At 29.0% G+C, this 57,671-nt stretch carries 49 protein-coding genes, 1 tRNA gene and 1 pseudogene (2 of these 51 cut by a window edge); 30 read left to right on the top strand and 21 right to left on the bottom strand.

Annotated features, from left to right (window positions below; genetic code table 4):
* Nucleotides 1-667: the 5' portion of an acetate/propionate family kinase gene (locus tag MBVG596_RS02005; protein ID WP_096386496.1), read on the bottom strand. 524 nt of this gene lie to the left of the window's left edge; only the first 667 of its 1,191 coding nucleotides appear in the window; the start codon lies at nt 665-667; the stop codon falls past the left edge of the window.
* Nucleotides 667-1,632, bottom strand: coding sequence for a phosphate acyltransferase (locus MBVG596_RS02000; RefSeq protein ID WP_096386492.1), 966 nt, complete (start codon nt 1,630-1,632; stop codon nt 667-669). The genes MBVG596_RS02005 and MBVG596_RS02000 overlap by 1 nt, the downstream gene beginning before the upstream one ends.
* A gap of 799 nt (nt 1,633-2,431) precedes the next feature.
* Between MBVG596_RS02000 and MBVG596_RS01995 the strand changes: the two genes are divergently transcribed.
* The 6 genes and pseudogenes from MBVG596_RS01995 to MBVG596_RS01970 all read left to right on the top strand — a co-directional run bounded on the left by MBVG596_RS01995 (nt 2,432) and on the right by MBVG596_RS01970 (nt 13,498).
* Nucleotides 2,432-3,028: a hypothetical protein gene (locus MBVG596_RS01995; RefSeq protein ID WP_096386487.1), complete on the top strand. Its 597-nt coding sequence runs from the start codon at nt 2,432-2,434 to the stop codon at nt 3,026-3,028.
* A 245-nt stretch (nt 3,029-3,273) separates the two neighbouring features.
* The gene (locus MBVG596_RS01990) at nt 3,274-3,483 is read left to right on the top strand and encodes a hypothetical protein (protein ID WP_096386484.1); all 210 of its coding nucleotides are present in this window, start codon (nt 3,274-3,276) and stop codon (nt 3,481-3,483) included.
* A 14-nt stretch (nt 3,484-3,497) separates the two neighbouring features.
* Nucleotides 3,498-4,229, top strand: a complete 732-nt coding sequence (locus tag MBVG596_RS01985) for a 2-oxo acid dehydrogenase subunit E2 (protein WP_096386479.1) — start codon at nt 3,498-3,500, stop codon at nt 4,227-4,229.
* Nucleotide 4,230: 1 nt separating this feature from the next.
* Nucleotides 4,231-4,461, top strand: a pseudogene (locus MBVG596_RS01980) (biotin/lipoyl-containing protein); the annotation flags it as partial.
* A 101-nt stretch (nt 4,462-4,562) separates the two neighbouring features.
* Nucleotides 4,563-12,548, top strand: a complete 7,986-nt coding sequence (locus MBVG596_RS01975; protein WP_096386476.1) for an FtsX-like permease family protein — start codon at nt 4,563-4,565, stop codon at nt 12,546-12,548.
* A complete protein-coding gene (locus tag MBVG596_RS01970) occupies nt 12,548-13,498 on the top strand; it encodes an ABC transporter ATP-binding protein (RefSeq protein ID WP_096386471.1) in 951 nt (316 codons plus the stop codon). Before MBVG596_RS01975 ends, MBVG596_RS01970 begins: the two co-directional genes overlap by 1 nt.
* 12 nt (nt 13,499-13,510) lie before the next feature.
* On the opposite strand, the gene MBVG596_RS01965 is transcribed toward MBVG596_RS01970, so the two are convergent.
* From MBVG596_RS01965 to mnmG, 9 genes are all read right to left on the bottom strand, one after another.
* Nucleotides 13,511-13,945: a hypothetical protein gene (locus MBVG596_RS01965; RefSeq protein WP_096386466.1), complete on the bottom strand. Its 435-nt coding sequence runs from the start codon at nt 13,943-13,945 to the stop codon at nt 13,511-13,513.
* Entirely contained in the window at nt 13,938-14,798 is an 861-nt protein-coding gene (gene ylqF, locus MBVG596_RS01960) for a ribosome biogenesis GTPase YlqF (protein WP_096386461.1), read from the bottom strand. The genes MBVG596_RS01965 and ylqF overlap by 8 nt, the downstream gene beginning before the upstream one ends.
* Nucleotides 14,798-15,037, bottom strand: coding sequence for an MAG0865 family DivIVA-related protein (locus MBVG596_RS01955; RefSeq protein ID WP_096386456.1), 240 nt, complete (start codon nt 15,035-15,037; stop codon nt 14,798-14,800). The genes ylqF and MBVG596_RS01955 overlap by 1 nt, the downstream gene beginning before the upstream one ends.
* Nucleotides 15,027-15,749, bottom strand: a complete 723-nt coding sequence (locus MBVG596_RS01950) for a TrmH family RNA methyltransferase (RefSeq protein WP_096386452.1) — start codon at nt 15,747-15,749, stop codon at nt 15,027-15,029. The genes MBVG596_RS01955 and MBVG596_RS01950 overlap by 11 nt, the downstream gene beginning before the upstream one ends.
* Nucleotides 15,742-16,263 (bottom strand): tRNA (cytidine(34)-2'-O)-methyltransferase, encoded by a 522-nt coding sequence (locus tag MBVG596_RS01945; RefSeq protein ID WP_096386448.1) that lies wholly within the window; start codon nt 16,261-16,263, stop codon nt 15,742-15,744. Before MBVG596_RS01945 ends, MBVG596_RS01950 begins: the two co-directional genes overlap by 8 nt.
* Nucleotides 16,264-16,344: 81 nt before the next feature.
* Complete coding sequence (tig, locus tag MBVG596_RS01940; protein ID WP_096386443.1) at nt 16,345-17,811, bottom strand: trigger factor; 1,467 nt, start codon at nt 17,809-17,811, stop codon at nt 16,345-16,347.
* Between the two features lie 94 nt (nt 17,812-17,905).
* Nucleotides 17,906-19,156, bottom strand: coding sequence for an HAD family acid phosphatase (locus MBVG596_RS01935; protein WP_096386438.1), 1,251 nt, complete (start codon nt 19,154-19,156; stop codon nt 17,906-17,908).
* 97 nt (nt 19,157-19,253) lie between these two features.
* The gene (locus MBVG596_RS01930; protein ID WP_096386434.1) at nt 19,254-19,700 is read right to left on the bottom strand and encodes a 23S rRNA (pseudouridine(1915)-N(3))-methyltransferase RlmH; all 447 of its coding nucleotides are present in this window, start codon (nt 19,698-19,700) and stop codon (nt 19,254-19,256) included.
* A complete protein-coding gene (gene mnmG, locus MBVG596_RS01925; RefSeq protein ID WP_096386429.1) occupies nt 19,687-21,519 on the bottom strand; it encodes a tRNA uridine-5-carboxymethylaminomethyl(34) synthesis enzyme MnmG in 1,833 nt (610 codons plus the stop codon). The genes MBVG596_RS01930 and mnmG overlap by 14 nt, the downstream gene beginning before the upstream one ends.
* 59 nt (nt 21,520-21,578) lie before the next feature.
* Between mnmG and MBVG596_RS01920 the strand changes: the two genes are divergently transcribed.
* On the top strand, nt 21,579-22,403 hold the full coding sequence (locus tag MBVG596_RS01920; RefSeq protein WP_096386424.1) for a Cof-type HAD-IIB family hydrolase: 825 nt from the start codon (nt 21,579-21,581) through the stop codon (nt 22,401-22,403).
* 96 nt (nt 22,404-22,499) lie between these two features.
* Here MBVG596_RS01920 and MBVG596_RS01915 read toward each other — a convergent pair whose 3' ends face one another.
* Nucleotides 22,500-24,569, bottom strand: coding sequence for a bifunctional metallophosphatase/5'-nucleotidase (locus tag MBVG596_RS01915; protein WP_096386419.1), 2,070 nt, complete (start codon nt 24,567-24,569; stop codon nt 22,500-22,502).
* Nucleotides 24,570-24,918: 349 nt separating this feature from the next.
* Between MBVG596_RS01915 and MBVG596_RS01910 the strand changes: the two genes are divergently transcribed.
* The 11 genes from MBVG596_RS01910 to rplS all read left to right on the top strand — a co-directional run bounded on the left by MBVG596_RS01910 (nt 24,919) and on the right by rplS (nt 36,799).
* Entirely contained in the window at nt 24,919-26,208 is a 1,290-nt protein-coding gene (locus tag MBVG596_RS01910) for a BMP family ABC transporter substrate-binding protein (protein WP_096386414.1), read from the top strand.
* A gap of 15 nt (nt 26,209-26,223) precedes the next feature.
* A complete protein-coding gene (locus tag MBVG596_RS01905) occupies nt 26,224-28,086 on the top strand; it encodes an ABC transporter ATP-binding protein (protein WP_096386409.1) in 1,863 nt (620 codons plus the stop codon).
* A complete protein-coding gene (locus MBVG596_RS01900) occupies nt 28,086-30,011 on the top strand; it encodes an ABC transporter permease subunit (RefSeq protein ID WP_096386404.1) in 1,926 nt (641 codons plus the stop codon). Before MBVG596_RS01905 ends, MBVG596_RS01900 begins: the two co-directional genes overlap by 1 nt.
* Nucleotides 30,011-30,952: an ABC transporter permease gene (locus MBVG596_RS01895; RefSeq protein WP_096386399.1), complete on the top strand. Its 942-nt coding sequence runs from the start codon at nt 30,011-30,013 to the stop codon at nt 30,950-30,952. Before MBVG596_RS01900 ends, MBVG596_RS01895 begins: the two co-directional genes overlap by 1 nt.
* 9 nt (nt 30,953-30,961) lie before the next feature.
* Nucleotides 30,962-32,038 carry a leucine-rich repeat protein gene (locus MBVG596_RS01890; RefSeq protein WP_096386392.1) on the top strand — a complete coding sequence of 359 codons (1,077 nt, stop codon included), beginning with the start codon at nt 30,962-30,964 and terminating at the stop codon, nt 32,036-32,038.
* A gap of 205 nt (nt 32,039-32,243) precedes the next feature.
* Nucleotides 32,244-32,828: a variable surface lipoprotein gene (locus tag MBVG596_RS01885; RefSeq protein ID WP_096386387.1), complete on the top strand. Its 585-nt coding sequence runs from the start codon at nt 32,244-32,246 to the stop codon at nt 32,826-32,828.
* Nucleotides 32,829-33,087: 259 nt separating this feature from the next.
* On the top strand, nt 33,088-33,999 hold the full coding sequence (locus tag MBVG596_RS01880) for a hypothetical protein (protein ID WP_096386382.1): 912 nt from the start codon (nt 33,088-33,090) through the stop codon (nt 33,997-33,999).
* A gap of 536 nt (nt 34,000-34,535) precedes the next feature.
* Nucleotides 34,536-35,351, top strand: coding sequence for an HAD-IIB family hydrolase (locus MBVG596_RS01875; protein WP_096386377.1), 816 nt, complete (start codon nt 34,536-34,538; stop codon nt 35,349-35,351).
* A 152-nt stretch (nt 35,352-35,503) separates the two neighbouring features.
* On the top strand, nt 35,504-35,770 hold the full coding sequence (gene rpsP / locus MBVG596_RS01870; RefSeq protein WP_004420572.1) for a 30S ribosomal protein S16: 267 nt from the start codon (nt 35,504-35,506) through the stop codon (nt 35,768-35,770).
* On the top strand, nt 35,770-36,453 hold the full coding sequence (trmD, locus tag MBVG596_RS01865) for a tRNA (guanosine(37)-N1)-methyltransferase TrmD (protein ID WP_096386372.1): 684 nt from the start codon (nt 35,770-35,772) through the stop codon (nt 36,451-36,453). Before rpsP ends, trmD begins: the two co-directional genes overlap by 1 nt.
* Entirely contained in the window at nt 36,443-36,799 is a 357-nt protein-coding gene (gene rplS / locus MBVG596_RS01860) for a 50S ribosomal protein L19 (RefSeq protein WP_004420576.1), read from the top strand. Before trmD ends, rplS begins: the two co-directional genes overlap by 11 nt.
* A 42-nt stretch (nt 36,800-36,841) precedes the next feature.
* Here the strand turns inward: rplS and MBVG596_RS01855 are convergent, their stop codons facing one another.
* Together MBVG596_RS01855 and MBVG596_RS01850 are read right to left on the bottom strand one after the other, a co-directional pair.
* Nucleotides 36,842-37,555 carry an MAGa3780 family membrane protein gene (locus MBVG596_RS01855; protein WP_096386368.1) on the bottom strand — a complete coding sequence of 238 codons (714 nt, stop codon included), beginning with the start codon at nt 37,553-37,555 and terminating at the stop codon, nt 36,842-36,844.
* An 8-nt stretch (nt 37,556-37,563) separates the two neighbouring features.
* The gene (locus MBVG596_RS01850) at nt 37,564-38,145 is read right to left on the bottom strand and encodes a hypothetical protein (RefSeq protein WP_148664012.1); all 582 of its coding nucleotides are present in this window, start codon (nt 38,143-38,145) and stop codon (nt 37,564-37,566) included.
* A gap of 91 nt (nt 38,146-38,236) precedes the next feature.
* On the opposite strand from MBVG596_RS01850, the gene MBVG596_RS01845 reads away from it, so the two are divergent.
* From MBVG596_RS01845 to MBVG596_RS01830, 4 genes are read left to right on the top strand one after another with little or no spacing between them, the layout of a single operon-like run.
* Nucleotides 38,237-40,441 (top strand): HinT-interacting membrane complex protein P80, encoded by a 2,205-nt coding sequence (locus MBVG596_RS01845; protein ID WP_096386358.1) that lies wholly within the window; start codon nt 38,237-38,239, stop codon nt 40,439-40,441.
* Nucleotides 40,441-41,736, top strand: a complete 1,296-nt coding sequence (locus MBVG596_RS01840; protein ID WP_096386353.1) for a HinT-interacting membrane complex lipoprotein P60 — start codon at nt 40,441-40,443, stop codon at nt 41,734-41,736. Before MBVG596_RS01845 ends, MBVG596_RS01840 begins: the two co-directional genes overlap by 1 nt.
* A complete protein-coding gene (gene hinT, locus MBVG596_RS01835) occupies nt 41,736-42,047 on the top strand; it encodes a histidine triad protein HinT (RefSeq protein WP_096386348.1) in 312 nt (103 codons plus the stop codon). Before MBVG596_RS01840 ends, hinT begins: the two co-directional genes overlap by 1 nt.
* Before the next feature lie 47 nt (nt 42,048-42,094).
* Nucleotides 42,095-44,065 carry an MIP family Ig-specific serine endopeptidase gene (locus tag MBVG596_RS01830; RefSeq protein ID WP_096386343.1) on the top strand — a complete coding sequence of 657 codons (1,971 nt, stop codon included), beginning with the start codon at nt 42,095-42,097 and terminating at the stop codon, nt 44,063-44,065.
* A 37-nt stretch (nt 44,066-44,102) separates the two neighbouring features.
* Here MBVG596_RS01830 and MBVG596_RS01825 read toward each other — a convergent pair whose 3' ends face one another.
* Nucleotides 44,103-45,470, bottom strand: a complete 1,368-nt coding sequence (locus tag MBVG596_RS01825; protein WP_172412426.1) for a M17 family metallopeptidase — start codon at nt 45,468-45,470, stop codon at nt 44,103-44,105.
* Between the two features lie 99 nt (nt 45,471-45,569).
* Here MBVG596_RS01825 and MBVG596_RS01820 point away from each other — a divergent pair, with 99 nt between their 5' ends.
* The 4 genes from MBVG596_RS01820 to rlmD all read left to right on the top strand — a co-directional run bounded on the left by MBVG596_RS01820 (nt 45,570) and on the right by rlmD (nt 51,817).
* A complete protein-coding gene (locus tag MBVG596_RS01820; RefSeq protein ID WP_096386335.1) occupies nt 45,570-46,562 on the top strand; it encodes an ECF transporter S component in 993 nt (330 codons plus the stop codon).
* 14 nt (nt 46,563-46,576) lie between these two features.
* Nucleotides 46,577-48,526 (top strand): S41 family peptidase, encoded by a 1,950-nt coding sequence (locus MBVG596_RS01815; protein ID WP_096386330.1) that lies wholly within the window; start codon nt 46,577-46,579, stop codon nt 48,524-48,526.
* Nucleotides 48,519-50,291 carry a S41 family peptidase gene (locus tag MBVG596_RS01810; protein WP_096386325.1) on the top strand — a complete coding sequence of 591 codons (1,773 nt, stop codon included), beginning with the start codon at nt 48,519-48,521 and terminating at the stop codon, nt 50,289-50,291. The genes MBVG596_RS01815 and MBVG596_RS01810 overlap by 8 nt, the downstream gene beginning before the upstream one ends.
* A 200-nt stretch (nt 50,292-50,491) precedes the next feature.
* Nucleotides 50,492-51,817: a 23S rRNA (uracil(1939)-C(5))-methyltransferase RlmD gene (rlmD, locus tag MBVG596_RS01805; protein ID WP_096386320.1), complete on the top strand. Its 1,326-nt coding sequence runs from the start codon at nt 50,492-50,494 to the stop codon at nt 51,815-51,817.
* 76 nt (nt 51,818-51,893) lie between these two features.
* Here the strand turns inward: rlmD and frr are convergent, their stop codons facing one another.
* Complete coding sequence (gene frr / locus MBVG596_RS01800; RefSeq protein WP_096386315.1) at nt 51,894-52,445, bottom strand: ribosome recycling factor; 552 nt, start codon at nt 52,443-52,445, stop codon at nt 51,894-51,896.
* Nucleotides 52,445-53,161 carry a UMP kinase gene (gene pyrH, locus MBVG596_RS01795; RefSeq protein ID WP_096386311.1) on the bottom strand — a complete coding sequence of 239 codons (717 nt, stop codon included), beginning with the start codon at nt 53,159-53,161 and terminating at the stop codon, nt 52,445-52,447. Before pyrH ends, frr begins: the two co-directional genes overlap by 1 nt.
* Before the next feature lie 300 nt (nt 53,162-53,461).
* Here pyrH and MBVG596_RS01790 point away from each other — a divergent pair, with 300 nt between their 5' ends.
* Nucleotides 53,462-54,388 (top strand): phosphatidate cytidylyltransferase, encoded by a 927-nt coding sequence (locus MBVG596_RS01790; protein ID WP_004420611.1) that lies wholly within the window; start codon nt 53,462-53,464, stop codon nt 54,386-54,388.
* Nucleotides 54,389-54,406: 18 nt separating this feature from the next.
* Here the strand turns inward: MBVG596_RS01790 and fba are convergent, their stop codons facing one another.
* The 4 genes from fba to MBVG596_RS01770 form a co-directional block, all read right to left on the bottom strand.
* Entirely contained in the window at nt 54,407-55,270 is an 864-nt protein-coding gene (gene fba / locus MBVG596_RS01785) for a class II fructose-1,6-bisphosphate aldolase (protein ID WP_096386307.1), read from the bottom strand.
* A 1-nt stretch (nt 55,271) separates the two neighbouring features.
* Nucleotides 55,272-55,538, bottom strand: a complete 267-nt coding sequence (gene rpoE / locus MBVG596_RS01780; protein ID WP_004420616.1) for a DNA-directed RNA polymerase subunit delta — start codon at nt 55,536-55,538, stop codon at nt 55,272-55,274.
* A 71-nt stretch (nt 55,539-55,609) separates the two neighbouring features.
* Nucleotides 55,610-56,389 (bottom strand): hypothetical protein, encoded by a 780-nt coding sequence (locus MBVG596_RS01775; RefSeq protein WP_096386303.1) that lies wholly within the window; start codon nt 56,387-56,389, stop codon nt 55,610-55,612.
* Between the two features lie 17 nt (nt 56,390-56,406).
* Complete coding sequence (locus tag MBVG596_RS01770; protein ID WP_096386299.1) at nt 56,407-56,853, bottom strand: hypothetical protein; 447 nt, start codon at nt 56,851-56,853, stop codon at nt 56,407-56,409.
* A 126-nt stretch (nt 56,854-56,979) separates the two neighbouring features.
* Between MBVG596_RS01770 and MBVG596_RS01765 the strand changes: the two genes are divergently transcribed.
* The 3 genes from MBVG596_RS01765 to MBVG596_RS01755 form a co-directional block, all read left to right on the top strand.
* Nucleotides 56,980-57,056 (top strand) — tRNA-His (locus MBVG596_RS01765).
* Between the two features lie 47 nt (nt 57,057-57,103).
* Nucleotides 57,104-57,469, top strand: a complete 366-nt coding sequence (locus tag MBVG596_RS01760; protein WP_096386294.1) for a YigZ family protein — start codon at nt 57,104-57,106, stop codon at nt 57,467-57,469.
* A gap of 1 nt (nt 57,470) precedes the next feature.
* Nucleotides 57,471-57,671, top strand: the start of a protein-coding gene (locus tag MBVG596_RS01755) for a dephospho-CoA kinase (protein ID WP_096386289.1). 372 nt of this gene lie beyond the right edge of the window; only the first 201 of its 573 coding nucleotides appear in the window; the start codon lies at nt 57,471-57,473; its stop codon lies beyond the right edge, outside the window.

The raw sequence follows: 57,671 nt of genomic DNA, 5'->3' as shown, positions 1-57,671 counted from the left end.
CTGTAATATCAATTGATTTGGAATCTTTAATCGCACAAATAGAGCTACCAGATCCAAGGTGCGCAACAACTATATTAACTTTCTTTTTGTTTAGAACTTTTTCCATTTTGTGAGTAATATAATCGTGACTTAAACCATGGTATCCAAACTTATATATGTGGTATTTTTTGGCTCAATCTTTATTGATTGCAAAATTTCTTGTTATTTCAGGTAGTGTTGTGTGGAATGCTGTGTCTTGGCAAATAACTTTTGTAACTTTAGGTAAACATTCTTCAAACGCGCCAACTGCATCTAGTGTTGCAGGCGCGTGCAAAGGTATAAATTTTGCAGCTTCTTCAATACCTTTTTTAACTTCTTCATCATAAACAACTGGTGATAAAAACTTATGACCTGAATAAGGGGTTCTAAAACCAATTACTTCGATTTCATCGAAGTTGTTTATTATGTTATATTTTTCTCAAAGTTTCATTAACTCACGAACAGCTGTTGTGTGGTCTGGCATATCAACTTTGTGTTCATAAGATTTGTTATCGTATTTAATAATAATGTTACCGTCTAGTCTTATTCTTTCGCAAAGCCCTTTTGCAAGTAATTCAAGTTTAGTATATGAATAAAGAGCTCATTTTAAACTTGAACTTCCCGCATTTATTGTTAATATTTTTTTCATTATAAGAAATCATAACCTTTCAAAATAGTTATTGAGGTAACATCGATTACATCTTGTACGGTTGCTCCACGACTGAAATCATTGATTGCTCCGTTTACACCTACCATAATTGCACCTACTGCACCATAATCACCCATTCTTTGTGCAATTTTGCAGCCAATGTTGCAGCTTTCAAGGTTAGGGAATACAAATATTCCTGCTGGTTTTTGTGTTGCGGTTGGGAATTTTTTCGATCTAACATTTAAGTCGTATGCTGAGTCAAATTGAAGTTCACCTTCAATAATTTCCAATCCTTTTTCCATTGAAATTTTTACTGCTTCTCTTACTAAATCTGGGTTTTCTCCCTTACCAGAACCATTAGTTGAATAAGTTAAAAAACCAGCTAAAGGATTCATATCCATTGATTTTGCGAAATCAATGGCATTTGTTGCTATATCAACCAATTGGTTAACATCTGGTTTTTGAACTGTTGAAGGGTCTGTAAAAATAATTTTTTCTTCACCTTTGTGCATAACAATAACTGAAGACATTGTTTTAATTCCAGGTTTAGGGCCTACGCACTTAAATGCAGCTCTTAAAATATCTTGAGTTGAATAAATCAACCCGCCAACTGCACTTTCAACTTCTTTTGTTCTAATCATCATTGCACCAAAATATGGTCTATAAGCACATAGTTTTTTGCAAGTTTCCAAATCTTCTTTACCTTTTCTTAATTCAAACATTTTGTTTGCATATTCATCGATTTTTTCTGATTGTTGCGACATTATTATGTTTTTTAATCCATCTTCAACAATTTGCGATTCATTTTCTAAAAGCATTATTGGTTTAGCTAGTTTATTTTCTTGTAAAAATATTGCGGCTTCTCGTGATCTTTTATCATCACCGTCAATAAATAAAACACTTAGTACTCTATCTTTTGATTTTTTTGTTAATAAATTTTGAATGTGTTGACTAAAATTTGCCATAATCTCTCCTTTTATTTATATGTTTATAATTTTATTATTAAAGTATGGAATTTTTTACATATTTTGATTTTATATTTCATTTTTTTATTTTTATTAAATTTTTTTTAATTAGCAAATTTTTGCATTCAATATAAATATGAGTTTATAAGAAAAATTCTCATTAAAAAATATCGTTTATAAAATAAAAAAAATTTTTTCCATACACCAATAATATATTTTTTTGTTTAAAGCATTATAGAGGTATTAAGTATAATTTAAGTATAAAAATAATTCGACAATATTCATTGAATAAGGGCGTACAAATTCAATTCAATAGAAATAGAGGTCAAATAATGGTTAAATTATTACTGATTCCACTAATATTTCCGCTTTTAGCTGTTAGCAGTTGTGCTAATAAGTTTGAATATAGTGATGAACAGAAAAGAGCTCAAAAATTAATAAGCAGAGACTTTAGCCTGAAATTTAATATAAAAAAACGAAAGTTTTCAAACCCACGGTATACAATGTTTCTGTAACTGATAACTATGAACCTTATAAATATGAAGGCATATATCATTTATATAAAGATTTTTTTGAAAATATAGACAGTAAATCTTATTTTTATAACACGGAATATATATCATTTTTAGGACTAAATTCATTCGAGTTCAATAAAAAAACTTGAAAAGATTATCAACCACTTAGTTACATTAAAAATGAAAAATCTAGTGAAATTTCTTCCAATGTTATTTCACTTGATAATTTCTTTCAAAATGAGTTTAATATTGAGCATCATTCGAACATATTCTATCAAGAGCCCTTGAATTATAAAGAAACAAAATATAAAATGCAATCTTATGGTGATTTTGTGCTCAGTCATAAAAAAAGACCGCCGGTTATTAATGATAATTATGGTCAAATAAATTCTGGCAGAATAGGCAATAAGTATTGAATAGATAACAATTTTCACAGTATTTACTGAGATAAATACACAGTGTATAATGATTTCTACATCACAGATGTTAAAAAGTATAAAGATAGTATAAAAATTTGATCAAGTAGTACCTTTGATAATGATTACAATTATTCATATTCAATTAAAGATTTGGGTTCTGATGATGAATTTATTTTAAAACAAATTACTATTCGAAGAGACTTGAAATTGATGCCTTTTGGTCAATTTGTTAAGATATATAATAGAAAAAAACCAGCCCAAAATAACAACAAACAATTTCAAATAAACTATTTAAAAAATGATAAACAAGAAGGAAAAAGAAATATATATTTCATTGTTTCTCAAAACGAAAGCCATATTAATTTTGTTGCTGAGGAGATAAAACCAAAAGAACTAATAAATTTAGCTCGACACTATTATGGCTCTAATAATGATGGCAAGGACATATTTATTTATATTTAAAATCGATAGATAAAAGCACTTATATTAAAAGGGCTTTTTTTCTTTTTCAATTGAAAAATGAATAGATAGGTGCAAAATGAAATCGTTTTCATTTTTATAAATATGAAATTAATTCTTTTTAATTTTATATTATAATTAAGAAAGCAATTTTATTATTTAATATTCGGATGCATACGATGTTAAGTTAAATAATAATTGCTAAATAAATTCGAATTTAGATTAAAAAAACATAGGAGGCTAGCATTATGTCAAATCAAAACGAAGAAAAAAAACAAGAAAGTGCGCCAGCAGTTGTTGGTCTAATTAAAGTTTCAGATGAATTACTAGATCTTTCATCATTTAAAAAACCTACAAAAAAAACAGAACCTGTTGCGGACGTTGTTAAAAAAGATGGTGAACTTACACCACGTGAAAAAGCTATCTTAGAAAGATTAAAAGCTAAAGCTGAAAAATAATTGAAGGAATAAATATGGCAGAAATTATTCAACCAAAAGCATTGGAAGCTAAAACCGAAAAAATAGCCCCAATTCGTAAAGCTATAGCAAAAAACCTAAAACAAGTAATGGATTCAATCGCTTACGTATCATTAACACGTAAAGGCGATGTGTCTAATTTATGAGATTATCGTAAAGCTAATTTAGCTAGTGTTCAAGAAAAACATGGTGTTAAATTAACATTTTTATCTTGAATTATTAAAGCTACAGCAATCGCATTGACTGAATTTCCAGCTTTTTTAGGAAATTGAAATGCAGAAACTGGTGAAGTTACATACCCAGATACTGTAAACATTAATATTGCAGTGGATACACCGTTTGGTCTTGTTGTGCCAGTTATTCGTGAAACTGAAAAATTAAGTATTGTTGAAATACAAAAAGAAATTATTCGTGTTGCGGATTTAGCACAAAATAGAAAACTTACAATGAAAGATATGGCTGGCGGCCACTTTACAATTACAAACGTTGGTTCAGTAGGAGCAATGTTTGGTAATCCAATTCCAAACTTAGGACAAGTTGGAATTGTAGCAGTTGGAACAATTGCTGATGAAGTTAAAGTTAATAAAGATGGCACTTTTGCGCCAACAAAACAACTTTACACTACTATAGCCGCTGATCACCGTTGAGTTGATGGTGCAGATATGGCTCGTTTAAATAATAGAATTTTAGAATTACTGGAAAAACCAGAATTGTTAGGAGAATTATAATATGTTTAGAATGAAATTTACAGACATTGGTGAAGGTCTACACGAAGGAAAAGTAGCAGAAGTTTTCGTTAAAGTTGGAGACGCTGTTAAAGAAGGTGATGTATTATTCTCAGTTGAAACTGACAAAATGACATCAGACATTCCTGCACCTACAACAGGTACAGTTGCCGAAGTTCTAATTGAACCAGGTCAAGAAATTACTGTTGGTGATGAAATTTTTGTAATTAACGAACAATAATTTCGTCTTAAACTAGCCCATTTTCGGGGTTAGTTTTTTTGTTTTCTTATAAAAAATTAAATTTATAATTTAATACATAATTTATAAGAGGCCTAATGTGAAGATTATTTAAAGAAGTATTAAGATCGCTTAGAAAGAATAAAGTAGTTGTTATTGGGCTAAGTATATTAGTTTTTTTAACTTCTGCTATATTTACACTATTATCAAGTGTTAAAAATGTTATTTCTGGCGGGTTTGATAATTACAAGAACGTTTCAAAATTGCACGATGTTAGTGTTGATTTAAATTTGCCTAATCAAGGTTCTCCGTATAATCAAGGTTATTATATAAATGGCGAAACAAGTGAAACACTTGCAAAAGATAAAAAGACTTCATATTCGCCAATCATTTATCAAGTTGATGAATCTTCTTTTAATAAATATAAAGAAATTTTCAATGAATATAGATTCAAAGAATTCAATGACCTTGATTCTTCTTTGATTAATTCATACATAAAAATCAATGAATTAGGAATAAATGATCCAAAATATTTAGACTTGTTTGTAAAAAAAGACGATTTACTTAAATTGTATTCAGTTTATAAAGCCGAACAACAAAATCACAAAGAACAGACAATAAATTTCGATTTAAAATTTGTTGAGAACTTTAATTTTTCAACACAAAAACCTCTTAAATGACAACTTTACAAATTTGATGGAAAAAACTATCAACCTGCTCAAGATAAAATTGATGTAAATGTTAACGAAAAATTTAAAACACAAAATAATATAAAACTTGGTGATATTTTAACTATTACAAACATTGACAATGTTAGTTATTTTTCTCAAATATCGAATCTTTATGCAAATATTAAACATAACACAATAACTTCAGACTATAAAATTGGTCAATTTTGAATTAATAACGACGAAGGCATAGTAATTAATGCAAATAAAATAATAAGTGCTTTAGGTCTAAAAAGAGCATCTTCTAACCCACACGATGCTCAATATTATTCATACGTAATTGGGGACAAAGACAAATTTTTATCCCTAGTTGATGTTGAAAATATTCAACAAATTAATGAAAAAACCTCATTAAAAAACGAGTTTGAATTTAAACAAATTTTCAATGAAAATTTCTCAAAAAGCTTTAATTCGTACATAAATCTTGAAGCAAACAAAAAGTATAATATTTCTCCTTCTTGAGTATCAAAAACTACTTTAAAAACAGTATTTTTACGCGACAACTATTACACAAGTTTTGTCGAAGGATTCGGTAAAGAAAAGTGAACCGGTGCATTTAAAACATATATGGATTCGCTTGGAAAAATTAATGTTGCAAACAGAAATGAAGTTTGGGATGAACTAGAAACATTTGATTATTGAAGAAAGAATAAAATTGTAATATTAAAACCATATAAAAGAACTGCTGATGGCAAGTGAGAAATTGACGAAAATCAGTACAAAACCAAAACAATTAGTCTGCCACTTAGTTCAAATTTTGATTTTGCAGATTTAAAAACCATCAAATTATGAACAGATGACTCAAGAGTAAGACCGGACGGAAATAAATATAAAATCGACAAGAATAATTCGCAAAATATTATTGATATTTATTCAACTAACTTATATGATAGAGTAGCTAAAAAATTCAATAATTTAGATGATATTAATAAATTGCAATATCTTTCGAATGAAAATATTTTAAATGAAAGATATTCAATAATAAATTCAAGGGCTTATGAATCAACCAAATCGGTTATTGTTGATAAAATACTAGCGAAAGTTGGCGAAGAAAATGTTGGTATAAGACAAACAATAACTGTTAACGCAGTTGATGAAAAAACAAATCAACAAAATGTATATCATTTTATCAATGCTGGAAATAATGCACACACAATTTCTGGAATTAAAATGAATGTGGGGGAGCTATATAATGAAAAAACTCACCCAACTTCACTGACAACTTTGAGTAATGAAGATAAACAAATATACAATTCAACTCAATTAAACTCATACATTTCTTCATTGTTAATTAATTCTATTTTTAAAAATTTATATCCTGACCCCAACTTCATCAATCCTATATATGAGTTTAAAAATGTTATAGATTTTAATCCCGAAACAAACAAAACACAAACATTTTTGAATAAAAAGATTGTTAAATTGGCAAACTATAGTAATGATGATAAGTTGCATAGTAATGAGCAAACAAATTATGGTGTTATTGGCTTTGCAAACAAGTTCAAGATGGTTGAAAAAGTAGATGAAAATAACTACAACGTTAAATATTTCAATAAAATGCCTGTTGAAGGAATGGATTTTGGAACATTAAATAATTTCTTGAAAAATAATAAATTAACTATCGCACTTAAATATATAAAAACAGATGGTGAGGGTTGAGTTACATCAAGCAAAGAATTTAATAACATCAAGTATATTCCAATTAAATATTTATCACCAAAAGCAGAGCTAATGCAAGATATTTTAGCTAACGGTAGAATTGACGCGCTAGCAAATTCTATTGAGAAATATTTATTAACATCGGAACTTTTAAATAAATCATTTTTAACAAATGAGCAAATATTGGAAATTACCGATATACTGAAAATTGTATTGAATAAGCATAATTTTGCATCTGTTTTTGCAAGCGGAAAATTAAATCAAGGCATCATGCCAGAATTAATTTTTGACTTATTATATGAATTATCGCACCATAAAAAAGGTAATTTACTGAAGTTAATTTTAGACAATGTACTGAACCAAGCTTTGATTTCTGTTAAAAGAAACGGGTCTCTTGAAGAGCAAAAACAAAATCTAGTAATTGAGGTTAAAAATCTTTTTACAGTTCTAAAAGAAGCAATAAATATTGATTTAGGTAAGTTTATTTCACCAAAAACACTCGTTTATTCTTCAAAAAATCCAGTAATTTTTTCCGAATCTCTTGTTGAATTAATAAATTCGATCGATTTTAAAAAACTTTCAGAAAAAGCAAGAGTGTTTTTTGAACAAACAAATAATAAAACTAAACTACACCCCGAAAATAAACAGCCTTACATTCATAAGTTAAGTAGTGGTGATGTTATTAAATGAATTTTCGAATCAATTGACCAAAAACAATTTAAAAATTCAATTGCCGGATTAATTAATAATCTTGATATGAGATATATTTTTGACATAAGAAATAGTGATTCAATCATATTTAAATTAGTGTCGCAATTTGTTCCTTCTCTATCCGATGGGCTTGAAAAAGTAATAAGTAAAATTGACCAAAATAAAGATAATGAATTCATAAACGTCAAAAATGGATTAATTAATATTATAAATAGCGTTGACTTTGAAATCCTTTCTGCTGAATTAAATAAATACCAAGTTGAAAAATTTATAGAATACACTGACAACTATTTCGATGTTGAAACTAATAAACAAGTTTCAAAAAAACATAATATTGTTTTAAACCAAATTTCAGCAAAAAATGGTATTTTAGCATTTATAAAATCGCTATTTTACGCCCCTGGTTCAAATAGAACGTTTAAAAATAATCTAATTGAGATGTTCAATCTTTCATCAAGTGTTGAAGTAAAAACAACACAAAATGGTTCAAAAGTATTTGTTCCTAAAACCGACAATGATAAGTTATCATTCCTTGATTTTCTATCAATATTTAGTGGACTAAATAATTCAAGCAGTTCGACAGTGTTTAAAAACTATATTTATGAACAACTTTTATTGAACATTAAAGATAAAATTTCAAAAAGTGATAAAACGATTAATTTTGATTTACTAAATAACGAAGAGACTCGTTTTATAAAAGAATTCGGAATTTTTAATGATAAAAATACCATTCAAGACGCTTTAAATAAAGTAGATAATTTAATTGCCTTTATTAAGCAAACAAAAGGTGGTTCGAATTCGTTTGTCGAGCCTAAAAACAAAACAGGTGCCGACCTTTTAGGTGATTTAATTCGCTTCAATGATGGTAACACTACTTGACAATTATTAAAACAACTAATTTCTTTAAACGCCGGTTTTGACATTCAAAATGATTATTCAGTTTCTGCGCAAGCGTTTGATATTTTTACTCCTTGATTGCAAATATTTTTAAATAAGGATGTAAACGAATCCGAAACCAATAAATTTATTAAAGATTTATTAAATTTTGCTATATCACCATCAATTTTGCAACATATGCAAACTAAATCAAGAGGTGATAACATTCCATTTGTCAATAATAACGACTACTATATAACCGATGCGCTTTCAAACCCAAATAACAACACATTATTTAATGCTGACGAAAACAACAAATTTTTAAACAAAGATGTTGAAAATTTAGCAGAAAATAACCCAAAATTTAGAAATTGAATTTTAAATAATAAACTACTTTTAATCAATCAATTGGCTATGATTGCGTCGAGTCATAAATTCAGCGCAAATCAGCAATACCCACAAGGAATTTACTATGCTATTGTTAAACAATTTGTTGATAATTACTTGTCAAAACCCGAGTTTTATTCAATAGCACCAATTGCCTTCAATTTAGCCTCTAAAATTGTTGTGAATATTCCTGTTGAAATTTTTGGTATTAATAAAATTTTAATTAATCCAATATTAAGATTTATATTTCCTGAAGTTGCTCTTACTTATTTAGCTTCGCAAAGAGAAAATGAAAGTTTGATTAATGGAAACCTTGCTTACTTGGTTTTAAATAGAACTGTTGATTTTGAGTTATTGGCAAATGAGAATACTAATGAGTTTAAATTGCTTTCAAATTATCTTGATTTAGCTCTATCTGATAAAGACACATCGCTTATTCCATTAAACTTGGACAAAACTAAGAATTTAGTTATGGATGGTCCAGCTATTGAAAATATAAAGGAAAAATCATTGAAAATTCCTAGGGTTTTTGGTATTAATTTATTAAAAATTATTCCCGATATACTGCAAAATATAGTTGAACCAACTGAATTAAAAGAAATTGTATTTAATAGTTCATCAAGTTATGTAGCTAAAGCGAATTATGCTTATTTAATTAAAAATAACAAAGAAATTTTCAATGGAGAAATACCTAGTGATCCATTGAAAATTGATGATTTTATAAACAATTTAGATGAAAAATATTTATTAAATGTCAATGGAATAAAATTTGTAATTGTTGGTCAAGATATAACTGTGGATTACATGTATCCTGTTGTGGATGAAAACAATTTACAAGTGAATACGTCAAATCAAGCGCTTGTTTATGTGAATAATTCTGGCTTTGACAGAATTAAATTAGCATACGCCGGAAATGTTGTTAAGGAAGCACTTTTAGTTAAAAATTCTACTAAACTAAGTAATAATGAATTAAAAGCTCAACTAACGAATATTGTTGATAAATCAATTAGCGATTCAAACAAATTACAAAGAGTATTTTTAAGTACAGAAATTGACCCAATTAACCCTGAACGAGCGCTAAGACTTAATACTGTTGAATCAATAATTAAGTTAATATCAGTGGCAACAACTGCGTTGATTACTGGTTTATCTATTGTTGTTGGTGTTGCAATTATTTTTGTTGTAAAAAGATACATTTCAAACAAAAATAAAGTTATAGGCATTTTAGTTTCGCAAGGTTATAGTGTTTCGCAAATTGCGCTTTCATTAACTATATTTGCTTTGGTTACATCAATTATTGGTGGAGTATTGGGATATGTAATTGGAAATAGGCTCCAATTAACGCTGTTGAGTGTGTTTTCTAATTACTGGACAATGCCAAAAGAAACAATTAATTTTGACTGAATAGCAATGATTTTTACAGTCTTTGTTCCTTTTATTTCAATGAGCATATTAATTTATATTGTTGCGCTTGTTTCACTAAGATACAAACCAGTAGAATTAATGTCAAATCAAGTTGAGCTTCCTAAATCAAAAATAATTCACAATTATCATAAATTTACAAAACGCGCTAATGTTAAATCAAGATTTTCAACAGTGCTGGCACTTGGAAATATTTGAAAACTTATTGCATTCTCAACAAGTGTGGCACTAACAAGTTCAGCTACAATATTTGGTATTGCTACAAGCAATGTGTTTAAAACAACTGTTTCAGACACATACAAAAATAGAAACTATTCATTCAAAATAGATTTAGAATCGCCAACTATTGAAGGTGGTTTATACACAACTTATCAACCAGAAAATCTTTACAAAAACTTATATACTCCGATCGGGGATTCAATAGAGTCTCAACGTGAATTAAATGATTTCTTTAAACCCGGATATTCAAATGTAGTCAATAAAAATGGTCTTAATGGAATTAAAAATGACACAGATTCATATTATGATTCGCATATCTTGACACAATTTTCTGCATCAATAAAAGTTGATGCTGGGGTCTCGGTTGACCCTTGACAAGTCGCATACAATTCAATGCCTGACTCACAAAAAGCAAAAATTGATAAAGATAGAGACCGTGTTGGTGTTCTACTTGAAAGAACCCAAATTGAGAACACAAAAAATAAATGAGATATTAATCCAATTACAAAATATGTCTCATTAAAAGATGAAAAAGACAATAACTTAGACTTTTTCAAATATTATCGTTCACCATTTGAAAAACAAGGTAAATTTGTTTATGCGAAATGAAACGGCACCGAGTACGAAATGCGTTCAGTAACTACTGAACAAAAAATGCGTGAATTATATAGAAAATTCCTATTAAATGGTTATAAAGCATTGCAAAATCGAATCAATTTGGAAACAAAAAATCCAGATTTAATTAAACGCCCTTCGACGAATTCAATTGAAAAATCAATTCAATACAATTATTGACTCGAAGATGCTGGGGAATTATATGGCCCAACAATTAATGATTATTTCATTAGTTTTGGCGGGGTTTATTTCAACGAAAATCATGACGAAGTTTATTCATATATTAAATCTAATTACAAAGGCAAAGATATTAAGGTATATGGATATAAACGTGATAGCAATTTTGTTAAATTGTTAAATGATAAAGGGCAAAATTTATATGAATCATTGTATAACTTCAACAATGAGCAACTAAGCCCATTAGTTATTAACAAAGTAGCAGCAGATAACTATAATTTAAATCTAAATGATGTTATTGAAATCCAAATAAACAACCATATTGATAGATATCACAATGAAATACTAAAACAAATAGGCGAAAAACCAATAAAACATAAAGCTAGATTTAAAATTGTTGGTATTAATCCAACGTATGTTAATAATGAATTTATAACAACTATTGATGCTGCAAATAAATTAATAGGTTTAGACAAGTTTTCTAATGGCAATAATACACCGTTTAATGGTATTTTAACAAATAATGCCAACCCATTACAAGTAACTGGATCTACTGGATTGTATTCAAGAAGCGGCTACTGGTCAAGTATAGATACTTTTAACACTGGTGCACAATCAATTGAAACTACAAAATCAATGTTTGATCAAATATTCAATCCTAAAAATGGTGTTTTATCAAGAACACTAAACCAAGATCAAATAATGAAGTTCTTAGATCCTACAAAAGATAAATTTGACGAAAATGCCTATAAATCAATTCGTGAGCAACCACAACAAGCAATTAGCAAGTTTGCTAATATATATGAAAATAAAGTTTATATTGCGCTTTCAAGTGCTATTGATTCTAAGGAAATTGAATCAGGATTCATCGGTCAAATTAGCAATACAATTCAAACAATAACTATTTCAATTATTGTTCTAAGCTTCAATGTTTCGCTAATTATTTTGATTATTATGTCAACAATAATAATTAGCGAAAATCAAAAAAATATTGCAATTTGGTCAATATTGGGCTATAAAAATAGAGAAAAATTGAAAATGTTCTTCCTTGTTTATATTCCATTTATTGTTGTTGCGATATTAATTTCAATTCCAATTTCAATTGCTATTATGGCTTCATTCAAGGCTGCATTACTAAGTTTTTCTGGTGTGGCACTTAACCTAGTTTTAAAACCAATTTATGTTTTATTAACTACTTTAATAATGTTATTAATATTCTTTGTTACTTCGTTTATTACTTGAATTAGTGTAAATAAAATGAAGCCAGTTGACTTGCTGAAAGGAAAATAATGAACAAAAAAAGAAAATTAAATGATGAAGACAAGCAATTTAATGATTTGCAGTCTTTAACTTCAATTGTTACATTAGAGACCAAAATTACAAAAAACAATGTTTTGGATGTTTTTGAAAAATCTGGCAAAAGAAATATTACTGCTCCTTGAAGTGCTTATTCATATATTCGCAGAATTGGCAGAAGAAAACGAAAAAAAGATGGCAACGAAAATTTAACTAATTCAACTGGCAACATTATTGAAGTTCAAAATGTAACCAAAATTTATTCAACTGGCAATGTGTTAACAAAAGTTTTAAACAACATAAACCTTGAAATTAAAGCTGGGGAAATTGTTTTAATTTTAGGGATTAGTGGTGGGGGTAAATCTACATTGCTTAACTTAATTTCAGGATTAGATAGGCCAACTAAAGGCAACATTATTGTTGCAAACAAAAATTTACCCTACATGTCAGATCGTGAAATTACTAAACTTAGACGCGATAAGGTAAGTTTTATATTCCAAAATTACAATTTATTGGAAAATTTGAATGCTTTTGATAATGTGATGACTGGAGCATGACTTCAAAAAGATTTATCAAGAAGACTGGATTTAACCGATTTATTCAAAGAGTATGGAATGAGTGATGAGATTAACAAGTTTCCAACTGAAATGTCAGGTGGTCAGCAGCAAAGAGTATCAATAATGAGAGCTTTATCAAAAAATGCTGAAATTATTTTTGCTGATGAACCAACCGGCGCACTTGATGAGCAAACAACCAGAATTGTTTTAAATTCTCTTTACAAAGCAAATCGCGATTGAAAAACAACAGTGATTATGGTTAGTCACAACCCAGCAATGTCTGCAATGTGTCATAAAGTTGTGCATATTGAAAAAGGTAATATAGTTCGGATTGATATTAATGAAAATCCGTTGCATCCAGACCAAATAGGCTTATATAACGAATAAAAAACAACACCCTTAATTTTCTGGGGTGTTGTTTTCATTTTGTTCTGGTTCAAAAGGCATTAAATACTTGCTTGGTTTTGCCACAAAACCAAATTGAATTCAAGTTTTAAGTCTTTTGTTAATAGTTTTTTCGTCTGCTTGTTTTTCAAATGCTTTAAGTACACTAATTAATAATATCGATTTAATTAAAAAGTAAAATGTAGCAATAGATAAAAGTGAAAATGAGACAATTGATAGGATTTTTACTCATTCAGCAAGGGTTTGCGATTTATTTGTAACTCAGCCATAAATAAGTGCTCCGGCAGTAAATATGGCAATTAATAAAATAAATATGCAAGATTGAAGAGTCATCATATTTCTTTGGCGTAAATGGTCGCCCCGGTATTCAATGACTTGTTTTCAAGCCATTATTTTATCATCTAATATTTGGTTGTGTTTTTTAGTCATAGGTAACTCCTTTAAGTTCTTTTATTCAATTTAAAAATGTTGTGTATGCTCGATTAAGGTCGATTTTAGAGTTATTTTTAAAATTTTTTAAAACAGCAATATTATTAAATATATTATACTTTGTTATTTCATCTAAATTTTCGTATTGTTTAATATTTATATTGAAATTCGTAAAAAATTTATCTGGATAATAAGCATGAATTACTTCAATAAATGAGTTGGCAAGAAATTGAATAGGAAAGATTTTAGTTTCAATTGAACCAATCATTGCTAATTTGGTGGCAGCTAGTTGGTCTTCTTGTTTTGGTAATAAAATACCAGGTGTATCCATAAAAAAGAAATTATCAATTGCAACTCATTGTTTTGAGCGAGTTACACCTGGATAATTTGCTACTTTTAATGTTTTTTTCTGACTAATTAAATTAATAAGAGTGCTCTTGCCGGCATTAGGTATACCCACAACAAATGCCTTAATTTTTGGGTTAAGAAGCCCTTTTGCTTTATCTTTTTTAACCTTGTCTAATGTTAATTTTTCAATATTTTTGATAATTATATTGCGCGATGATTGCTTTCGTAAATCAAGTCATAGAACCTTCGATCCTTTGAATCGCTTTTCTATCATTTCTTTTTTTGAAGTATCCATTAAATCTGATTTTGTAATAACAAATAATCTAGGTTTGCTTGGTGCTATTGAATCAAAATCTTCATTGTAACTACTAATAGGGCAACGAGCGTCTAAAACAACAACGAAAATGTCTGCTAAAATTGCATTTTCCTTAATTTCTTTCATTCCTTTTGCCATATGGCCAGGATATCAATTAATTAAGTTTTGGTGTTCTTTATCAAAATTCATTAATTTTCCTTATTGTTCAAACTTCTAATGAACTCATTTTTTGATTTTTCAGCTTTTAGTTGTTCATTTTCGTCAATAATTTTTTTAATCGATTGAGTTAAATTTTCGTTTTTGTTTGTCAATTCATCAACTAATAGAACAAAATCATTGATTAAATTTTCAACTTCAGTGCAACTATAACCATTTAATTCCCTTGATAATTCCTTAAATTCCTGGATTAATTTATTTTTATCATTCATTTTTACCTCTTGCTTTATTTAATATTATACCCGTTGCAACAGATACATTCAAACTTTCAAAATCAATAGGAATATGAATTTTACTTGTCGCATATTTATAAAGATTTTTATCAACCCCATGACCTTCATTGCCAATTACAATAACTTTCTTTTCGGGGTAATTTATTGTATTAAAATCTTTTGAATCAGTATCTAATGAGGTTATATAAATAGGATAATTTTTTACTAATTCTTTAATAAATGATTCAGATTTGTTAATTTTAACAATTTTAATTTTAAATATTGCCCCTTGAGTTGAACGAATAATTTTAGGATTATAAACATTAACGTTTGTGTAAATGGTATCATAACCAAAAGCTACTGCTGTTCTAATTATTGTTCCAATATTTCCAGGATCTTGAACATTATCGCAAAAAACTATGTTCTTTGATTCTTTATTTATTTGAGGCTTTTGACACAGTGCCACAAATCCCTCGGGATGGGCTGTTGTTGTAATTGATTTCAAAACATTATCTGTGATTTTAATTGAATTTTGATAGCAATTTGAATTATCTAATTCAAAAATTTGAATAATTTTAATGTTATTTTTTATTGCTTCATTAATTATATTTTTGCCCTCAATGACAAACAAATTCTCATCGCCTTTATTGATAATTTTTTTAACTTGTTTTATTGTTTCGTTATTGACGCTTGATATTGATTTTTTATTCATTTAAGTAAAATTTACCTTTCTGAGATTCAAAGTAACTAAGACCCTCAAAATCAAGTTGTCTCATTATCTCAAAACCAATTATTGAAACACAGTTTGCTAAATTTAAACTCCTCATAGCTGATACCATTGGAATTCTTAAACAATTGGATATGTTTGATGAAAGAATTTGTTTATCAATACCTGTTGATTCACGACCAAACATGACCCAAATTTCGCGATCTTGCATTGCCACATTTTTGTAATCTGGTTCAACATATGACTTTTGCCCATATCTTGTTATATAAAAAATATTTTTTGATGAGTATTTTTTGTAAAAACCATCATAGGATGCATGTATTTCATGTTGAATATCACTTAAAAGTCTACCTGCTGCTGGTCTACTTAATCATTTTGGCAACAATTCAAAACCGATAGGTTTAATAATATGTAATTTTGCTCCTAAAGCATAACAAGTTCTAATGATATTTCCGGTATTTGGGCAAATTTCGGGTTGATACAAAACAATGTGAAGCATGTTCCTCCTATTTAATATGTATATTTTAACAAATACGCGAAAATGTATATAAAACATCGCAAGTTTATGCGATGTTAGGGATTATTTTTTGTCTTTTTTCTTAGCTGCTTTTTCGATTTCTTTTTCTTTTTCTAGTTTTAGCTCTTCAGCTCTTTTGTTTCATTCAATTGAAATTCTAGTTGCGTTAGTTTCAAGTTCTTTTTGAAGTTTTTCTAGTTTTTCTCCAGATTTTTCATCTTGTGATTTTACAAATGCAACAAATGCACGTTTTTCAAGAATACGCTCTGTAATTTGTCTTTTATTGTTTTCATCTTGCATGAAGAAACCGGTTAAGAAACTTGTTGGTAAACCTGATGACATTGATGTAATAGCTGCTCATTGTTCAATTTCTTCTTTTGAAACTTCTTTGCTTTCAACAACTGATTTCAATAAGTGTTGTGCAACCAAGGTAAATGAAATGCTTTGTTTTTCTTCTTTAAATACTAATTCATTAAATTCTTTTTCATTTTTGTCTAGGATTTTTAGATAGTCTTCAAATTTAATGCCTTGTTGTTTTAATTGTTGAATAACTTGTTTACGTTTTTCTTCAACTTGGTGGTGAACGAATATTTCATTGATGTTAATTTCGTTGTTTTTTAATACTTCATTTGCGAATTCTTCAATGTATTTATTTAATGAAATTTCAATTTCGTTGTTTGTAATTACTCATTTGATAACATCTTTAGCTTCTTCAATTGTTTTTGCTTGTCCGGCACGAAGTACAAAAATATTGTCTTCAGTAAGTTTTGTTTCTTCCGGTCTTTTAGCTGCTACGATTTCAACTTCAAAAGTTGCTTTTTGGCCCGCTAATTTGTCAACAGGGTATTTTTCTGGGAATGTTACAACTACTTCGCCTTTATAGCCAACTTTTTTATCTACAAGTTGGTCTTCAAAAGTATCAATAAAAGTTTTTGAACCAAGTTTTAATTCAAAGCCTTCTGCTTGCCCGCCATCAAAAGGTTCATTGTTTACAAAACCTTTGTAATTTAAAGTAACAGTGTCACCAAATTTTGTTTTTTGTGTTGCTTTTAAAGGTGTTTGTAGTGAAGTTTCTTTTAATTTTTCATCAATGTATTCTTCAACATCTTTTTCAGTAACTTTTGGTAATTCAAATTTAACTTTAACGCCATCAAGTTTAATTTTTGATAAATCAACATCAAGTGGATAGGCAACTTCAAACACAACTTTTTCATCTGTTATTTCAATAACATTGATATTTGGTTGAGTAGCAATCACTCTGTCATTTTCTTTTTTTAGTTCTTCAAAAATATCTTTTAGGTTAGTTGATAGATATGAATTTAATGCATTTTCAAAAGCTTGTGGTTTTGAAATGTATTTTTTAGCAATGTCAGCAGGGACTTTACCTTTTCTAAAACCATCTATTTTTAAGTTTTTAACTAAATTTTGTAAGGCTTTTTCATGTAATTTTGATCATTGTTCGTCTTTTAATTCAATTGTTTTTCTTATTTCGACTTTTTTCTCGTCGATAACAATGTTTTTCTTAGCCATATAATCTCCTTATTTAATCTCAATAATAATATAATTGTATTATAAATTAAATTTATATTAATAAAAACAAAAGGGACGAGCATCCCTTTGATTGTTATTTATTATCTTGCGAAGTATTTCTAACTTCTTCCAATGCTTTTCAAACATCTTCAAATGATTCATAATCATGTGCTCAACCACCATACATTGCATTGCCCGGAACTTGAACGTTAAATTGATGTCATGATAATTTTTCTATTTTAACATTTTCAGAACTATCGTGTGTTGCTGTGCCAGTTACTTTTATACCTGTTGCACCTTCAATTTTTGTGAATAGATCATTAATTTCTGTCTTTTTAGCAAATTTAATATTTTCGCCTGATTTTGCGTATTTGTATGCATCATCGAAGAAATCGTTAAAATCATCTCCAATTTTCATTATTACTTTTGTAACAACTTTGTCGCCTGATCCATCTTGAGAAACACTGAAATTTCAACCATTTGGATTGTCGCTTACCGCATTCATTCTTGCATTTTTTGATGGTGCTTTTGATCCTGAAGGAAGTTTATCTACACCTAATTCTAGCGCGGTTTTTCAAGGTGTTGGATCATATGTTTTGTCATCTTTCATTGGAACAACACCCCTTGTTCAGAACATTCAATCGTGTACGAATTGCTTTTTAACACCTACTTTGATTAAGTTTTTCTTGATGCCGTCAACAGAAGCTCTAAGTTGTCTAATGTTTGAGTTAAAAAGCACAATTCCACCATTTTCAAACACATGATTGATGAAATCTACTGCACCAGGAACCGCTTTTCTGTTTCCTTTTTGGTCAATATTTTCCTTGAAATCTCTACTGTATTTTCCATTGTTTATAATAACATTTGAAGCTTGAGTATATTCGTTAACAAGAACAGTTTCGTCAATATCCATAAATACAACAGGGATTGCTTTTTCACTGTCAGGGTTTGAAACTTTACCAGAAGTTTTATCCACTTTGTTATAGTCCATTTTATCATTATCGGCTTTTTTCTTTAGGTTATCAAAAGCTGCTTTTGCCAATGTATAAGCTTGCAGAGCCGCTGCTCTTTGTTCTGCAGATTTTACATAGAATAGAATTGCACCGGCAATATGTGGACCATCATTAAGTTGGGCAATAAGTTTTGCTTTATCAGTGTTACTTAGCTTTAACTTACTAATTAAAGTTACTTTTTGAGGGGTAGTTAAAGAATCGACTTCTTTTGCTAATTGATTTCTTTTTTCTGCATTATTTAATGTTTTTGAATCATTTTTACAACTTGCAACTATAGAAGAAACACCAATAATTGGCGCTATACTTGCAATTAATTTGAACTTTTTATTCATTATTCTCCTTATTAGTACTAATTTAATTTTACTATTTAGTTCGCTAAATAAAACAAATTAAAAACCCTAAACTATTCCATTTAGGGTCAATATGTCTTTATTTATGATATTTTTTGTTATTTAATATTGAAGCTGCTCGATAAATTTGTTCACTTAGCATAACTCTAAACAGTTGGTGCGGAAAAGTAAGTTTAGAAAAACATCAATTAAAATTTGATTTTATTTCGCTTTCGATTACACCATCTGAGCCGCCAATGATAAAGGTTATATCTTGTTGATTGTCAATTATTTTGCTTAGTTCAATTGAGTCAATATTTTTTCCTCTTAAACTACATAAAATTACAAATGAATTTTTTGGTATTGCGTCAATAATTAATTTTGTTTCTTTTTGTTTCTTGGTTTCAATGTTTTTTTCTTCACTAAATTCTTTTACTTCTACAATTGAAAATGAATAGAAATGGGAAATTCGTTTAGCATAAGAATTGAATAATTCTTTGAACTCTGGAGATAAATTTCCAACGGAAATTATCTTAATTTTTTTCATTGTGTTTGCTTTCGATATGAAACATCAACATTTGGATATCAGCAGGATTAATGCCGCTGATTCTTGAAGCTTGACCAATTGTTGTTGGTTTGATTTGTATTAATTTTTGTTTAGCTTCCGTTGCAATATTTTTGACTAATTCATAGTCAATATCATTTGGTATTTTTAAATTTTCAAGGCGAACCATTTTGGCAGCATCATTTTTTTGTTTTTCAATATAACCATGCAATCTAACCATAATAGTTAGTTCTCGCTTATACTCAAAATCAGGAATTACATCATCTACTTCAACGTCGGGTCTTGATAAAATTTTTAGTAATGATGGTCCATCAAAAACATTATATTTAGTAGCTAATTCAGACTTACTTGAAACATGGTTGTTTGCTAAATATTCGATTTTATTGTCAATTTGTTTGTATTTTTCAATAACTTTGTCATATTGTTCTTGTGTTAATGTTCCGGCATAAAGTCCATATTCGGCCAATCTTATATCTGCATTATCGTTTCTTAATAAAAGGCGATATTCTGCTCGAGAAGTTAGCATTCTGTATGGTTCTTTTGTTCCTTTTGTTACCAAATCATCAATCAATACACCAAGATAACCATGGTTTCTCAATATGACCATAGGTTCTTTGTTTAAAATTTTTAATCCTGCATTAATGCCTGCTACAAGTCCCTGTCCAGCAGCTTCTTCATAACCACTGGTACCATTAATTTGTCCAGCAGTAAATAAATTCTCAATAATTTTGGTTTCTAGAGAGGGTTTTAGTTGTAAAGGGTCAATTGCATCATATTCAATTGCATATCCTCATTTTTGTACTCGTGCATTTTTTAATCCTGGAATTGTCCTAATTAATTGATCCTGAACGTCGATTGGTAATGAAGTAGAAAGGCCATTTACATATGTAATAGTTCCATCTGCTGTTTCTGGTTCAAAAAAGACTTGATGGCGAGGTTTTGATGCAAATTTAACTATCTTATCTTCAATTGACGGGCAATATCTTGGACCTATACCTTCAATTAATCCAGAATACATCGCACTTTTGTGTAGATTTTGATTGATAATTTCGTGAGTTTGCGGTGTCGTGTAAGTTAAATGGCAAGCAACTTGAGCAGGAATATCGACATTTGAGCGACTTGAAAAACTTAAATTTATATCATCAAGTACTTCTTGTTCAACTTCTGAATAGTCAATTGAATCAGATCAAATTCTTGGGGGTGTTCCTGTTTTTAGTCTTTGCAATGAAAAACCGTGTTTTAAAAGCGACTCACTCAATGTTTTTGTTGTTTTTTCGTTATCCGGACCACTAAAAATAGCATCAGAGCCTCTTAGTATTCTTGAATCCATATAAGTCCCAGTTGTTACAACACAAACCTTTGCAAATATTGTTTGTTTATCATCAAGAATTACACCTTTAAAAACGCCATTTTCTGCAATAATTTCTTCAACACCTGCTTGATAAAAGTCCAAATTAGGTTGATTATCAACATATTCATTGATAATTTGTGAATATTTTTCCTTATCAATTTGTGCTCTAAGTGCTCAAACTGCTGGTCCTTTTGATTGATTTAACATTTTCAATTGAATAGTAGCAAGGTCGGCTCACAGACCTTGCATTCCGCCAAGTGCATCAATTTCTCTAGTTATTATTCCCTTTGCAGGACCGCCGATTGAAGGGTTGCAAGGCATCATTCCTAATCTACTTTTATTGAATGAAATGAGCAAAGTTTTGTGTTTTTGGTGAGCTAAAGCAAATGCAGCTTCTAAACCCGCATGTCCTCCACCAATCACAATTGCATCATAAGTCTTATTATTCATGAATAATATTTTAATACAAAAGATTAATATTAATTATTTAATTTTGGTATAACTATATTATGAAAAAACGTTTAATTCAAGCTTATTTTATTGATCTAGATGGCACAATGTTGGATGCTGGCGAAGATAATGGTTTTATGTCTGCTGAAAACATTGAATTTTTAAAAGAATTACAGAAAACTACTCCAGTTATTCCTTCGACTGGGAGAAGACCAAAAGGCGCGGTTCCTCAGATAATGAAATTGATTAATGCGCCATATGCAGTTTGTTCGACAGGTTCAGTTGTTGCAGATCCTAACGGTGAAATTATCCATAGTGTTAATATAAAAAATGAGACTAAAAATAAGTTGCTTAAATTATTCATGGATACTAAATTAAATATAATAATTAATGGTGCAGACACAATTTATCATTTTGGCGAATTCAATTGAAATAAAAGGGATTGAGTAAAAAGATTTGAGAAAAAAAGCTATCAAGAAATAGATAAAAATCAAGATATCAGACAATTTTTGATTTTTGGTTTAGGTCTAGAAGAAACATCAAATTTTGAAAAATATTTAAATGATAATTACCCCGAATTAGCAACTCATGTTGTTTCTAGAGGATATTCAATTGAGGTGACTGATAAGTCTGCTACAAAAGGTTCTGCAAATAAATATGTTGCTGAACTTTTAGGTTTAGATATTAAAAAATGTGCTCATATTGGTGATTCAAAAAATGATTTGTTAGCATTGCCTTATGTTGGTTATCTAGTTGCAATGGGTAATGCTGAGGCAGAAATTAAGCAAGCGGCAAGTTTTATTGGTGAAGATTACACTAATGGTGGTCTAGCAAGAACCATACAAAAATTCGAAAAATTTATTGAAAAAACTATTGAAAATTAGTCAATGAATTGATACAAAAAATAACGAATTCAATTTAAATTTATTGATTTTCGTTATTTTTTATTATTTAATTATTTTGAATTTAATGCCTAAAAATTATTGTGCAGAGTTAGTTGTTGTAGCAGTGGGAGCTTTATGATTTACAACAACATTTTTTGGCAGTTTTTCTTGATTGTAGAAATCAATTTGTGTATCACCAAATGGATTATTCTCGGTTGCTTTAAAATCTGTCTTTGTGATATGTTGGCCGTATTTAATTAGTTCTTGAAGCATGTCTGAACCTTCGAAAATTAATTTGACTGAACCATCAGTGATTTTTGCATAATTTAACATGTTGTATTCATCACCACCAACAAGAATATAATCATCGGTAACTAGGTAATATGTTGCGCTTTTATCAATCGCTTTATCATTAATTTTTATCGACTCTTCGACGGGTTTGTATATTTTATCCGTTGGATCAAAATTAATATTTAATTTAACATTTTTTGATCATTGAGCAAAACCACCAGAAAATATTTTTTTAGCGCCGTGCGCAATAACTTCAATTAATTTATCACCTTTTAATTCAACAGCCGCTATACGGTTGCCATAAGGAGACACGGCAAACATGTTACCACGCGTTATTGGCCCTTTAACTAGGTTTTCACGGATGCTACCCCCGCCTACAAATGCGATTGTGTTATCTAAATTATATTTTTGCCCATCAGCTGTTGATTTGTCGCTAATAAACGATCAACCAAGCGCATCTGCAACAAACATACCTAGGTTTGTTTGTTTTTGTCTACCAAGAGCTGATGATTTATTTGCTTCTTCAACTTTGTGAGAAGTTGTATGAATAAAATCAATAGGATTATCGAATACTTTAACACCATTAATTTTTTCAAATTCTGCTTTTAACTTAGTTATTTTTCCATCAATTATTTTATTGTTATTTACTGCTCCACCTAGAAGTTCAGTTTCTTCCATTGTTCTAAGTTGCTGAGTTATTTTTGTAATTTTATTAGTCTCTGTATCAATATAAAGATCTAATTCACTTAAATATTTTGTATATGAATCGGCTTGAGTTAGTATTGTATTGTTTATTTTTTCGGCTTTAACCAATGTGTGTGAGTGTCCATCAAGAACTAAATCAACACCTTCAACATTATTTGCAAAAGTACGTGAATCTCATTCTTTATTTTGTCTATCAACACCTAAGTGAGTTAATGCTATAACAATATTTACACCTTTGTCTCTTAATTCTTTTGCGTATTTTGTACCTTCTTGTACTGGATCTTTAAAAGTAACATGTACTGAGTTTTTAGGGCTTGAAGTTCAAGCGGTATCAGGTGTAGTTATGCCCATAATTCCAACTTTGATTCCGGAAGTCAGTTCTTTAATTATGTAAGGTTTGAATACCAATTCATCTGCAACTGCATCTTTACCATTTAGGTCTTTAGCCTTGTCAGTTACTGCTTTTTGGTTTCAAACAATGTTAGCTGATAGAAATGGCATATTCGGTGTTTTCTTTTGAATTTCGAATAGATGCGTTAAACCATAGTCAAATTCATGGTTACCAACAGCCACTGCATTATAGTTCATTAAAGCAGCAATTTCTGAGATAGTAACTCCTTTATCTGAGTCTGATAAAGGTTGGCCTTGAATTAAGTCGCCCGCAGATAATAATAAGTCTCTTGAAAAATTCGAACCCAATATTTCTGCATGCCCTTGCATTCCTGAATATTTATTATATTTACCATTATCGAAAACCAAGCGACCATGTTCATCATTTGTATGAATTAATTTAACTAGTCTAGTTTTGTGGTCTTTTAAATTTCTAAGTTTTAAATAGTTATCATCAACATTTTTTCTTAGCGCTTGTAATTCAATTGTTTTTTCTTTAACTCAAGCATCTTTTTCAGCGGTTAGTTGTTGTGTTTGTTCTTCTGTATTTCCGCGTTTTTGAATATTTTTGTATTTTTCTTCAAGTTCTTTTTTGTATTTTGCAATTGTATCATTAAACAATTTGTAGTGTTTTTCATATTCGGCAAGTTGAACTTCAAATTGAATTTTGCTTTCTGTATCTTTATCTTTTTGTTTGGTGTTTGTACAGCTTATAGCAATAGTTGGCAGCACTGTAAGAGCTGCAACTGGCATCAAATTTAAAAATAATTTTTTCTTCATTTAATCTCCTATTTTGTCTATATAAAAATTATAAACAAATATTTATCTAATAATTTAATTGTGGCTATAGTGATTGAATTTTTATTATGTTTATTGGTAATTTATGGAAACTAGTTTAATCTAATTTTGTTGTATTTTTTTAAAGAATAAAATTTAATTAAATAAATAATTTTGAATTACATTTTTCCGTATAAAAACATTTTACAATTGATTTGGTAAAAATAAGAATATTCACTATGTTTAGTTGGCAATATATAAATTAATAAAATATTAATATTTAATATATAATTTGATTGTAAATTTACATATATTCCGTTTGTGTATGTAAAAATTTAAAAAAGGAGATATTTTGAAACGTAAATTTTTACTATCTATTAGTGCAATTTCTGCACTAAGTGCAATGCCTTTAATGGCTGCGGCGTGTGGTAATAAAAAATACTCACACCCAAAACAACCAAGTCAATCAGTTGTTAATATTAAATTTAACGACAGTTTTAAATTGACAGAAGAACAAATCAAAAAAGCCCCTAAAATCGTTATGATTAACGATGGGGGGGATTTAAACGATAAATCATTCAACCAATCGGCTTGAGAAGGTTTATTAAATTTTGCAGATCTACAAAATAAATTCCCATATTCACAGTTCGATGTTATCGAGGTTAAGAACTCACAATTTGCGCAAGCTTATCAAACAGCTTTAGAAGGCAAGTATCAAATTTGAATAGCTCCAGGATATTTACACGGAGATCACATTGGTACTTTTGTTAAAGCTAATGAAGCTAAAATTAAAGAAAATAAAGTTGTAATTATTGGAGCAGATTATACTTCAGAGTTATCAGGTCACGGAATTTACCAACATTTCAAAACCAAAGAAGCTGCATTCATGGCGGGATATGCTGCAGGTATGTTCCTTTCAAATGAAACAGATCCAAAAAACAGAACAGTTTCTAGTTTTGGGGGTGGTATATTCCCAGGTGTAACTGACTTTATTGAAGGTTTTTATAAAGGTATCCTATGGTGAAATAATCAACAAACCGATGAAAATAAAAAAGTTCACACTCTTACAGATACAGTAGATTTATCTTCTGGATTTGAAATTACACCTAAGATGAATTCAACTATCGATAGTGTATTGGCATTAAATCCAAAAATGGTTCTTCCAGTAGCTGGGCCTGCTACAAACGTTTTAATTAATAATGAAAGATCAAAAGATAAATATATTGTTGGTGTTGACACTGACCAATCTCTTTCAGCCCCTAAAAATAAAGAATGATTCTTTACTTCAATTCTAAAAAGTATTGGACAATCTACATACGATACAGTTGGTAGATTAGCTTCAACACAAGACTTAGCATCTGAGAGCGATAAATTAGGCAAGTTTGAATTAGATAAAAAAGATGGTAATCAAGTAGGTGGATATAATGAAAACTGAGTTGATGTTGCACCTACAAGCATAACTGACCCAGCTAAAAGACAACTTGCTGTTGCAGCGCTTCAAAAAGGTAAAGAAGTGTTTAAAAAATTAACACCAGAAGAAAAAGACTATCTTGCTTCAAAAAGAGCTCTTAAAGATGGTACAGAATATAATACTGAACAAGAACGTCTAAATGCTCTTTCAAAAGAATTGATGAAAAAATAAGAAATAATTTTCTAAATGTACGCAGTAGAATTTAGAAACATAACTAAAAAATTCCCCGGAATCATTGCAAATGATAAAGTTTCTTTCAAAGTAAAAAAAGGAACAATTCATGCATTGATTGGCGAAAATGGGGCTGGAAAAAGTACTTTGATGTCTATCTTGTTTGGACTATATGAACAAACAAGTGGAGAAATCCTAATTAATGGCAACAAAGTGCTTTTTTCTGGACCGAATGATGCCAATGCACTAGGTATAGGTATGGTGCACCAGCATTTTAAATTAGTTGATGTTTATACTAACCTTGACAATATTATTTTGGGTGAGGAATGAACAAATAATATAGGTGTAATTGATAGAAATATTGCTATTAAAAAAATTAAAGCATTACAAAACAAATACAACCTACAATTTGACCTTTTCCAAAAATCAGGTGAAGCAACTGTTTCAACTCAACAAAAAGTTGAAATCATGAAAATGCTATATCGTGGGAACGATATTCTAGTATTTGATGAACCTACAGCTGTTTTAACCGATGAAGAAATTCAAGGTTTATTAAAATCTTTTGAAATTTTTAAAAAAGCAGGAAAGACAATAATCTTTATTAGCCACAAACTTAAAGAAATACAACAAGTAGCTGACACTGCTACAGTTCTTCGTTTAGGTAAAGTGGCAGGCGACTTTATTATGAGTCAAACATCTATTGATGATATTATCAAGGCTATGGTTGGTAATGAAGTTGTCGAAATTAAAAACAATATCGAATGCAAACGTGATAATGTTGTATTCTCAATCAAAAATCTAACAACAACAAAACTTAAAAAGAACCTTAAAAATATTAACTTTAACATCCATGCAGGTGAAATATTTGCAATTGCTGGTGTAGCTGGCAATGGTCAAGAAGAACTTGAATATGTAGTTGGTGGTATTGAAAAACCATCAAAAGGTTCAATTAGTCTTTTAGTTCTTGACGAAAAAACAAATAAATATGAGTTAAAAGATATTACAAACACAAATGCACAAGACAGAAGTAAATTACACATGTCTTATATTCCAGCTGACCGTCATCACCATGGAGTTATTCTTGATTTTAGCATCCAAGAAAACTCTGTAATTAGAAGACTTTGAGACAAAGAATTCCAAAAAGCCGGTGTTTTCAAAAATAAAAACATCGCTGGATTTACTCAAAGCGTTATCGAAAAATATGACGTTCGAAGCTCACAAGGTGCAAAAAGTATTGCCCGTTCGCTTTCGGGTGGTAACCAACAAAAATTCATTGTTGGACGTGAAATGATGACTGAACATGATTTTATAATTATTGTTCAACCTACTCGTGGTATGGATATTGGTGCAATAACTAACATTCATACTCAAATTCTTGATGAAAAAGCAAAAGGTAAAGCAATTTTACTAATCTCATATGAATTAGATGAAGTTTTAGCTCTTGCAGACACAATTGCTGTTATTAATGAGGGTAAAATTTTATCAATTAATGATGCAAAAAACATCACTCGTGAACAAATTGGTAAATTCATGTCAGCTTCTTCTTCATCAACAGAAAATTGATTCAATCCAAATGATATTGAAGACTCAAAAGATTCATATATCACAGCATTAAACAGAAAAATTGCAAAACAAAAAGAACAAATCTTGCTTCAAGAAGCTTCAATTAAATCAAGTCTTGTAGTTGCAAAAAAAACCAAAGGTGCTGATAAAAATATAATCAATGAATTAAAAGAAAGTTTATTAAAAGTAAAAGAACAAAAATCTAAATTATTCAATGAAACAAAGCGTGAGTTAATTCATGCAAAAACTTCATTTAATGAAATTTATGAAGATTACAAAAATAATCAAGCAAATAAAATGAAAGGAGAAAAATAATGCAAACAGAAAACAAAAAGTTTAATCTTTGACAAAAATTTTCTGCTAAAGCATCAGAATTTATTCGTTTAGATAAAACAAAATCTACTGCTCGCAAAGTTTCTTCTTCTTTATGGTCATTATTTTTTGGGATTTTAATTGCTTTTGCTTATATCGTAGTCAAAAAAGGTGTACAAAGTTCAATCTTTGTTAACCCTATTGAGATTATTACAACTGTTCTTAAATCTTTTAATAGTTCAAACAAATATAAAATACTTCAATACTTTTTAGTATTTGGCTTTAGCTCCATAGCTTGTGCATTGAGTTTTAAGGCGGGCTTATTCAATATTGGTATTCCAGGCCAAATGATGATTTCTGGTTTTGTCAGTTTTGCTCTAATAATTCGTTATGGAGCAACAGAATACCAAGAAACACCTACTTGATTACTAGTTATTGCCCTATTTATATCAATCATATTTGCTTTTGCTATTGGTTTAGTGGCTGGAGCACTTAAAGCTTATTTAAATGTGCACGAAGTTATCTCAACAATTATGATTAACTGAATTATTGTTGGTTTATCAATGCTAATTTTCCAACAATCATCAGCTTCTATTGTTTGACCAAACTTTAGTTCAGCGCACTTAAAATACTATTTTGCCGATAACTTGCAAGGAACAAATGCGGCATTTACTAACATAAGTACAAATGTAAAAATGGCCTTCTTTATTGTTGGAATTGTTGCATTATTAGCATTATCAATTGGAATTACCTTTATTTTCAACTTTACTAACCTAGGTTACAAAATCAGAATGCAAGGTATTTCTAAATCAAATGGTAAATATATGGGAGTTAATGACAAGCTTTTAACTGTTATGGTGCTTGGAGTTTCATCTGCCATATCAGCTATTGCCGGATTTTACTTCTATGTAATTGGTGAAGGATTCTTCTTAGGAATTACGCAACCGCTTAACTTAGGTTTTGAGGCAATTGCAATTAGTTTACTTGCCCTAAACTCACCAGTTGGCGCTCTATTCTCATCACTTTTCTATACATACATTTATACTTCAGGACCTAGCTTACAATTAGCACCACTTTACATTCAACCTGAAGACTTACAAGTTATTACATCAGTTATTTTATATCTTGCAGCAACATCAATTATGTTCTTGCAATTTAAACCAATTAACTTCAGTGTTAGAAAAGTGCTATTATTATTAGACCCACGTTATCTAAAATATAGAAAACTAGAACAATTACTTGTTAAAAAAGCTTCATTAATTGCTCAATATAACGCAAAAATTTATGGTTTAGAACAAAATTCTAATAGCCAAAATTATCAATCTTCAATTAGCAAACTTGCCAAAATTCAAGATACTTATACTGCTAAATTCACTAAGCTAAACAACGCAATTGAACTAGCTAAATTCAACTGCCAAAAAGCAAATGAACTTTACCAAATTCAACTTGAATTATTTGCTGCTAAAAAAGATAATAATGCGCAATTAATGAGTGATATTAAAGCTAATATAACTAAATTTAAACAACAATGAAAAACTGAAAAAATGCAATTCAAACCTTCTAATTCAGTACCAAGCGAAATTAGAAGCGATATAAAATTAAACAACACAGAAAATTCATTTAAACTGCAAATTAAACAATTACGTAAACAATTAGCACAAATCACCAATGAGTATTTAACAAATGCTATGAACTACAAAAATAGTGATGACCAAACTATTGCCTACTTTGAAAATATCAATGGTGAAAAAATGAAAATTAACTACCAATTAATGACTCTTGGAGTTGGTGTTAAATTCAAACTAAAACAACAACGTAAAGCCCAAATTAAAGACATAAAATCTGAACACAATGACACATATGAAATGATTATTTCTCAAAGAAAACAAATGCATATTTGTCCATTTAGAAAGAGAAAGGAGGCATAATGGCATTAACAATTAACGTTTATTCTTGATTTTTACTGTTCTTTTGCATCTTTTCTCTAGGCGCAATTAGTGGGCTATTCTCAGAAAAAGTTGGTATTGTTAACCTTGGTATCAACGGTATGATGGTTATTGGTGCTGCTTGCTATCTTGCATTCAGTAACACACTATCAAAATTTGATGGCAATGAATCTTCAGGATGATGACAAATACCAGCAACGCTATTCGCTGTTGGCTGTGCATCATTATTCTCATTACTTCATGGTTTTGCAACCATTAAACTAAAAAGTGAACACACTATTTCGGGTTTTGCTATTAACTTATTAGCGTTTGGTATAGCAATTATCCTACTTGACTTCTTTGGTAACGGTAACCGTAAACCTACTATGGGTATTACTGAGTTAAAATATGTAGTTGAAGTTGCTGGTTCGCAAAAAATAGAAATTATTTCTTGAAAAATTGTTATTACTTTAGCAATCATTGCTTTCTCAGCATTCGCTTTATATAAAACAAAATGAGGTCTAAGATTTAGAAGTATCGGTGAAAATCCACAAGCAGCCGATGTTGCCGGAATTAATGTTTACAAATACAAATGACAAGGTATTGCCATTTCTGGCGCAATTGCCGGAGTTGCTGGTGCAATATTTGCTCAAGCAACCCCTGCTTCATTTAATGGAGATGTACTTGGTTATGGATATTTAGCACTTGCAATTATGATTATGGGCCAGTGAAACATTTTCATTGTTTGTGGTGTTGCTATTGGTTTTTCACTACTATATGCTCTATCATTCTCAACAGGTGCATTTATCAACACATTAAGACCTTATTCACCTCTACTTGAGACAACTCCATACATATTATCATTAATTGTTATTATGATTACTGCTAAATCATCACGGGCTCCGGCTGCTGCTGGTTTAGTCTACGATAAATCAGTTCGCTAGGAGGAATAAATGAAAAAGTTTAATAAATCACTACTTATAAGCTCTACACCATTATTATTTGCTCCGCTTATTGCTACATCATGTAATCTATCTGAAACAATTAATGGTAATAAATACGTACAACTAAGATCAAATACTTTAATTGAACTTAATATTCCTGACCATGTTACGGAAATTGAACCTACAGCACTATTTTTAAGAAGCAAACTAGAAAAAGTTACTTCTAAAAATATTGCAATTCTACCTAAAGACTTATTTCGCTCAGGTAAAGACAACATTGGCGCTAACTCTTCTTTAAAAGAAGTTTCATTCAAGGCAGTTAAAGCTATTGAAAACGAAACTTTTAAAGGTTTAATTAACCTAGAAAAAGTTGATATGCCTCTAGTAACTGAAATTGGCGATAGTGCCTTCGAAAATACACCTAAACTTTCTTCTCTTTTTGTTTCTCCTATTACTAAACTTGGTAAAAATGCCTTTAAAGGCGCAAAATCACTTATTCAATTCCCCGCTCTAACAAATCAAATTACCGAGCTTGCTGAAGGTGTATTCTCAGAAACTGCCCTAACTGAGTTTTCAAATGAAAATATAATCGCTATTGGCAATGCAGCATTTAAAAACTCAAAAATCGAAAAAATTATTGCCCCTAAAGTTGCAAAAATTGGCAAAGAAGCACTAATGAGCCAAAGCCTAAAAGAAATAAAATTCTCTGAAAATGCTCAATTCGACCCTCTTGCTTTTGGTTCTAATTCCACAAAAGCCCCTCAAGCCCTTTTCGATAAAGATGGTCTTTTAACAATCAACCATACTCTATTTCTTATTAACAAAGATAAAGCAACTTCTTTAATCAAAACTGAAACCCGTAAAGTTAAAGAAAAAGATTCTGAAAAAGAAAAAGAAGTTACTTTTACAACCTTTACTCTACCTAGTGAAATTACTACTATTAACGTTGAAGCCTTTAATCAACATAGAAATAAATTCAACAAACTAATTGCTAAGGGCGTTAAAATTAGCGACCAAAAACAATTAGATGAATTTAAGAAAAAATTAAACTCATTAGGTATTACTGAAATTGAATTAGCTCAATAATTCAAATTCTCCAAATTAATAATCAAAAATCAAGCAACTATTACACTGCTTGATTTTTTTATTATCACTATAATACCGCTCAATATTTCATTATTTTGCTGCCGAAAATGCATTTATTAGCAGTTTTTTTAAGAAAATTGCTTTGATATATATATATATATATATATATATAATATGCCCAAACAATATGTAAAAAGGAATAAATATGAAAAAGAATAAATTACTAAATATGGTTATTATTAGTGCCCCACTTTTATCTATGCCTTTTGTTGCTGCTGCTTGCCAAAATAATCAATCAAGCCCTAAAACTAAGCAAGGCGGCGAATCGCAACCTGAGGTAGGTTCAAACGACAAAAAAACTACTGAAACTGATGACAAAAAAGGTCAAAAAACAGGAACTGGTACAGAAAGTTCAAAAATTGATAAAAAAACTAGGGATGACCAAGGCAAAAAAGATTCAATGCAAAGTGATGCTCCTGACAAACAAAAAGAAATAGCAATGAAACTTGAAGAAGAGAGACTTAAAAAGGAAAATGATCCTGAAAATAACCTACAATTAAAGATTGCTCAAGAATTGGCCGAAAGAGAAAAATACAAAAAGCAACATGCTGATAGAAATAAAAAAATAAAAGAGGCTATGGAGAATCTTAAAAAACAAGAAGAAGCAGAAAAAGCTAGAATTGAAGAGCAAAAGAAAAAAGATGAAGAAGCACAAAATAATTTAAAAGCTGAAGAAGACAAAATAAAAGATTTGGTTTTAAAAAAATCAAAACAAAATAGTGCTAAATAATCTAAGATTTACCTATAAATATCAAATAAATTAATTTGAATTCTTAAAAATTACTAATCTGAGAATTCAAATTAAGCAATATTTACAATTAAAAAATCAAGCATTTGCCATTTTTGCTTGATTTTTAATTGATATTTAGACTTGTATGTTTCGCCTAAAACAGCATTTTTGCAATATTTTTCCTTGAAAATTGCATTTTTTAGCAGTTTTATAATAAAATGCTTATAATAAGCCTAAATAATATGTAAAAAGGAAATATATGAAAAAAAGAATAATATTAACAGCATCACTAACAACTTGTGCACTGCCGCTAGTAGCAATGTCTTGCGACAAACAAATAAAGAAAGAAACTGATAAACCAACACCCGCCCCTCAAGGCGATGATGCTAAAGACAAAAAAATCTCAGCTTTAGAGGCAGCCAACAAACATTTAGAAGCTAAAATTAAACTATTAGAAAGTTTAAATGATAAATTAATGGCTGAGAATAAAGAAATTAAAGCCAACCCTGAGAAATGAGCAAAACTTAAAGAATTAACAGCGTTATGATCCAAAAACAAAGTTGAGATTCAAAGCGCTCTTGATGGTATTAAAGATGTAGCCACAAAAACTAAATATCAAGAACAATACAATCAGATTGTGGATGTCATAGACAAAGCTTCTACACCGCCAACAGTAGAGATTTATAATCAACAATTGTCTAAATTGAATGAGATTGTAGAAGAGATATCAATTCACCCTTATAAACAGCAATATGAGGAAATATTAAAATGAGCAAAGGGCGAGAGTGAAATAATTAAAGAGGAACAATTAAAACAAATTACAGACAAAGTTGATTTAAAGAAACCTCACACTATTCAAGAAGGTGTCAAAGCAATTATAGATTTAATTACTACTCTAAAATTGGATGGGGAAGAATTTAAATCACAGTTACCAAAATGAGTGAAATTACCAACTCCAGAACAAATTAAAGAAAGGCAAGCTACCGCTAAAGATCAATTTGATGCATTAATTAAAGAATTAAAAGCCAACTTCCCTTCAAAGGTTGAAGAGATTGATCAACAAATCAAAACTCTTGGAACGAAACCTAAAAATTCTGATTATGTTAAACTAGCGCGTGAGTTAATTAATAAATATAGAACAATTTCAGATGCAAATGGAGCTGCATCGTAGCTTTAAAAAGTCAAAATATCAACAGCCAAAACAATCCTCATATTTGATTTAATTTCAAGAATTTATAATCTAATTTTTTTTGATAAATATCAAAATAAATTCATTTAAATTATTAAAAATCACTAATCAAATAACTAAAATTAAACAATATTTATAATCAAAAAAATCAAGCATCTACCATTTTGCTCGATTTTTTCTTTTACTGATATTTGATTTATGTTTTGTTCAAAATAGCATTTTGCAATATTTTGCATTGAAAATTGCATATGTTGTACTTGAACTTACTGCTTAGGAATTTAGATGTAAACAATCATCTAAATTTTTGTTTTTCTTTTTTATTTTCAAATTTGTGTAATTAATACCACATTTTTCTTGTAAATTTCTTTTGTTTTTTCAATCAATAAAAATTTTGATATATTACTTATTCAATTGAAAAATAATTGATTTTAGTAAAAAAAATACTAAAAGCTATTTTAAACGTTGGAGCAGGCCTTGTTTTTTTTTTTTTGATTCTTAATATTAGTTAAAATTATGGAATGAAAAATTTAGTTAAAAAAGCTAAGATATATTTTTTAGATTTAGATGGAACATTTATTGATAAAGTGAATGGTTACGAAACAATTAGCGAAAAAAATATATTAACTGCTAAAAAAGTAAATTTATCTAAACCTGTTATTTTTTCAACTGGTAGAGGTAATACAGAATATACAATGAATATAGCGCAACAAGTTTGCAGTGAGTATGTTGTGTGTTTAAATGGGGCTCTCGTTGTTGATAAAAATAATAAAGAAGTTTATCGTAAAGAGATGCCTAAAGATATTGTTTTAAATGTTATTGAAGAATTCAAGAAGCATAATATGTGTATATATATTAATGGCATAAAAAACATGTACCATAGCGGCAATTTTGAAGGTGTTCTAGTTAAAGAATGGTCAAAAGAAAATCCTAAATTTAATTACAATGATATTGATAATAATGGTCCATTTTCAAAATTGCTTGTTTTTGGTTTAAGTATTGAAAAAACAAAAGAATTACACAATTATTTATCTAAAAAATATCCTGAACTAGCTTTTTATTTGGTATCGAATGGTTATACAATCGAAGTTGGTCCAAGCGATGCTAACAAAGGAATTGCCAATAAATTTGTTTGCGAATTATTAAATATTGACCCAAAAGATGCGATGCATATTGGTGATTCAGCAAACGATATGCCAACAAAATATCATTTAGGTTATTTTGTTTGCATGGGAAGTTCACAAGAACATGTAAAAGCAATTGCTCATTGCGTTGGTCCTGACTATTCAAATTCCGGGTTATCAACTGTTCTTGAAGAGTTAGAAGAGCTTAAATAGTAATATATTTTGAAAAATCGTGTCAAGCAAAAATGCTTGACATTTTTTTGTTTTGAATATTTGTTTTTAATGTAAAATAATAAAGCAATAATGCTGTCAAGTATTTTTGCTTGACACAAATGTCGCAGTTAATTTATTAAGGAGAATATTTTATGGTAAAAATCAGACTAAAAAGAACTGGTTCTAAATTTAATGCTCAATATAAAATAGTTGCTGCTGATTCACGTGCTCCACGTGACGGTAGATTTATTGAGGCTTTAGGACAATACAACCCACACACAAAAGAATTCTTTGTTAAAGAAGAACTTGTACAAAAATGAGTAGACAATGGTGCTCAACTAACTCAAGTTGTTTTCGACTTATTCAGAAAACACGGTTTAAATGAAAAACTTCAAAAAAATTCAAAACACGCTAAATAATGAAAATTAATTTTTTAACTCTTTTTCCAAATTATTTCAAACCGCTAACTGATGAATCGATTATTGCCAAAGCAATTGAAAAAAACCTAATCAACATTAATATTATTGATTTTAGGAAATTTAGTAAAAATAAACACAACAAAGTCGATGATGAAATTTATGGTGGTGGTCATGGATTGCTTTTACAAGTTGAGCCAATTGATTTAGCACTAGATTCGTTAGAAAATAGAGGTGGTTATAAGGTTTTAGTAACACCACAAGGACGCAAGTTTGATCAAAAAATTGCGAATGAATTATCAACAAAATCACAAATAACATTTATAGCAGGACGCTATGAAGGATTTGATGAAAGAGTTGTAGAACTTGTTGATGATGAAATATCGATTGGAGATTATGTTTTGACTGGTGGTGAACTTCCTGCAATGGTAATGGCGGATTCAATAATTAGACTAGTTCCAGGTGTAATTAGACAAGAATCACACCAATTTGATTCATTTCAGGATGCAGGATTATTAGATTACCCCCAATACACCCGCCCTCGAGAATATAAAGGTATGAAAGTGCCAGAAGTTTTATTAAATGGCAATCATGCAGATATTGAAAAATGGAAAAAAGATGAGCAATATAAAAAAACATTAAAAAATAGACCCGACATAATTGAAAGGATCAATAATGAGAAATAGATTAATTGAATTAGTAGAACAAAGTCAGCTACGTAAAGATCACCCAGATTTTAGAGTAGGTGACAACGTTAAAGTTTATGTTCGTATCCGTGAAGGTGAAAAAGAACGTATTCAAATTTTTGAAGGTTTAGTAATTTCAAGAACTGAATCAGGTACAAGAGAAAACTTTACAGTTAGAAAAATTTCATTTGGTATTGGGGTTGAAAGAACATTCCCATTACACTCACCATTTATAGCTCAAATTGAGGTTGTTCGTTCAAATAAAGTACGTCGTGCTAAACTAAACTACATTCGTGAAAGAAGTGGTAAATCAGCAAGACTTAAAGAAATCAAACGTAATAAATAATTTATTTAATTTAAACTGTGACATAAATTTAACTACATATTGCTATGTAGTTTTTTTAAACAATTTAATTTTATAAGACTTAATCAATATTATAGTCAGTAATAGTGGAATATAAATATTGCCTAATAAAATAACAAAATTTAACACAAAAATAACCATGCTATTATCACCACTGTAAAATAAAGGTTTACGGAAATTTAAGAAACTATAGATTACAACGCCTGTATCATTTTTAAAAATACCGTATGTTGCAACATAGATTAAAATTGCAATGAAATAATAAACTACAAATCAAAATATTGGGATAAACAAGTCTAATACTTTAATTTTTACTTCTTTTCTAAATAAATAAAGAATTAAAAGACCAATTATTGGATTAATAAAATGCAGGATAACATTCATAAAAGCGACCGGATAGTTGTATCAAGCTGCAGACCAAAAAATAATCAAACTTCAGAAAACAAACGAAGTAATAGCCATTAAACAAGCCGCGTTAAAAAATAATCTTTTAATAACTTTTGATTCTTTCTTAATAACTAACAACATCATTGTAATACCAAGAAAAATATTACTTATTGTTGTGAAAAACATTGTAAAGCCAAATCCCTTGAATAAAGCAAACACTGTTGGCAATTCTTCATAAATATCCATAAAAGTCGGATCATAAAAAATAACTACAGAAAAAATTGAGAATAATGTAGTCGAAATTATGAATAATGATGATGTAAAAGTGATATTATCTCTTTTAAAATTCATATATAAAATTATATCTTAATATTCAATGAATCCAATTCAAAATCATTGAAATAAGGCAAAAAAACACCTTCGAATTCGATTTTTTTGCATTTATTTCAATTTAAATTATTGTAAAAAATAAATTTATCTAGCGTTGAATCTGTAAAAAAATAAAGTGTAGGTCGCGTATCAGAAAGTAAATATATTAGTTCTTTAAATTGAATAGGCTGTGTGCCAGTAGATTTTAGTATAGTTAATAAACTATTTTTTGATGCATCTCAATATTTCAAACGCGATTTATTTTTCTTATCAATTGATTCAATTTTTTCCCTTGTACTTCCAATTATCAATTGAATTGGTAAAACTTGCTTATCAAATTTAAATGATGCTAAATAACCTTTATTGCTTTTGTTATTACTGAATTTGAATTTATCAGGGAATAAGTAAGCAAGATACGAAAAATCTTTTCAATACAGCGCAACGCTATATTTTTTTTCAATATTTTGACCAGCAATTATTGCATCATAAAATTTCTTAGAAATTGACCAATTAATGTTTTTTTTATTCAAAATTGATTCAAATTCTAAAATTAATTGGCTAATTTTGTTCATATGTTTATTATACATTTTCAAATGTTTGACAAAATAAAATTTATGTATAATATACAATATTAAATTTAATATTAATTAGAAAGAAGGGAATATGGCTAAAAGAAAAGAAACTTTTTTTGAGCGTTTAACTAGAAAAAATGCTCAACAAGAAGAAAATCAAAATCCCAAATCAAAGAAATCAAGAAATTGAAAATTTTGAACAATAAGTTCGCTTTTAACATTGGCTTTAGCAGCTGGTATTTCTGCGCCTTTAATAGCTCAAAGTTTGAATAAAAATTATGAACAACCACTTCCGGACAACACACCGGTATTTAGCTACAAAACACCTGGTTCAAACTCAAATAATGAAGTTAAATTCTACATTAAAGACCTTAAAAGCAACAAATTAGCAGATGATGCAAATGACCCCAAAAAAGTTCTAGACAATGTTTTTCGTCATGCATTATTCTATCTTTACAATAAAGAAGTTGAAGCTTCAAAAGAATATCAAAGACTATGAAACTCTTCAAGAAAAGAAGATGATAAACAACGTAATGATATTGCTTTAAAAACCATTAAGGAATTAAAAGAAAAACACCGTGGTTCTTTATTAGATGTTAAAAACTTGTTAATTAAAACATATGGTTTTGATAAATGAGAACAAGCTTTCAACGAAATGCTTGTTAAATCGTTTAATGGTGCAAAAAACATTGATGAAGCTGTAGATTTTAAGGTTTATGAATCAATAAAAAATGATGCATTACGTCGTTTTTCTTTAAACACATCATTTAACATTAATGATATTGATAGAACTGCAACAAGTGATATTTTCAAACTTGATAAAAATGGCAATTTAACCAATGAAATTTTGTACAAAAAAGGCGATAAAGTATTTAAATTTTTCCAAAAGGATAAAAACTACTTTGAAATGGATCAAATAAAAGAAAAAATGACTTTTATGACCAATAGTTTTGTTACAGAAGATTCATATAAGAGTGCTGAAGGATTTATAGATCACTACTTAAGCAAACATAACCCATTTTTAATTAGTCAATTCACTCTACCCGGAATTGCTCCAAGCAAAAAAGTTGATGGCGAAGAACTAAAATGAAACTTTGATAAAAACGCAGTTAAAAAACTAATGTTTTATTGACCTGCTCAAGGTGAAAATAATTTTAAAGTCATTCCTGCTTTTGACAAAATTAAAGAAAACTTCAAAGCATACGATGAACTTGTTGCAAAAGCTAAAGAAAATAGTTCATCAACAATAAATCAAGAAATTGCGGAATATAGTTCTGTTTTAGCCCAGCTTTCTCTTGATGAACAAGAAATCAAAACAAATTGAGGTTCAACCGGTCTTACTTCAATTGATGATTTATTGGTTGGCGGCGGTGATAAAACACTTAAAGCCTTTTCTCAATTATCTGATTTGTATACAAATGATGTTAAAGAGGTTGATTTATTTGGCAAACTAAAAGAAATTAGAGAAAACATTATCAAAAATTTTGATAGTATTTCGCAAATTTCAGATGATTCACTTAAAAACAAAAGTCAACAAGAAGCTCAAACTGAAATTGGAAAATTCAATAAAGCACTTCAAAAACTATTTGATGACGCTAGCGATGTTAAAAAAGAGGGAATTTACACTGAAAAATTTAATGAACTTATTGTAAAACCGCTAGTTGAATTATTTGAAAAAGAAGGCCAAATTCAAACAGTTTATAAATTAAAAGGCAGTGAAGATATTCTAATTATCCTAACCTCAAAAGGTATTAGTCTAATTAATGTCAAAGCAATTGACAAAATTAAAGCATATGAAAATAAGTCCAAACCTGAAATATTAAAAGAAATGATTAAGTCTGACTTTTTATTGAGCAACAAATATAAAAACTCAATATCGGGTAAAAAATACAATGCACTTCAATTAATTAATCAATCATTGACACAACAACAATATGTTTTAGAAAAAATGTTAAATGAACAAGAATTTTTAAAATATCTAAAAGAGCAAAAAAATATTTATGCTTTTGATGAAAACAAAAAACCAATTGAAAATGCAAAATATAATGATAAAGATATTGAAAAATTCAAACAATATAACAAAAATATTCTTATCGCAGAAGATGTTCAAAGAAACTTCAATTTAACCAAATCAGTTGATAATTGAATGAAAGATAGAGCTCAAGGCAAATATGACAGCAACTTTGTTTATAAAGATGAAAAAGTATTTTTCCCAAATTCAACAAAAAATAAAGATAAAGATGCTAGCGCTTTAGTTTTCGAAAAATTAAATGAATTAAGAAAGGGAAACAAATAATGAAAAAAATAAATTTAGCCATATTATCTAGTTCATTAGTTGCAATTCCTTTTGTTTCTGCTTCTTGTGCAAAAAATGTTAAAACTGTTGAAAAAATTAAACAAGATAATTTAATTAAAGCCGATGCTGCTGAACAATTAAAAGCAAAATTTACAAGAGCAACTCTATTATCTTTATACAAAATTAAATTCAATGATTCAAATAATCTTGATGAAACATATATAAATGAATTTAAAAAAGAAGAATCCAACTTATTTAAAGATAGTGAAAAAGCATTCAAACTTTATGCAAAAAATAAATTAGATAAAGATAAATATTATTTTGCGCAAAAAGTTGTTGATTGAACATCAAGCAGAATTTTAAATAATCAAGAAATCGAAACTCTAAAAACTATTCAACCTCATTCAGAAATAACAACAGATCATTTTAAAGTGCTTTGATTGAATGAAAAAACTGGTATTAGAGCTGAAATTGAAAAAATGTTATTTGTAAATAAATATTTTGCAATTAACACAAAAGAAGAGCTAAAGAAAATTGACAAAAACTTTAAATATACAAAAGATATTAAATATGAGTTAAAAAATTACTTACTTGCTAAATACGCAGTTGATAAAAAATATGCTCAAATTTGAATGAAAGATGCTGAAACTAAAGTTGATAATGACTCATTTTTCACCCGTGGTTTTCCAACTATAAAAGATACAGACACATTTAATGAATTTTGAAAAGATTCAAGTCAGTCTAAAGACCAATTAAAAGCTGACATTGAGTTTATTTCAGGCAATGATGATGATAAAAAACTATACGGTTACAAAGGTTTTAAATCAGCAACAACATCGTATTCATTAAAATGAGATTATGAATCTCTTAAAAATAAAAAAGCTAAAAAAGACTTGTATGGATACTTTGATGTAAACAATAATAGATTAGTAAACACAGAAATTGAAAAAGGATTCGTTATTAATCCATACAAAATTTCAACAGGTGAAAAAACAACTCCTACGGTAGTTTATTTAAATCAAATTGCGCCAATTGCTGCATCTCAAGAAGTTGAACTTCCAAATTCAGAAGACTCAAAATCAACAAAATCAAAAGTTACATTATTATCTTTCGATAACACAATGTACAAAGATAAATTGGATATTTTAGCCTTTTTATTCTTCTTAAATGACCAAACTCTTTACGAAACAGCAATTAAGAGTTTTGCTGATTTAGGATACAAAATTAAGATTAATAAAACAAGTATTGCTTTAAGAGAAGCCGCTAAAAGCTTGGTATTTGTGGAGTTGGTATAATGGATAATGTTTTTTTAGATATTATAAGTGGCAAATTAGAAGCAAACTTCATATATAAAGACGATGTTTGTGTCGCTTTTTATGACAAATTCCCTGTTAGCAAAGGTCATTTTCTAGTAGTTCCGATTGAAAGACAAAGAAATATTACCCTTGAGAGCGATGAAACTGCGGCGCACTTGATTAATGTTGCGCGTAAATTAGCTAAACAAGAAGTTTTAGATAAAGGCGGCCAAGGCTTCAAAATTTTAATTAATACAAATGCGCCTGAACAGTCAGTTTTTCACACACACGTTCACGTTATTCCATATTAAAGATTAATATTCACTTTTCGTGAATATTTTATTATCCGGAGATAATTATGAAATCAAACAAAAAACTATTATTTTCATCAATTTTATTGACATCATTTTTGCCTTTTTCAATTGTATCTTGTGTTCAAAAAGGCAAAAATAATGATGAAGTCAAAAAGCAAGAACTTTCAATTAAAATTGACGCAAAAATCAGTAAATTAAATACACTTGATAAACAAACTAGCGAACCAAAATATTCAGAAGTAAATGCACAAATCAAGGTTGAATTAGTAAAATACAATAACAAATCATTAAAAGACCTAACCGTTAAAGAATTAACTCGCATTTTTAGTGATTTAACTGTTTTTATTGCAACTGTAAATCAAAAAATTAAAACTATTAATGATTTAACAAAACCAGAATTAGGAGAACCAAGCAGCCCAGAAAAAGGTAATGACAATGGTTCACAAAAGCCTCCTAAAGAAGGAGATGGTAATCTCCAAACCCCTCCAACTGACAAGCCTGAATTGCCTGTTTGGCCACCTACTTTTCCTAAAATTGATAATAGTTCAAAGCACACCTACCCAGAATATGCAAGTAAATTTAAAAAAGTAGACTCAAATGTTTTATACAATGAAATATTTGATAGGACTTTTGCTTTGAAATTTGCCACCAAACAAGCAAATGGCGGCTTTATTTCAAATGATAAAGGTACTGGTTGATTACTAGACTATTACAAATACAAAAGTAATCCCAATAAATACAAATTATTTATTGCAACAAACTTACATGTTATAGCCAATTTTAGTAATTCTCTTTCTGATGAATTAAACAAGAAATTAAATTATGAAGACCCTGTTAAAGATAAAGTTGTTGCAGTAGCTTTAGGTAAAGCAAAAAACAAACCAACAGAATTTTCGGCTTTGCCAAATAACACCGCTGATCAAGAAGCGAATAAAAACCAATGAATTGCCAAATACTACACAAATTCGACTGAATTGGTAAATTATGATAAGATGGAAGGTGTTACTGACACAGTGCAATCAAGCGCCATTTCTAAGCCAAAAATTGTATTTGCTGCATATGATTTTATGAAAAAAGAATCAATGCAAAAATATCAAGCAGACTTACAAAAAAGTGCAGAACAATGACATGAATACTTAAAAAACAGTGGCGAGATTGATGAAGATTATAAAAAACCAATGTTTGATGCATATTTTAAAGGTGACAAACATATTGGAGTAATGGTTGATTTTGCAGTATTTGAAGTTGATGTAGATTTAACTTCCGCTCCCGAAGAATTAAAACAATGAGTTAATAATGCAATAAAAGGTCTTGACAGTTACATTGATAGATTGGAAAAAACAGAAATTTTACCTAATCAAAATAAAGAAATTTCCAAATACATGCTTACAACAGATTATGTTTCTGCCGCTAAAAATGAAAAAAATGAGAATAATTTGTACAATATTCAAAACATTTTTATCGGCGGATATCCATTTGGTCATAAACATGGAATGTGAGTTATTAATAACCCAATTGAAAGAAATTCAGAAAATTTAACTTCATATCATCGTAGTCCTGTTAATGCAAAAACTTTTGCATTACCTGCAGATAATCATGAAAGTAAATTAGAATTCGGCAACAATTTAGGAATATACGGTAATACTTGAAGAAAATTAATGGGACAATGATATGGATATCATCATAATATTAATTTTTCTTCACTATATTATGGCGCTTCAGGTTCTTTAGTTTACAATGAATTTGGTCAAATGATTGGTATTTATGACTCAGTAAGAGCAAATGTTAATTCTGGTGACCTATTGCAAACTGGTGGTTTTGCGCCATTTATTCAATCAAGCGATATTAGTGGAGTTACTGGTGATACACTATATGCTTATAATTTAATTGATGGCACTGATAAAACAAAATTTGCACACCAATCTAATTCATTTAGAGAAAATTTACGAATAATTTATCCAAATGGATTTGAAAATGGCGAAAAAACAACTAAATTGTTTGACAAAGGCTTTTAGAACAAAAAAATAAACCCGCTTGGGCTTATTTTTTTGTTTAAATTAATGATAGTTCAGTTAAAGTTTTAACCATTGGACCATATGGAATTTCATTAATTTCAGCAGTTCCAGCTATATCAATGTGAATGAATTCAACATCTTCTGTAAATTCTTTTAAGAACATTGCAGCAGAACAAGAACCAGCATTTCCTGATAAATCAGTGTTTTTTAGATCTGCTACCTGTGATTTTTTGATGTTTGAACCAAATGCTTCGTCAAATGGCATTCTTCAAACTAGTTCATTTGCATTTTGTGCTGCTTTGCTTAATTGCTCTCAAGCATTTTCACTTGTTGCTCAAACACCTGAGTAAGTGTGGCCTAATGCAACAACTATTGCTCCAGTTAAAGTGGCAACGTCAACGATTCTTGTTGCTTTTAGGTTACGAACAGCGTATGTTATACCATCCGCTAATACTAGTCTACCTTCGGCATCAGTGTTGTTTATTTCAACTGTTTTACCATTCATTGATTTTCAAACTGAATCTGGTAATGATGCATCACCATTAACTCTGTTATCTGTAATGCACATTACAGCCGCAAAGTTTTTCTTAGGCTTTAATTGTGCAATAGCTTTTAGTGTTGAAGCAACAATAACTGACCCTGACATGTCAAATTTCATACCCAACATTGAACGAGAAGGTTTAAGAGAATAACCACCTGAGTCAAAAGTAATACCTTTACCAACTAATACAGTTTTTTCTTTAGATTCTGGATCACCATTGTATTCAATAACAACAACTCTAGCTTCATACATTGAACCTCTATTTACTGATAGTAGTAGACCCATTTCAAGTTTTTCAATTTCTTTTTTGTTTAGAACTGTTACTTTAAGGTTTGAATATTGTTTGAAATCTTCGGCAATAGTTTTAGCAAGTGCTTCTGAGTTTAAAATGTTAGGTGGGGTAACTTGTAAGTTTCTTGCATAGTTAGTAGCTTCAGATAAAATTAATTCTTTTTCAACTGATTTTTCAATATTTTGGTCAATTTCAACAAGGAATGGTTCAAGCTCAAATTCTGTTTTTTGTTTTTTCTCTTTTAGATTAAATAATTCAGCTTTTTCGAATGAAACTCCACGAATGTAGGCTTGTAAAACTCTCGCTTCATCTAAGTTTTTAGTTGTAAATGATTTAACATCAAATTGGTAATTACGAGCTAAATTAATTGAAAGTGATCCAAAAAATTTAACCAATGATTCAAAAGTTAACTTGTCTTTTTCACCCAAATAAACTAGGGCTAGATTTTCTGATAAATATTCAGTAATTGCATTATTTTTTTCAATCAACTGAGTTTTTGCTGCTTCTCCTTTAAAAGTAGCTTGCAATAATACTTCATTTGATCTTTTAGTATTTATTTTTTTAATTAGCATTATGTCTCCTTTTTATATCAATAATTTTAACATTAAAACACATTAAATTTATTCTATAATTAAATATTGCGATGTGTATAATTTACGTAAAGGAAAATTATGAATCCAGTCAAAACTGATAAAGATTTTAAAATGTTTTCGAGATGGTCAATTAGACGTATCACTTTTATTGGTATGTTGATCGCTATTTCAGTGTCTTTCTTTTTGGTTGTTGTGCAACTAATGCCTTTTTTGTCTTTACCTTCATACAAAATTAGCATTATCGGCTTGCCAATTAAAATATCAGGATTTATATTTGGTCCAGTAGTTGGCGGGTTTGTCGGTTTAGTTTCTGAACTTATTTCTTATGCCTTAGTCCCAACATACTTTGATAAGTTCTTTATTTTAGCTGCTGTTCTTGATGGGGTAATTCCAGGTATAATAAGTTGATTATTTTTTAGACTTATTCGCTTCTGCTATGGAGGCAAATTCACGGATGGTGTTTATGCTGAAAAAATATATAAATTATTTAAGAAACTTGACAAATTACGCTTAAATCCAATTGAAAACGAAAAAACTATTGAAAAAATTGAAGATAAAATAATCTTTCTGAATAATTATAGATTTGGTAGTAAATTACACAAAACATCAAAAATAAATCTACTAAATATCAATATGATTGTATGCTTGTTAATAATATCATTCATTATTGTTGCTGTTGTAAGTTACATTGGTTTTCACGTTGATGAAGCAGTTATTCAAAGAGGTGTTATTCCAAATCGTTGATTATTGCTTGCAATAATGCTTTCTGGTTATGTTTTAATGATGTTATTCATTATTGTTGCTCGCTTTAAGTTGAGAAGACAACTTTATTTAGTTATTGTACCAATTGTTGTTTTTTCAGCAGTACTTGAGACTTTTAACGTGCCAATTTTGGCTTTAGCTGAACAAAATAGCCTTGAAAATGGTAAACATGTAGGTTCGATATTTGTTTACATGTTTCAACACATAGTTACAAGCCCTGTTAAAATTTGGGGTAATATGTTCATAATTTTCTTTACTCATGGAATAATTTCGCCATTAATTTATAAAAATCATGAAATAACATACTAAATATTAGAGGAATAATGCCAAAAAAAATAAAATCATTCGTTGCTTCTGTCATTTCGTTAATTTTGCCTACAACACTTCTAAGCAGTTCTTGTGTAACCAATATTTCAAACAAAATTAACAACTTCAAAAATTTAAATAAAGACAACAAAAACACACAAAATCACGAGGGTAGCAATCCAAGCACACCACCTAAAAAAACAATCCCATTAACCCCAATACAGAATCCACCCAAAAAATCTATTCCGCCAATTGATAAAACAATAGAAAACACGTTAAATTTTATTGGTGATAAACCATTTTATAATATAAATTCAACCACTAATATTGAAGACCAAAAAACAACATTTAAAACATATATTCACAAAAAAACCAATGATGTTTATATTAATTTAAATGAAGTTATTGAAAAAATAGGCTTTTTGTTCAATGGAAATAAAATTCAATATAAAAAGAATAGTATCACCAAAAAAATTGCTGATATTGACTTAGGCAATAACAATGAATTGTTCAAGTTTGATGAAGAAACAAACGAAATTATTTTTACTTCTTCAAGTGCTTTTAAATTAAATCCGTCAAATTTCCAATGATTTAAATACAATGATATTCGCTATAATGAAACAAAATTTTTGCGAACAAAAAATAAATATAATGAGCATAATAAGTTAAAACTTGGTGACTACCAAATGGAAATTATTATTGACAATCAACAAATTTATTTACCATTTTGAGCTTTCAACTTAATGTTTATTTCAAATCAATACTATAACATACAATTTAATGGTAAAAGTTTTATTGGTTTAAATTATCAAACTTCTAGACAGGTTGTTGCTGGTCGTCATAATCTTGATCAAGATTTTTTAAATACAATGGATGCATATTACAATAACTCATTAGAATTAAAATATTCTAGAATTAATAATTTAAATTATTTAGCCTTTTTATTTGATAATTATTTTGGATTAGCCCAAAATTTATATAAATCTAAAAAAGTGAAAAATTTTTATGGTTTAGTCGAATCATATAACCTTAAAAATCGATTGTTATCAACCTCTGAATCGGAATATGTTTCTGCATACGATGAACTTTGAAATAACATTTTAAATGACCCTCACTCAAGAATAATTAGTAAGTCATACGGTTGAAAATATTGAGACGCGCACAGATCACACAGCATTTCAAAGAAAAACAAAGAAATGCTTGATAATAGACAAAAACTAATTGATGCTCGATTTGAAGCAAAAAATCCAGAAAACCAAAACCACAATTTACTTAATAAAATAACACATGTTTACAAAGACACAGCTAGAATTGTTCTGGATAATTTTGAAGATATAGCAGCATTGTCTGACAGTGGTATTGAAAAATGAAAATACAATTCATTCGAGAGAATGAAAGCAGCTATGGAGCGCATTAAAAAAGATGATCCAAATAACCAAGTTAAAAATATTATTTTAGATTTATCTTTAAATGGTGGGGGTTCATCATTAGAGCTTCAAAAAACGCTTGGATTTATAAATAATAAAGATATATCGTTGATTATTCATGACAAATTAAGCAGTGAATATACCCATCTAAACTACAATGTTGATACAAATAATGATAATCTATACAATGAAAAAGATGGTTTTTCAGAGTATAAATGATATGTTTTGGTCGGGGTTAATACCTTCAGTGCTGCGAATTTATTTGCTCACGTTGTGAAACAAGAAAACATTGCCACTGTTATTGGCCAAAAAACAGGTGGTGGAATGTTTTCTGTTTTACCAACAATTCTTCCTGACGGAACAAATGTTGATATTTCAAGTACTCTAGCTTGAACTGGAAAACCAAATAGAGAAGTACACACATCAGAAGACCTACCATTTACAGACCAAGGAATTGAACCCGATTTTTATGTTGATTACAAAAACTTTACAAAACACGATATATTGAATTATCTAATTAAAAAGGAAAATAATGGTTAAAAAAAGAATATGAATACCGCTAACGGTCGCAGCTTGCGTAATAGCTATGACTCCAATCGTAGTTGCTCCTTTTTTGCTTAATATCTTAAAAAACAAATTTTATGATTCTAATATTCAAAATATTAAAGAGTCCGAAACACCAAAACAACTAAATCTGCACAAAAATGCAGAGTTAGTTAATGTTTCTAATGGATTTTTACAAGACCCAAGTGAAATTAAGGTATATCAAGACAAAGAAAGTGAAGATTACTATGTTAATGCTATAGAAGTGTTCAAGAAAATGAATAATTTTTTTAGATTAAATGGGGTAAATGCAAATAATATTAACAATAAATTTGTGTTAAGCAACAATGGTGCAAATGTTTACTTTGATGAAAAAGATTCAACTATTTCATTCAAAAATTTCAATGATTTTTCCTTTATAAAAACAACAATTAATAGGGATTACAACAAATACATTAATGAACAATATACATCATTTAAGTTAAATAAGAGTGATTTCAAAAATATTAATTTAGCTGAATATGGATTTAATTTTTATGTTTCTGGCACTAGTCTTTATTTGCCAGTTTCTGTGTTTAATTTATTATTTTGTTCGCCGAATTACTTTAATTTACAATTCAATGGGGAAAAATTAATGGTAAGTAATTATGATGCTACCCACGATATTAATTTTTCAAATAACGAATATGTAATTGACTTTTATAAAGATAAATCAAATATACAAAACAGCAAACAACGAAGCACGAATTTAAATTTTTTAGCCCTACTTTTCGATCATTTTCACGGACTTTCGAATCAAATTTACAAGGAAAATGGTGTTAAAAATTTTAAAGAATTGCTAAAAAAACATAGTTTAAATGAACAAATATTAAAAAATCAAGTTAGTGAACACGAAAAATCTTATTACCAAATTTGATACAAATATTTTGATGATTTACATTCAAGAATAATTTCAAAATCATATGCTGCGGAAAGTAGCAGATTTCAAATTAGTGATGGAATTTATTTATCTAAACGCAGGGATGAATTTAGAAGTATTTATTCAAAACTAGTTAAATTAAGAAGAGAGAAAAATAAATTAAATAAAATAACTCATTTTTACAAAGATACAGCAAGAATTATTTTGGATTCATTTTTAGTGGGAACTCACGAACAAATAAATTCTAGCGATCGTTTTAAATATGACTCTTATTGACTGATGAACGATGCAATTAGAGAAATAAAACGAGTGGACAAAGATAATAAAATAAAAAATATTGTACTTGATATTTCATTGAATGGTGGCGGCTCAAGCGCTGCTCTGCAAAGAGTTCTTGGTTTTATAACAAATAGATCACAAAATCTATTTATACAAGATAGAATGAGTGAAATTTACACAAACATTAGTTTTACTATTGACACAAACCAAGACGGACTTTACAATTACAAAGATTCATACAATAATTACAATTGATATATTTTAGCAGGGAAAAACACATTTAGCGCAGCTAATGTGCTTGCGCACAGTGCTAAAACAACAAAATACGCTAAATTAATCGGACAAAAAAGTGGCGGCGGTATGTTTGCTGTTTTACCAACCGTTCTTCCCGATGGCACACATGTTGATATTTCGAGTCAATCTGGCTGGACATCTGGAACTAATAATGAAATTAAGTCCATTAATGATTTACCTTACACTGAACATGGTGTTGAACCAGATTACTACATTCCATATGAAAAATTTTATGACGATAACATATTAGAAAATTTATTTGGAAATTAAAAAATGTGTATATAATTAATTTGATGCGTTCCCAATGTGAACGGTTACTAGACCTACAAGGCTAGTTGCTTAAGTGTATATTGCACCTTTCTTACAAAATAATGGAATAAGCCTTATGCGTGATGCTTATTTATTTTCACTTATCTTATATGTTAATAATTTAAAGGGCGTAAAACGCCTTTTTTATATATAATTCATTTATGAATTTTCAGAATGAAATTTTACTTAACATTAAAATAGAAAACTTATCATATGAAGGACTAGGTACTTATCGTAATCAAGATAATTTTCCTTATTTTGTTGAAAATGCACTTCCTGGCGAAATAGTTGATATTCAAATTAAGAAGAAAAATTCAAGATTTGCCTTTTGTAAAGTTATAAAGTACCATAAATTTTCTACACAAAGAAACTTTAATGCTAATGATAAATTGATGCAATCTGGTTCAGCGTCAATTGCAATGCTTAATTATGATGATCAATTAAAATTTAAACAAGACTACGTTAAATTTCTTTTTAAAAGAAATATTCATTTTGATGATATTAAAAATATTTTAGAGAACCCAAGTCCTTGAGAGTATAGAAATAAACTAACCGTTTTTGTTAAATTTATCGATAACAAAATAGTTTTAGGATTATATGAAAAAAATACACATAATATCATTGAACAAGATAATTATGATCTAGCATTACAGCCAATTCAATTGATTTTTGAATGAATTAGTAAAAATATTAATAATTATCCGTTAATAAAAAAACAAGTTAAATTCATTGAAAGCATAACGGTAAGACATTCAAATTTTTCTAATCAATCATTAGTAATCATTAACTCATCTAATTTAGTTGATATTCCCCGCGACTTCATTAATGATTTAATAAATAGCAATACTAGTGTTGTGAATATTATTCAGAACATAAACAACAGCACAAAAATTTCAAGCGAAAAATATTTAAATAATTCAACATTTATCATTGACAAAATTGGCGAATTTGAATATAAAATCAATTGAAATAGTTTTTTTCAAGTTAATAATTATCAAGTTAATAATTTATATAACTTGTTGTTAAATAATTTAAATCTTAAACCAGATAGCATTGTTGTTGATGCATATTCTGGTATAGGTTCAATAAGTTTAAAACTGGCCAAAGCATCTAAGTTTGTGTATGGATTAGAAATAATAAAAGAAGCGGTAGATAATGCTGTTGAAAATGCTAAATTAAATATGATCGATAATGTCAAATTTATTTGTGGCGACGTCAATAAAACAATAAAAAACATCAACAAAAATGTTGATGTAATTGTTGTTGACCCCCCTAGGTCAGGAATAAGCGATTTTTTTATGAAGTCTATAATAGAAATAGGCCCAAAAACAATTGGATATATTTCTTGTGATGTTAAGACAATGTGTCGTGATATAGCAATACTTATGCAAGAAGGATATCAGTTAAACTTTCTTCAGCCTTGTGATATGTTTAGTCAAACTCACCATATTGAGTGTGTAGGTATTTTGAATAAAGTTGCTAGTTAATTCAACCATAAAATGACCTATTGATTCATTTTACGGTTGAATTGGTAAATTTAAAAAATGCGCGGACGCATTTTTATTATAATGTTGTAAGTTCTTTTTCTTTTTCTTGAGTTATTTTGTTTATTAATTCAATTTTGATATCAACTTGTTTTTGAACAGCATCTTGATATCTTTTTTGTTCATCTTCACTTAACTCTTCGTCTGCTTTTATAGCTTTTAGTACATCTTGACGCGCGTTTCTAACACCAATTTTAGCTTGTTCAGTGAACTTTGCAAGACTTTTTACAAGTTCTTTTCTACGATCAGATGTTAAAGCAGGAAAAGTTAATCTAACTTGATTTCCTTCATCAACTGGATTAATTCCTAAATTAGCAGTCATTAATGCTTTTGTAATATCTTTAACAGAAGATACATCAAAAGGCTTAACTAGTAATTGCGATGCTTCGGGAACTGAAATATTTGCAAGTTCCTCAAGAGGAGTCATAGTTCCATAGTAATCAATTTTAATACCTTTGATTAATTGTGGGTTTGCTCTACCAGTTGAAATTTTTGATAATTCAAATTCGTAGTGATGAATTGATTTTACTGCTTGTTCGTCAAAATTCATTAAATATAGTTCTAATTCCATTATCTTGTTACCTCTGTAAATTCGATATCGCCTTCAATGGCTCTTAATATTGCATCTGGTTCTTGTATATCAAAAACAATCAAACCAATATTATTATCACGGGCCATTGCTGTTGCAGTTAGGTCCATGACCTGTAATTTTCTTTCTAGAATTTCATCATATGTAATTTTGTCAAATTTTTTAGCTACTGGATTAGTTTTTGGATCTGAATCATATATGCCTTTAACGCCATTTTTACCCATGAATATCGTGTCGGCGCCAATTTCAGATGCATATAGTGTTGCCGCGGTATCTGTTGTAAAGTAAGGGCGGCCAGTCCCGCCTACAAAAATAACAACTTCGCCATTTTCAAGATATTTAATAGTTTTTTCATTTATATAGTATTCAGCAACACGCTCATCTATTCTTAGTGATGAGTTTACACGTGCTTTTAAACCAGCTTTTTCAAATCCACTTTGAAGTGCTAACCCGTTCATTATTGTTGCAATCATTCCAATATGGTCAGCTCTATTTCTTGGTATACCATTTTTTTCGGCACTGGCACCTCTTCAAAAGTTGCCACCGCCAATTACAACACTAACTTGAACACCTTTTTCAACTATTTTTTTAAGTTGTAATGCAATCTTTTCGACTAAAACATAATCAATAGCCAAACTCTTTGATTTATTCGCCAAACCTTCGCCCGATAATTTAACCAAAATTCTTTTAAATTTCATATGATCTCCTACATAAATAATTATATTATAATCAACTCACATTTTTTGAACATTAAAATACTAATATTTTTTAAAATATTAAAATTCAATAGTTAAATTTATAACTATTTTTTCCAAAACATTCATTTTTCAATTGAAAAAGTAAAATAAAAAGAAAAAAAATATTATTTTAGTGTTGCAACTTCATTTTATTAATAAATTTTAGATTTTTAATATAAAGTAAATCTTCAAAAAGAATAATTAGTACAAATATTTAACAATATATACTCATTTAAAATAAAATAATTTAAAATATTTATAATGAAAAAAACATTGTTAAATAGAATTCTTCCAGGTATTTTAATTGTTGTTTATATTTTGATAAACACTATACCTCTTTCTATATTTTCGCACACTAGTTTAGTTGCGCGTATTTTTTCGTACATTTTTGTTTATACATTGTTTTTTATAATGATTTTTGAGTTATTTAGTGCAATGAGAATACCAAAATATTGGTCTGCATTTTATATGATTATTTTTGCTCCAGTGGTTATATTTCCCCTTACAATGAACTTACAGTGATTTGATAAAGGTTCAATCATGCCAAATGATACCAACTTAGTTAAACTAATGTCAAGAGCAGGGCAAAATTTAGCAAAAGAACCAATGATTTTTTTATTACCACTGATTTCATCAATATCATTCATTTTATTAGAAACAATAATTAGAAAGAATTCTTTTGTAAATTCATTAACCAGATTTTTTGTTATTCTTTCTTCTACTTATATATTGATTATATTTATTAAAATATTTCAAATATCAATAATTTATAAAGGTGCTTGAATTTATTGATTTAGTGTTATCATTGTGAGTTCTGCAACAGATATAACAGGTTGATTAGCTGGAAAATATTTTGGTCGCAAATTCATTAAAAAGCCTTTTGCGCCAGTTATTTCTCCTAATAAAACTTGAGAAGGATTTATTGGTTCTGTATTGCTTGGAACAATAGCATCATTCTCTGTCGGATTTGGATTTAATCTATTTAATAATCATATTTTAAACTCATTATTTGGTTTATTCACCCCGTTGATATCAATATTAGGTGACTTGTACTTTTCATACATAAAACGAATAAATGGCATAAAAGATTACTCTAAAATGTTGGGCGGACACGGTGGCTTACTTGATAGACTTGATAGTAATTCATTCATATCATTCTTTAGTTTTATGTTGTTATTATTTGCGTAAAAAAAGCATGGCTTGTAGCTATGCTTTGTTTTTTGAACCAAATTCAATGATTTTTTCAATAACGGTCTGTCTCATTGCTTCAACTCCGTTTTTTAATAATTTACGTGGATCAAAGTTTTTGCCTTCAAGATCTTTATTGGATAGAATAAAAGCTCTTGTTGCTTTGTGGAATGATTGTTGCAATTCTGTGTTTACGTTAATTTTTGCAACACCTAGTGATATAGCCTTTTTAACTTGGTCAATTGGCACACCTGAACCACCATGCATTACTAAACCGATTCCACATTGGCTCAATTCAGATAAGCGCTTAAAATTCAATGATTTTCAAGATTTTGGATAAGGACCATGAATATTTCCGAATCCAGCAGCAAGCATTGAAATACCTAAGCCAACCATTTGTTTAGCTTGTTTTGGATCTGCTAATTCGCCATCGCTTATAATACCGTCTTCTTCTCCGCCAATAGATCCAACTTCGGCTTCCACACTGATGCCTAAAGGTTGGCAATAATTTACCAATTCTTTTGTTATTGAATAGTTTTCGTCAAATTCCAGACTCGAGCCATCAAACATAATTGAACTAAATCCTGCTTCAACTGCCTTGTAACAACCTTGTTTTGTTCCATGGTCTAAATGTAGCGCAACTGGAATTGAAATATTTAAATCTTCAATTAAGCCATTAACCATATTTGCAACAGTTTTGTAGCCGCCCATATATTTAATAGCCCCCTCGCTAACGCCAATTATTAGCGGTGATTGCATTTCTTCGGCCGCTAATAATGTTGTTTTTGCTCACTCCAGATTGTTTATGTTGATATGTGGAACTGCATATTTTTCTTGGTAAGCTTTTTTAATTAAGTTTGTAGCATTAACTAATTTTGTCATATTATTTAACCTTGAAACCTGGTCTTATTGATCATTCACCTTTGTCGTTTCTAATGAAATTTGAATCAACTGTTAGTAGTCTATATAATTCACCTAATTTATTGATTCTAATTTCTGAATATTCTTTATTTTTTTCATCAGCTTCAATTTGTCATTTTGTTTTTAATTCTAATTCGACTTTGTCAAATAGAACATAAAAATCAATGAATACATTATTTTGGCATTGTTCATAAGCAAACTCTGAAACTATATCAAGCATTGTTTTCATATCAAACTCCTTAATTACAAATAATTAAAACACAAATTGCATTAACTGCAATTTATGCCATATATTAACTATTAAAAGAAGAAACCTTCTCATACATACATTCTTAAAATAAGAATAATTATGCAAATGATTTCTAAAATAACTGCAAATGATCATAATCAAATGATTGGTTTGCCTCAAATGGTACGACTTACATAATGGGTGTAAATTTGTTTTGGTTTGTTCATTTCAATTGCTTTAAAGCCATCAATTAAACGTGTGTGTTCTTTTGAAGATTCTTCGCCATTACGAACTACATAAGCCGCAGTTACTGTGTTGTCATCGTTTCAAGACAATGCAGTTGCAACAAATTCGTATTCATTTTCACTTGATAATACATCATCAAGAGTAACTTCTGATGCAGTTTTTTGATCTGCGTAATTAACAAATACTTTAAGTTCTTTAGCAATTTTGTCTAGGTCAATAACTTCCTTAACCTCTTCAACAACTTTAACTTCTTCAACTTTTTCTTTTTTTGCTTTTGAAGGACTTACATCAACAAGTTCTTCCTTGTTAATGAATTCAATAACTTCTTCATCTCTAACTTTTTGGTCTTGAACTTTGCTTAACATTGTTACTGTTTTTTCAGGAGTTGTAGAACCTCTATAAGCGCCGTTTTGATGGAATCAAATTCTTGATTCACCATCTAACTGTGCTGCGATTACATTGAATTCTTCAATACCCTCTTTAAAGCTTTTGAAATTTGTGTATGCCTTAATGCCTGCTCTTTTTAAATTAAATGAAATTTGTCTATTTTCATCATATTTTTCTGATAAGTAGAATCTATATAATTTAGGTTTTTTTGTACTCATATTTTTCTCCTACAACCTTATTTCGTGTATTTAGGTAAATATCCTGTGTACATTAAAGCAACTAATAATATAACAACAGACATTAGTAAAGCAGCAAACAAGATTAAGTTAATTACACGTCATTTTTTTGGGTCAACAAACACCAATTCATGTTCTTTATCGTACAATTTATTATCAATAATGTGTGACAATTGGTTTTTTTGGTTAATACCATCTAATGTTAATTTGTTTACCAATTCACCCATTTTTTGAACAGATAAACTTCCAATTATTTTTTTGCCATGAACAATAAATATTCTAGCATCTTCAACATTTTCTATGTTTCCATTAATTTCTTCAACAATTTGCTGAATGCTATTGAAATTTGTTTTACTTTCTAAATTAGCATCTTCAAGAGTAAATTTTTGAGCATCTTTTTTAGGATTTTCGAAAATCAAGAATTTTGTTGAACTCTTTGAAATCATATTTTTTCCCCTTTCAATATTAATATGAATACTTATATTATAATTTATTAAATAAATTTAATAAAAAAATTATCAATATTTTATTTATTTATTCAAAAAATTACTCTATAATATTTTTGCTAAATGGCGATTGTGGTGAAGCGGTCTAACACAGCGGGTTGTGGTCCCGTCATTCGAGGGTTCGAATCCCTTCATTCGCCCCATTTTTTTTATCCCTTTTTTTAGCTAAAATGAATTTATAATTTAAATTATGGAACTTGAATATTTTGAAGAGAAAAAATCAAAATTCTACAGTATTTGCATAAAAGTTGAAAATAAAGAACAAGTTAAAAATTTCGCTGCAAAATTGTGATTAGAACATAAAAAAGCTCGACACATTTGTTATGGTTATGTTTTTTATGAAAATCAAATCCAACACGCCGGTTGTGATGATAATGGCGAGCCTAAGCACACAGCGGGCAAACCAATAAGAGATTTGCTTTTGAAAACAAAAGCAAGGAATTTAGCAATATTTGTTGTTAGATATTTTGGCGGAATAAAACTTGGAGCTGGCGGAATTTCAAGGGCTTATTTAAAAAGCGCGATGATTGCTCTTAAAAAATTCAGTGGGGAATAATATGATTGCAGTGATAGGAAAAATTGGGGTAGGCAAAACTACTTTTTTAAAAAATTTAGGTATTGATAATTCAAAAATATTTTTTGCTGATGAATTTGTGGCAAAAAATTATTTATTGGGTTCTAAATTATGTCAAAAAATTAGAGAAGAAATAGGCGATTTTTTGCTTGATGAAAACGGTGTTTCAAAAACAAAAATTAAA

The organism is Mycoplasmopsis bovigenitalium (genome assembly GCF_002356075.1).
In the GTDB taxonomy this organism is placed as follows: Bacteria; Bacillota_I; Bacilli_A; order Mycoplasmatales; family Metamycoplasmataceae; genus Mycoplasmopsis; species Mycoplasmopsis bovigenitalium_A.
This window is presented reverse-complemented; position numbering and strand designations above follow the sequence as displayed.